General features: G+C 69.5%; 59 protein-coding genes, 1 tRNA gene and 1 riboswitch (1 of these 61 cut by a window edge). Of the genes, 18 read left to right on the forward strand and 42 right to left on the reverse strand.

Going from position 1 to position 54,598, the window contains the following annotated elements; translation table 11 throughout:
* Positions 1 to 69: 69 nt before the first annotated feature.
* The 4 genes from GV007_RS01255 to GV007_RS01270 form a co-directional block, all read right to left on the reverse strand.
* Positions 70 to 1,302, reverse strand: coding sequence for a hypothetical protein (locus GV007_RS01255; protein ID WP_160070653.1), 1,233 nt, complete (start codon positions 1,300 to 1,302; stop codon positions 70 to 72).
* An 80-nt stretch (positions 1,303 to 1,382) separates the two neighbouring features.
* Entirely contained in the window at positions 1,383 to 3,116 is a 1,734-nt protein-coding gene (gene poxB, locus GV007_RS01260; RefSeq protein ID WP_160070654.1) for a ubiquinone-dependent pyruvate dehydrogenase, read from the reverse strand.
* 80 nt (positions 3,117 to 3,196) lie between these two features.
* Positions 3,197 to 3,601, reverse strand: a complete 405-nt coding sequence (locus GV007_RS01265) for a VOC family protein (protein WP_160070655.1) — start codon at positions 3,599 to 3,601, stop codon at positions 3,197 to 3,199.
* A gap of 48 nt (positions 3,602 to 3,649) precedes the next feature.
* Positions 3,650 to 4,105: a helix-turn-helix domain-containing protein gene (locus GV007_RS01270; protein WP_160070656.1), complete on the reverse strand. Its 456-nt coding sequence runs from the start codon at positions 4,103 to 4,105 to the stop codon at positions 3,650 to 3,652.
* Positions 4,106 to 4,311: 206 nt separating this feature from the next.
* On the opposite strand from GV007_RS01270, the gene GV007_RS01275 reads away from it, so the two are divergent.
* From GV007_RS01275 to GV007_RS01300, 6 genes are all read left to right on the forward strand, one after another.
* Positions 4,312 to 5,262 carry an ABC transporter ATP-binding protein gene (locus tag GV007_RS01275; RefSeq protein WP_160070657.1) on the forward strand — a complete coding sequence of 317 codons (951 nt, stop codon included), beginning with the start codon at positions 4,312 to 4,314 and terminating at the stop codon, positions 5,260 to 5,262.
* Positions 5,259 to 6,143, forward strand: a complete 885-nt coding sequence (locus GV007_RS01280; protein WP_160070658.1) for an ABC transporter permease — start codon at positions 5,259 to 5,261, stop codon at positions 6,141 to 6,143. The genes GV007_RS01275 and GV007_RS01280 overlap by 4 nt, the downstream gene beginning before the upstream one ends.
* A gap of 53 nt (positions 6,144 to 6,196) precedes the next feature.
* Positions 6,197 to 7,435 carry a sensor histidine kinase gene (locus GV007_RS01285; protein WP_160070659.1) on the forward strand — a complete coding sequence of 413 codons (1,239 nt, stop codon included), beginning with the start codon at positions 6,197 to 6,199 and terminating at the stop codon, positions 7,433 to 7,435.
* Positions 7,432 to 8,115 (forward strand): response regulator transcription factor, encoded by a 684-nt coding sequence (locus GV007_RS01290; protein ID WP_160070660.1) that lies wholly within the window; start codon positions 7,432 to 7,434, stop codon positions 8,113 to 8,115. Before GV007_RS01285 ends, GV007_RS01290 begins: the two co-directional genes overlap by 4 nt.
* A 118-nt stretch (positions 8,116 to 8,233) precedes the next feature.
* Positions 8,234 to 8,680: a hypothetical protein gene (locus GV007_RS01295; RefSeq protein ID WP_160070661.1), complete on the forward strand. Its 447-nt coding sequence runs from the start codon at positions 8,234 to 8,236 to the stop codon at positions 8,678 to 8,680.
* Between the two features lie 365 nt (positions 8,681 to 9,045).
* Entirely contained in the window at positions 9,046 to 9,333 is a 288-nt protein-coding gene (locus GV007_RS01300) for a hypothetical protein (protein WP_160070662.1), read from the forward strand.
* A 103-nt stretch (positions 9,334 to 9,436) separates the two neighbouring features.
* Here the strand turns inward: GV007_RS01300 and GV007_RS01305 are convergent, their stop codons facing one another.
* The 4 genes from GV007_RS01305 to GV007_RS01320 form a co-directional block, all read right to left on the reverse strand.
* Positions 9,437 to 10,492, reverse strand: coding sequence for a UDP-N-acetylmuramate dehydrogenase (locus GV007_RS01305; RefSeq protein WP_160070663.1), 1,056 nt, complete (start codon positions 10,490 to 10,492; stop codon positions 9,437 to 9,439).
* Positions 10,489 to 10,980, reverse strand: a complete 492-nt coding sequence (locus tag GV007_RS01310) for a MaoC/PaaZ C-terminal domain-containing protein (RefSeq protein ID WP_160070664.1) — start codon at positions 10,978 to 10,980, stop codon at positions 10,489 to 10,491. Before GV007_RS01310 ends, GV007_RS01305 begins: the two co-directional genes overlap by 4 nt.
* A gap of 4 nt (positions 10,981 to 10,984) precedes the next feature.
* A complete protein-coding gene (locus GV007_RS01315) occupies positions 10,985 to 11,443 on the reverse strand; it encodes an FAS1-like dehydratase domain-containing protein (protein ID WP_160070665.1) in 459 nt (152 codons plus the stop codon).
* 71 nt (positions 11,444 to 11,514) lie between these two features.
* Complete coding sequence (locus GV007_RS01320; RefSeq protein ID WP_160070666.1) at positions 11,515 to 12,405, reverse strand: class II glutamine amidotransferase; 891 nt, start codon at positions 12,403 to 12,405, stop codon at positions 11,515 to 11,517.
* 299 nt (positions 12,406 to 12,704) lie between these two features.
* Between GV007_RS01320 and GV007_RS01325 the strand changes: the two genes are divergently transcribed.
* Positions 12,705 to 13,628, forward strand: coding sequence for an ABC transporter ATP-binding protein (locus tag GV007_RS01325; protein WP_160070667.1), 924 nt, complete (start codon positions 12,705 to 12,707; stop codon positions 13,626 to 13,628).
* Entirely contained in the window at positions 13,625 to 14,692 is a 1,068-nt protein-coding gene (locus GV007_RS01330; protein WP_160070668.1) for an ABC transporter permease, read from the forward strand. Before GV007_RS01325 ends, GV007_RS01330 begins: the two co-directional genes overlap by 4 nt.
* Positions 14,693 to 14,716: 24 nt before the next feature.
* Here the strand turns inward: GV007_RS01330 and GV007_RS01335 are convergent, their stop codons facing one another.
* A complete protein-coding gene (locus tag GV007_RS01335) occupies positions 14,717 to 16,999 on the reverse strand; it encodes a chorismate-binding protein (protein ID WP_160070669.1) in 2,283 nt (760 codons plus the stop codon).
* Positions 16,939 to 17,787: an aminotransferase class IV gene (locus tag GV007_RS01340; protein ID WP_160070670.1), complete on the reverse strand. Its 849-nt coding sequence runs from the start codon at positions 17,785 to 17,787 to the stop codon at positions 16,939 to 16,941. The genes GV007_RS01335 and GV007_RS01340 overlap by 61 nt, the downstream gene beginning before the upstream one ends.
* A 108-nt stretch (positions 17,788 to 17,895) precedes the next feature.
* On the opposite strand from GV007_RS01340, the gene GV007_RS01345 reads away from it, so the two are divergent.
* On the forward strand, positions 17,896 to 18,312 hold the full coding sequence (locus tag GV007_RS01345) for an arsenate-mycothiol transferase ArsC (RefSeq protein WP_160070671.1): 417 nt from the start codon (positions 17,896 to 17,898) through the stop codon (positions 18,310 to 18,312).
* A 13-nt stretch (positions 18,313 to 18,325) separates the two neighbouring features.
* Here the strand turns inward: GV007_RS01345 and GV007_RS01350 are convergent, their stop codons facing one another.
* From GV007_RS01350 to GV007_RS01415, 14 genes are all read right to left on the reverse strand, one after another.
* Positions 18,326 to 18,982 (reverse strand): riboflavin synthase, encoded by a 657-nt coding sequence (locus tag GV007_RS01350; RefSeq protein WP_160070672.1) that lies wholly within the window; start codon positions 18,980 to 18,982, stop codon positions 18,326 to 18,328.
* Positions 18,983 to 18,984: 2 nt separating this feature from the next.
* A complete protein-coding gene (ribH, locus tag GV007_RS01355) occupies positions 18,985 to 19,494 on the reverse strand; it encodes a 6,7-dimethyl-8-ribityllumazine synthase (RefSeq protein WP_160070673.1) in 510 nt (169 codons plus the stop codon).
* Complete coding sequence (gene ribB / locus GV007_RS01360; RefSeq protein WP_160070674.1) at positions 19,491 to 20,186, reverse strand: 3,4-dihydroxy-2-butanone-4-phosphate synthase; 696 nt, start codon at positions 20,184 to 20,186, stop codon at positions 19,491 to 19,493. Before ribB ends, ribH begins: the two co-directional genes overlap by 4 nt.
* On the reverse strand, positions 20,183 to 21,289 hold the full coding sequence (gene ribD / locus GV007_RS01365; RefSeq protein ID WP_160070675.1) for a bifunctional diaminohydroxyphosphoribosylaminopyrimidine deaminase/5-amino-6-(5-phosphoribosylamino)uracil reductase RibD: 1,107 nt from the start codon (positions 21,287 to 21,289) through the stop codon (positions 20,183 to 20,185). The genes ribB and ribD overlap by 4 nt, the downstream gene beginning before the upstream one ends.
* A gap of 106 nt (positions 21,290 to 21,395) precedes the next feature.
* Positions 21,396 to 21,520: riboswitch (FMN riboswitch) on the reverse strand.
* Between the two features lie 85 nt (positions 21,521 to 21,605).
* Positions 21,606 to 22,385, reverse strand: a complete 780-nt coding sequence (locus GV007_RS01370; RefSeq protein ID WP_160070676.1) for a PIG-L deacetylase family protein — start codon at positions 22,383 to 22,385, stop codon at positions 21,606 to 21,608.
* On the reverse strand, positions 22,378 to 23,640 hold the full coding sequence (locus tag GV007_RS01375; protein WP_160070677.1) for a glycosyltransferase: 1,263 nt from the start codon (positions 23,638 to 23,640) through the stop codon (positions 22,378 to 22,380). The genes GV007_RS01370 and GV007_RS01375 overlap by 8 nt, the downstream gene beginning before the upstream one ends.
* A 95-nt stretch (positions 23,641 to 23,735) precedes the next feature.
* Positions 23,736 to 24,947, reverse strand: a complete 1,212-nt coding sequence (locus tag GV007_RS01380; RefSeq protein ID WP_236558230.1) for an MFS transporter — start codon at positions 24,945 to 24,947, stop codon at positions 23,736 to 23,738.
* A 305-nt stretch (positions 24,948 to 25,252) separates the two neighbouring features.
* Positions 25,253 to 25,813, reverse strand: coding sequence for a recombinase family protein (locus tag GV007_RS01385; RefSeq protein ID WP_160070678.1), 561 nt, complete (start codon positions 25,811 to 25,813; stop codon positions 25,253 to 25,255).
* 212 nt (positions 25,814 to 26,025) lie between these two features.
* A complete protein-coding gene (locus tag GV007_RS01390) occupies positions 26,026 to 26,199 on the reverse strand; it encodes a CsbD family protein (protein ID WP_160070679.1) in 174 nt (57 codons plus the stop codon).
* 101 nt (positions 26,200 to 26,300) lie between these two features.
* On the reverse strand, positions 26,301 to 26,906 hold the full coding sequence (locus GV007_RS01395; protein WP_160070680.1) for a hypothetical protein: 606 nt from the start codon (positions 26,904 to 26,906) through the stop codon (positions 26,301 to 26,303).
* Positions 26,903 to 27,484, reverse strand: coding sequence for a DUF6286 domain-containing protein (locus GV007_RS01400; protein ID WP_160070681.1), 582 nt, complete (start codon positions 27,482 to 27,484; stop codon positions 26,903 to 26,905). Before GV007_RS01400 ends, GV007_RS01395 begins: the two co-directional genes overlap by 4 nt.
* Entirely contained in the window at positions 27,481 to 27,861 is a 381-nt protein-coding gene (locus GV007_RS01405; RefSeq protein ID WP_160070682.1) for a hypothetical protein, read from the reverse strand. Before GV007_RS01405 ends, GV007_RS01400 begins: the two co-directional genes overlap by 4 nt.
* Positions 27,858 to 28,058, reverse strand: coding sequence for a DUF2273 domain-containing protein (locus GV007_RS01410; protein ID WP_194678252.1), 201 nt, complete (start codon positions 28,056 to 28,058; stop codon positions 27,858 to 27,860). The genes GV007_RS01405 and GV007_RS01410 overlap by 4 nt, the downstream gene beginning before the upstream one ends.
* On the reverse strand, positions 28,055 to 28,516 hold the full coding sequence (locus GV007_RS01415; protein ID WP_160070683.1) for an Asp23/Gls24 family envelope stress response protein: 462 nt from the start codon (positions 28,514 to 28,516) through the stop codon (positions 28,055 to 28,057). The genes GV007_RS01410 and GV007_RS01415 overlap by 4 nt, the downstream gene beginning before the upstream one ends.
* A 508-nt stretch (positions 28,517 to 29,024) precedes the next feature.
* Between GV007_RS01415 and ppk2 the strand changes: the two genes are divergently transcribed.
* Positions 29,025 to 29,930: a polyphosphate kinase 2 gene (gene ppk2 / locus GV007_RS01420; protein WP_104243321.1), complete on the forward strand. Its 906-nt coding sequence runs from the start codon at positions 29,025 to 29,027 to the stop codon at positions 29,928 to 29,930.
* A gap of 48 nt (positions 29,931 to 29,978) precedes the next feature.
* On the opposite strand, the gene GV007_RS01425 is transcribed toward ppk2, so the two are convergent.
* From GV007_RS01425 to GV007_RS01435, 3 genes are all read right to left on the reverse strand, one after another.
* Positions 29,979 to 30,872 (reverse strand): LysR family transcriptional regulator, encoded by an 894-nt coding sequence (locus tag GV007_RS01425; protein WP_160070684.1) that lies wholly within the window; start codon positions 30,870 to 30,872, stop codon positions 29,979 to 29,981.
* Positions 30,873 to 30,939: 67 nt separating this feature from the next.
* On the reverse strand, positions 30,940 to 31,785 hold the full coding sequence (locus tag GV007_RS01430; protein WP_201297536.1) for an alpha/beta hydrolase: 846 nt from the start codon (positions 31,783 to 31,785) through the stop codon (positions 30,940 to 30,942).
* On the reverse strand, positions 31,782 to 32,315 hold the full coding sequence (locus tag GV007_RS01435) for a quercetin 2,3-dioxygenase (RefSeq protein ID WP_160070685.1): 534 nt from the start codon (positions 32,313 to 32,315) through the stop codon (positions 31,782 to 31,784). Before GV007_RS01435 ends, GV007_RS01430 begins: the two co-directional genes overlap by 4 nt.
* 183 nt (positions 32,316 to 32,498) lie before the next feature.
* Here GV007_RS01435 and GV007_RS01440 point away from each other — a divergent pair, with 183 nt between their 5' ends.
* Complete coding sequence (locus GV007_RS01440) at positions 32,499 to 32,798, forward strand: hypothetical protein (protein WP_160070686.1); 300 nt, start codon at positions 32,499 to 32,501, stop codon at positions 32,796 to 32,798.
* Between the two features lie 46 nt (positions 32,799 to 32,844).
* A complete protein-coding gene (locus GV007_RS01445; protein WP_160070687.1) occupies positions 32,845 to 33,609 on the forward strand; it encodes a maleylpyruvate isomerase family mycothiol-dependent enzyme in 765 nt (254 codons plus the stop codon).
* A gap of 34 nt (positions 33,610 to 33,643) precedes the next feature.
* Here GV007_RS01445 and GV007_RS01450 read toward each other — a convergent pair whose 3' ends face one another.
* The 4 genes from GV007_RS01450 to GV007_RS01465 all read right to left on the reverse strand — a co-directional run bounded on the left by GV007_RS01450 (position 33,644) and on the right by GV007_RS01465 (position 36,880).
* A complete protein-coding gene (locus tag GV007_RS01450) occupies positions 33,644 to 34,804 on the reverse strand; it encodes a Gfo/Idh/MocA family protein (RefSeq protein WP_160070688.1) in 1,161 nt (386 codons plus the stop codon).
* Positions 34,801 to 35,646 carry a sugar phosphate isomerase/epimerase family protein gene (locus GV007_RS01455; protein WP_160070689.1) on the reverse strand — a complete coding sequence of 282 codons (846 nt, stop codon included), beginning with the start codon at positions 35,644 to 35,646 and terminating at the stop codon, positions 34,801 to 34,803. The genes GV007_RS01450 and GV007_RS01455 overlap by 4 nt, the downstream gene beginning before the upstream one ends.
* Before the next feature lie 103 nt (positions 35,647 to 35,749).
* Positions 35,750 to 36,334, reverse strand: coding sequence for a TetR/AcrR family transcriptional regulator (locus tag GV007_RS01460; RefSeq protein WP_160070690.1), 585 nt, complete (start codon positions 36,332 to 36,334; stop codon positions 35,750 to 35,752).
* Between the two features lie 66 nt (positions 36,335 to 36,400).
* Positions 36,401 to 36,880, reverse strand: a complete 480-nt coding sequence (locus GV007_RS01465) for a hypothetical protein (protein WP_160070691.1) — start codon at positions 36,878 to 36,880, stop codon at positions 36,401 to 36,403.
* A 266-nt stretch (positions 36,881 to 37,146) separates the two neighbouring features.
* Between GV007_RS01465 and GV007_RS01470 the strand changes: the two genes are divergently transcribed.
* On the forward strand, positions 37,147 to 37,992 hold the full coding sequence (locus GV007_RS01470) for a PhzF family phenazine biosynthesis protein (protein ID WP_160070692.1): 846 nt from the start codon (positions 37,147 to 37,149) through the stop codon (positions 37,990 to 37,992).
* Positions 37,993 to 38,145: 153 nt separating this feature from the next.
* On the opposite strand, the gene GV007_RS01475 is transcribed toward GV007_RS01470, so the two are convergent.
* The 4 genes from GV007_RS01475 to GV007_RS01490 all read right to left on the reverse strand — a co-directional run bounded on the left by GV007_RS01475 (position 38,146) and on the right by GV007_RS01490 (position 41,690).
* The gene (locus GV007_RS01475; protein ID WP_160070693.1) at positions 38,146 to 38,499 is read right to left on the reverse strand and encodes a hypothetical protein; all 354 of its coding nucleotides are present in this window, start codon (positions 38,497 to 38,499) and stop codon (positions 38,146 to 38,148) included.
* Positions 38,500 to 38,620: 121 nt separating this feature from the next.
* Positions 38,621 to 40,447, reverse strand: a complete 1,827-nt coding sequence (locus GV007_RS01480; protein ID WP_160070694.1) for an ABC-F family ATP-binding cassette domain-containing protein — start codon at positions 40,445 to 40,447, stop codon at positions 38,621 to 38,623.
* Positions 40,448 to 40,503: 56 nt separating this feature from the next.
* Positions 40,504 to 41,109, reverse strand: a complete 606-nt coding sequence (locus tag GV007_RS01485; RefSeq protein ID WP_160070695.1) for a MarR family winged helix-turn-helix transcriptional regulator — start codon at positions 41,107 to 41,109, stop codon at positions 40,504 to 40,506.
* Positions 41,110 to 41,237: 128 nt separating this feature from the next.
* Positions 41,238 to 41,690, reverse strand: a complete 453-nt coding sequence (locus GV007_RS01490) for a YybH family protein (protein WP_160070696.1) — start codon at positions 41,688 to 41,690, stop codon at positions 41,238 to 41,240.
* Between the two features lie 122 nt (positions 41,691 to 41,812).
* Here GV007_RS01490 and GV007_RS01495 point away from each other — a divergent pair.
* From GV007_RS01495 to GV007_RS01505, 3 genes are all read left to right on the forward strand, one after another.
* Positions 41,813 to 41,884: transfer RNA gene (locus GV007_RS01495), tRNA-Gln, on the forward strand.
* A gap of 74 nt (positions 41,885 to 41,958) precedes the next feature.
* Positions 41,959 to 43,404, forward strand: a complete 1,446-nt coding sequence (glmU, locus tag GV007_RS01500) for a bifunctional UDP-N-acetylglucosamine diphosphorylase/glucosamine-1-phosphate N-acetyltransferase GlmU (RefSeq protein WP_160070697.1) — start codon at positions 41,959 to 41,961, stop codon at positions 43,402 to 43,404.
* A gap of 34 nt (positions 43,405 to 43,438) precedes the next feature.
* The gene (locus GV007_RS01505) at positions 43,439 to 44,416 is read left to right on the forward strand and encodes a ribose-phosphate diphosphokinase (protein WP_104241709.1); all 978 of its coding nucleotides are present in this window, start codon (positions 43,439 to 43,441) and stop codon (positions 44,414 to 44,416) included.
* 228 nt (positions 44,417 to 44,644) lie between these two features.
* Here GV007_RS01505 and GV007_RS01510 read toward each other — a convergent pair whose 3' ends face one another.
* Both GV007_RS01510 and GV007_RS01515 read right to left on the reverse strand, forming a co-directional pair.
* A complete protein-coding gene (locus tag GV007_RS01510; RefSeq protein ID WP_160070698.1) occupies positions 44,645 to 45,316 on the reverse strand; it encodes a response regulator transcription factor in 672 nt (223 codons plus the stop codon).
* Positions 45,313 to 46,590 carry a sensor histidine kinase gene (locus GV007_RS01515; protein WP_236558231.1) on the reverse strand — a complete coding sequence of 426 codons (1,278 nt, stop codon included), beginning with the start codon at positions 46,588 to 46,590 and terminating at the stop codon, positions 45,313 to 45,315. Before GV007_RS01515 ends, GV007_RS01510 begins: the two co-directional genes overlap by 4 nt.
* A gap of 159 nt (positions 46,591 to 46,749) precedes the next feature.
* Between GV007_RS01515 and GV007_RS01520 the strand changes: the two genes are divergently transcribed.
* Positions 46,750 to 47,448, forward strand: coding sequence for an ABC transporter ATP-binding protein (locus GV007_RS01520; RefSeq protein ID WP_160070699.1), 699 nt, complete (start codon positions 46,750 to 46,752; stop codon positions 47,446 to 47,448).
* Positions 47,445 to 48,746, forward strand: a complete 1,302-nt coding sequence (locus tag GV007_RS01525) for an ABC transporter permease (RefSeq protein WP_160070700.1) — start codon at positions 47,445 to 47,447, stop codon at positions 48,744 to 48,746. Before GV007_RS01520 ends, GV007_RS01525 begins: the two co-directional genes overlap by 4 nt.
* A gap of 116 nt (positions 48,747 to 48,862) precedes the next feature.
* Here GV007_RS01525 and GV007_RS01530 read toward each other — a convergent pair whose 3' ends face one another.
* From GV007_RS01530 to GV007_RS01550, 5 genes are all read right to left on the reverse strand, one after another.
* Positions 48,863 to 49,468, reverse strand: a complete 606-nt coding sequence (locus GV007_RS01530) for an HD domain-containing protein (RefSeq protein WP_160070701.1) — start codon at positions 49,466 to 49,468, stop codon at positions 48,863 to 48,865.
* 240 nt (positions 49,469 to 49,708) lie between these two features.
* A complete protein-coding gene (locus GV007_RS01535) occupies positions 49,709 to 51,094 on the reverse strand; it encodes a glycoside hydrolase family 32 protein (RefSeq protein ID WP_160070702.1) in 1,386 nt (461 codons plus the stop codon).
* Between the two features lie 175 nt (positions 51,095 to 51,269).
* A complete protein-coding gene (locus tag GV007_RS01540; protein WP_160070703.1) occupies positions 51,270 to 52,883 on the reverse strand; it encodes an ABC transporter substrate-binding protein in 1,614 nt (537 codons plus the stop codon).
* 46 nt (positions 52,884 to 52,929) lie between these two features.
* Complete coding sequence (locus tag GV007_RS01545) at positions 52,930 to 53,802, reverse strand: carbohydrate ABC transporter permease (RefSeq protein ID WP_228502947.1); 873 nt, start codon at positions 53,800 to 53,802, stop codon at positions 52,930 to 52,932.
* A 122-nt stretch (positions 53,803 to 53,924) separates the two neighbouring features.
* Positions 53,925 to 54,598, reverse strand: the 3' portion of a protein-coding gene (locus GV007_RS01550) for an ABC transporter permease (protein ID WP_160070704.1). It continues 208 nt past the right edge of the window; only the last 674 of its 882 coding nucleotides appear in the window; the start codon falls outside the window, past its right edge; the stop codon is at positions 53,925 to 53,927.

The following is a 54,598-nucleotide window of genomic DNA, read 5'->3' on the forward strand; positions in this document are numbered from 1 at the left end:
GGTGGGCGCGAGCGAGCGGGCGAGCGGGCGCGAGCAGGCGGGCCTGAGCAGGCTCGCGAGTGGGCGTGGCTACGGCGTCGTAAAGGAGATCTCCGCGACCTTCTGCGAGATGCGGGAGGTCGGATCGTCCAGCTCCCCACTCCACGCGTTCGCCAGGATCGTGATCTTGGTACCGGTCGAAGGCATGTAGCGGGACGCCATCATGCCCTCGGAGCCGTCCGACCAGCGCAAGCGCTGCGCGAGGAGCTCAAGTTCGTAGCCGCCTGCACCCTTCAGGACAAGCGGAACGGGGTCGCCGACCGCCTCCGGCTTGGCGGTGAACTGCAGCGACGCCGAGTTCAACTCCGACCTCGTCATGTCCTCGTCCCGATATTCGCTCTTGTGCAGGTTCTCCTGCGCGATCGAGAAGTAGGCACCGGATGCTGGGTCGCTCAGGATGTAGAGGTTCGGCTGCCGTTCGGAGATGTCCTGCTCCCATCCGCCGAGGGGCGGGTTCACGACGGTGATGCCGTTCGGGAACACGACGTCGGTCGTGATCGGGATGAACCCGGGAACAGCATCCTGAGGCGCGGCAGGCATGAGCGTGCTCGTTGGCACGGGGGTCGACGTCGCCGCGTTCGGGTCGGCGCCGCCGACGGGGATGGTGGGGTCGTTCGGCGAACTGAACGCCATGAAGAGGCCCACGACCAGGGCGACGATCGCGACGCCGCTGATGCCGACGCCGAGGAGCAAGCCGACAGGGCGCCTGCGCTGCTTCTGCACCTCAGGGTCCTCGCCGAGCTCCCGACGCCGTGGTTGGGGTGTCGCCTGCTGCTGCGGGGCGTAGCGAGGCGGCGGGGCGCCAGCCGGCAGATGCGACGGTGGCGCCTGAACGAACGGCGCCTGCCCAGGGATGCCGGTCTGCGGCTGGCCCGGGAACTGCCCGGGATGCTGTGGCTGGCCGTGCGCGGGAGGTCGCCCGGGAGCGGGAAACTGGCCCGGCGCGCCGAAGCCGCCAGGAGCCTGGCCAGGTCCGGCGCCGGGGTGCGGGGACTGCCCGGGAACCGGCGGCTGCCCGTTCGGCGGCGCGCCCCATGGGAGCTGCTGACCAGAGCCCTGCCGACCGGGACCTTGCTGACCGGGCTGCTGCCGCGGCCGCTGCTGATCGGAGCCCTGCTGACCGGGCCCCTGCTGACCAGAGCCCTGGGCTGGCGGTCCGCCCCACGCGCCCTGACCACCCTGAGGAGCGGCACCCGGCTGCTGCCGGCGGGGGTCGAACCCGCCGTTCTGACCCGGCGGTGGCGTGAGGGGCGGTTGCGTCATGCCTGCGAGAGTACCGCCCGCGCCAGTCAGCTGTCTTGAGAGCAGCCTTGGTGCGGGCGGTACCTGTGTCGGCGCGGCGGTCAGTCGAAGATGCGTCGCAGCAGGTTCGTATCGGCGAGGTCGACGAGTTCGTCTCCGCGCCCGGAGAGCACTGTTCGCAGCGCGTAGAGGGTGAAGCCCTTGACCTGCTCGGCAGTGATGGTCGGCGGGATGGACAGCTCCTGCCGTGCGGTCACGACGTCGATGAGCGCCGGCCCGTCGTGGGCGAAGGCTTCGCGGAGGGCGGCCTCGAGGTCGTTCGGGTTCTCGACGCGCTGCCCGTGGATGCCGACCGCCTTGGCTACCTCGGAGAAGTCGGGGTTGTCGAGGTCGGTGCCGTAGTTCACGAATCCGGCGGCCTTCATCTCGACCTCGACGAAGTTCAGCGACGAGTTGTTGAAGACGATGATCTTCACGGGCAGCTTGCTCTGCTTGAGCGTGAGCAGCTCCCCCAGAAGCATCGCAAGTCCGCCGTCTCCCGCGAGCGCCACCACCTGGCGCCCCGGGAAGGCTGTCTGGGCGCCGACCGCCTGCGAGAGGGCGTTGGCCATGGAGCCGTGGCTGAACGAGCCGATGAGCCTCCTCTGGCCGTTCATCTCGAGGTAGCGGGCCGCCCAGACCACCGGGGAACCGACATCCGGGATGAAGACGGCGTCGTGGCTCGCGAGCTCGCTCACGAGCCGCGCAACGTACTGCGGGTGGATGGGGGCTCGACCCCGGTCGTTGTCGGCGAGCGCGTCGAGCTCTTTCCGAGCCTTCCGGTAGTGCTTCACGGAGGCTTCGAGGTGCTTGCCGCTCTTGTTTGCCTCGAGGAGCGGGATGAGGGCTTCGAGGGTGTCGCCGACGTCGCCGACGAGTCCGAGATCGAGGGGCGTTCGCTTGCCGAGCTGCTCGCCGCGGATGTCGACCTGGATGATCTTCGCCTTCGACGGGTAGAACTGCTGGTACGGGAAGTCGGTGCCGAGCATGAGGAGTGCATCGCAGTCTTCGATGGCACGGTAGCCGGAGGAGAAGCCGAGCAGCCCCGTCATGCCGACGTCGTAGGGGTTGTCGTACTCGATGAACTCCTTCCCGCGGAGCGCGTGCACGATGGGTGCCTGCAGGGCCTCTGCGGCGGCCAGCAGCTGCGCGTGTGCGCCCTGTGTGCCAGCGCCACCGAGAATGGTGACCTTCTTCGCCGAGTTGAGGATGTCGGCGGCCCGCGACAGCTCGGCGTCGGCCGGTCGCACGACCGGCTTTGCGGGGAGGATGGGTGCCGACTTGCGGCGTCCTGCGCTCTCCTGCAGGAAGATCTCCCCGGGAATCACGACGACGGCCACGCCTCGCTTCTCGACCGCGGCGCGCATGGCGATCTCCAGGATCCGAGGCAGCTGCTCGGGCACCCCCACCATCTCGCAGTACACGCTGCTCTCACGGAAGAGCTCCTGCGGGTGCGTCTCCTGGAAGTAGCCGCTGCCGATCTCCGCGGACGGGATGTGGGCGGCGATCGCAAGCACGGGAACGCGGCTTCGGTTGGCGTCGTACAGCCCGTTGATGAGGTGCAGGTTGCCCGGGCCGCAGCTGCCGGCGCACACAGCGAGCTCGCCCGTGAGCGCAGCGTCTGCGGAGGCGGCGAAGGCGGCGGCCTCCTCGTGTCGCACGTGAGACCAGGCGACCGTGTCGTTTCGTCGGATGGCGTCAGTGAATCCGTTGAGCGAGTCTCCGGGTAGCCCGTAGACGCGCTCGACTCCGGCATCGTGGAGGATATCGACGATCGTGTCAGCGACTGTAGTCATGGCGTGATCCTCTGCCTTGAAACGGGGAGCCAGCCGAGCGCTGGACTGGTGACGAACCGATGTGGGTGATATGTCGTCGGCTACGCCTGACTGACACGCACCATGTTGCCGGAGGGGTCACGGAATGCGGCATCTCTGACGCCCCAGAACTGGTCGGTGGGCTCCTGCAGCACCTCGACTCCGCCCGTCGCCAGGACCCTCTCGAACAGCGAGTCGAGGTCGCTCGTTCGGAAGAGAAGGCCGGGCAGCTCCCCCTTCGCCAGCAGCGCTGCGAGCGTGTCGCCGTCTTCCTCCGAACGCCCCGCCTTCGGGTGCGAGAGCACGATCTCGAGCTCCGGCTGCCCTGGGGCGGAGAGCGTGACCCAGCGGAACCCCTCATTCGGAACCTCGCTGCGCACCTCCAAGCCGAGGGCGTCTCGGTAGAACACGAGCGCCGCATCAGGGTCGTCGGTGAACACGTGCACATGGCTGAGTGAGAGCGTCATGTGTCCGATGCTAGGACCGGCCACCGACATTCACTTCTTCGAAACTGCTCAGAGACGCGCCTGCCCGTCGCCGGCCCCGCGTTCCGACGTTCCTGGTCGGTCGCGCACTCGGCGCGGCCGCCCCCAGATCTGCGAGGTGCAGCTCGGGATGACGACGCTGCCGCTGTGATCGCGCGCCCGGTAGGCGCTCGGCGACTCTCCGACGATCTCCGCGAAGCGGCTGCTGAACGAGCCGAGACTCGTGGCCCCGACCGCCGTGCACGCGTCCGTCACGCTCACCTCGCCGCTGCGCAGCAGCGCCTTCGCGCGCTCGATGCGCCGTGTCATGAGATGGGCATACGGAGTCTCGCCGTACGCCTCTCGGAAGCGTCGACTGAAGTGAGCCGTCGACATGTGGGCCGCCTTCGCCATGGCCGGCACGTCGAGCGGGCTCGCGAACTCCCGGTCGATGAAGTCGCGCGCACGACGAAGACGGCGCAGCTCATCGAGATCGGTTGAGGCCATGGCACCAGTATGTGCGAGCGTGTCCGCCCAGGCCCGAGCAGCTTGAGTGCAAGAACTCGCGAACAGGCCCCACTGCGGCCCGGTGCAGCGGACAGTGCATGCAAGTTGGTCAGCGGCGGCGCGCGGCCGCGCCTCCCCCGATCGGTGGATGCGCATCCGCCGGTCGGACCCTGTCGCGCACGCCCAGCAGCGCGTTTGATTGCACCATGAGCACACAAGCAGCCATCGAGGTCGCCGACCTCGTCAAACGCTACGGCGACCGCGATGTCGTCGACCGTCTCTCCTTCGAGGTCCGACACGGCGAGACCTTCGCCTTCCTCGGCCCCAACGGCGCTGGCAAGAGCACCACGATCGAGATCCTCGAGGGCTTCCGCACGGCGACCTCGGGTACCGCGCGCGTCCTCGAGCAGGACCCGGCCCGCGGCAACGCCGAGTGGCGAGGCCGAATCGGCGTCGTCAGCCAGTCGAGCGCCGACATCGAGCGCTACTCGGCCCGGGAGGTGCTGCGCCACTTCGCAAGCCTCTACCGAAACCCTCGCGCCGTGGACGACACCATCGAGCGGTGCGGCATCGCCCCATTCGCGTCGCAGCGAGTCGGTCGCCTCTCCGGTGGCCAGAAACGGCGAGTGGATGTCGCGCTCGGCATCATCGGCAACCCGGAGGTGCTGTTCCTCGACGAGCCGACAACCGGGTTCGATCCCAACGCGCGCCGCGAGTTCTGGGGCCTCATCCAGCAGCTCAAAGGCGAGGGCATGACCATGGTGCTCACGACGCACTATCTCGACGAGGCGGAGCAGCTCAGCGACCGTGCCGGGATCATCGCCGCCGGGAAGCTCGTCGAGATCGGCGACATCGCGACGATCGGCGGGCCGAAATCGCGCACGCCGCGGGTTCGCTGGCAGGAGCAGGACGGCAGGTGGCGCGAGGAGACGACGGACGCGCCCGCACAGCTCGTCGGCGCGCTCGTCGAGCGCCTCGGCCCGGAACCCGCCGGGCTCACCGTGACCCGCCCGTCCCTGGAAGACGTCTACCTGGAGATCATCGGCGAGCAGCCAGCTGCCTCCCCCGGAACGCCCGCGACCACCTCACCCGCCGCGGGACTCGCGACGACCGACGATGCAGCCCGCGCTGCAGCACCTGCAGGAGGAACACGATGACCCAGACCGCAGTCTCGGGCGACGCGAAGTCGCCGCCGAGCATCCAGTCGCCCTCACGCACACCGTCGAAGCCCAGGTCGACGATCGGCAACGGTCTTCGGCGCATCGCCTTCGAGCTGCGCGGCTACTTCCGGCAGACCGACCAGGTGTTCTTCGTCTTCCTGTTCCCGCTCGTCATGTTCGCGCTCTTCGCCTCGATCTTCAGCGGCGAGACGGTCGTCGACGACCCACGCTTCGCCGACGTGACGATGTCGCAGTACTACCTGACCGGAATGCTCGCGATGGCGATCCTCCTCTCCGGCATGCAGTTCCTCGGCATCGACATCGCCACCGAGAAGCACGAGGGCGGCCTCGCCCGACTCGGCGCGACACCGCTCAGCCCGGTGTCGTTCTTCATCGGGAAGATCGGGCTGGTCCTCATCACGTGCACGCTGCAGCTGGCGATGCTGATGGGGCTCGCGGTCCTCGCCTTCGACATCTCGCTGCCGGAAGATGGCGAGCTGTGGGCTCGCTTCGCCTGGCTCGCTGCCCTCGGCATCCTCTGCTTCGCCTCCCTCGGAATCGCGATCTCAGCGCTCCCTCGCTCAGCACGGTCCGCCTCCGCCATCGTGCTGCCGCTTGTGCTCGTGCCGCAGTTCCTCTCGGGCATCTACGTGCAGTTCTCGGTCCTGCCCGAGTGGATGCAGCAGGTGTCGAACCTCTTCCCCCTCGCCGGTCTCGTGCGCGGGATGCGCAGCGTGTTCCTGCCAGATGCCTTCGCGGCCGCCGAGGTCGGAGGCACGTGGGGGCTGGGGGCCGCGGCGATCACGCTCGGCGTCTGGACCGTCATCGGGCTCGTCGCGAGCCTGCTCACCTTCCGCTGGAGTCGAGGGCGCAGTTGACGCTCCTGACCCGATCGTGCAGCGCTGTCGGTGGGGTGCGGGAGGATGAGCGCATGGTCGACTTCTGGTTTCGGGATGGGCGCTGGTGGCACCTGCTGATCGTGGGCACGGCGCTCGCGAACACCTTCGTCGCGGGCTCGGTGGCGGCCTTCGCGGCCACCGAGTCCGAACGCTCCGAGGCGCTCGTGGCGACGGGGGCGCTCCTGCTCATCCCCGTCGTGTGGCTCGCCTTTGGCGTCAGGTCGCTCACCGACCCGCGCCGCGGCGCGGTGCTGATCCTGCTGGTCACGCTGCTCGTGACGGTCTCGATGGTGCTCGTACCCTGGACAGGCTTCGTGCAGACACTCATCTATCCGCTCGTCTGGCTGGTGTGTGTGAGCGCGAGGCGGAGCATCCTCGTCTCGATCGGCATCGCGTTCGGCATCGGCGCGGTCTCCGCGCTGTACAACGGGGTCGAGGAGATCCCGGACATCCTTCCCGGCCAGCTCTTCAGCGTCGCGGCGACCTGCGGCATCGGGCTGTCGATCAGCTACGCCTGGCGTGTGGCTGACGAGCGACGCGAGCTGCTCGAGCGGCTCACTGCCTCCCAGGAGCACGTGCAGGAGCTCTCGCGGCTGAGCGGCGCCTCCGTCGAGCGGGAGCGCATCTCCAGGGACCTGCACGACACGCTGGCTCAGACGTTGGCCGGCCTCGCAATGCTGGCTGACCGCAGCGCGAAGGAGATCGGGCGGATGCGCGACGACGAGACCTCCGCGGGGGCTCACCTGCGGGAGGCGCTCTCGGCTCAGGAGGAACGGGCCGACCTCATCGCGTCGCTCGCCCGCGACGCCCTCGCCGAGGCGCGGGGCCTCATCGCCGAGAACGCGCCGGTGCGGTCGACCGACCCCGCGGAAGCGACCTTCGCAGATGCCTTGAGACGCCTCGTCGATCGGTTCCGGCGCGAGACGGGCGTGCTCGCCGAGGCCCGAATCGAGTTGGAAGCCGGGGTGCTGGAGCGGGAGAGCGAAGTGGTCCTGCTGCGATGCGCGCAGGAGGCCCTGTCGAATGCGAGGAGGCACGCACATGCCACGAACGTGCAGCTCTCAGTGGAGCTCGGGGCCGCGAACGTGGTGCTGAACGTCGCCGACGACGGCCAAGGATTCGAGCCAGAGGCGGAGCCCACCGGATTCGGGTTGGACAGCCTCCGCGAGCGCGCCAACGCGATCGGGGGCGGCGTTGACATCTCCAGCGCGCCAGGGCGTGGCACGATCGTGACCGTGACGATTCCGGCGAGAGCGAGCGCCGAGCGATGATCCGCATCCTGGTCGCCGACGACCACCCCATCGTGCGCGCCGGACTCGTGGGCATCTTCGAGGACGAGCCAGACATCGAGGTCGTCGCTGAAGCCGCCAACGGGGCCGACGCGGTTGCTCGCGCGACCGCGACGACGCCCGCCGTCGTCGTCATGGACCTGCGCATGCCGGGCACCGACGGTGTGAGCGCGACGAGGCAGATCCTGGCGGCGCTCCCCGAGACGCGCATCCTCGTCGTCACGACCTACGACAGCGACGACGCGATCATCGGTGCCATCGAGGCCGGCGCAAGCGGCTACCTGCTCAAGACAGCCAGCGGGGCAGAGCTCGTGGAGGCCGTTCGCCGTGTGGCCGCGGGAGAGCTGGCCCTCGCACCGTCGGTGACCGCGAAGCTCGTGGCTCAGACCCGAGCTGCCGGAGCAGCGGCAACCGCCGGGCCGGGCACCGCGCATCCGCCTGCAGGTTCGCTCGGTTCAGCCCCCGCGCTCAGCGAACGCGAGCTGCAGGTGCTGCAGCTCGTCGCCGACGGCCTGTCCAACCCTGAGATCGCGGTGCGACTCCGTATCGGTGAGGCGACCGTGAAGACGCACCTCGGCAAGGTCTTCGCGAAGCTGGAGGTCAACTCCAGGGTGCGCGCCGTGACGACGGGCCTCGACCTCGGCCTGCTCCGCCGGAGCTAGGCCGTCGGCGGTCACAGAAGGGTCCCGCATGGAATCAAGGCGCACGCGCGCGAAAGCGCGCCTCCCTGCTGCAGGGTCAGGCCTGAATGCTCTCCGCCCGAAGTCGTAGGCTTGCCGCATGAAGTCTGCCCGCGTCGCCCTGCTTGCACTCCCGACGATCGCACTCGCCGCGCTCGGGTTGAGCGGATGCGCCCCCGCGTCCACGCCGACGAGCGTCGCGAGCGACAACTACGGCGGCCTGCCGACAGGATTCGGCGAAGATGTCGGAGCCGGTGACATAGAGGGGCCGCTTGTCATGTGGCTCGACGAGGGCTCCTCGATCTCCGTCACGACGTGGGGCAGCTCAGGATGCCCGGCGATCCTCACCGAAGTCAACGCGGTGGACGCGCAGACCCTCGACCTGCAGTACCTCGAGACCACCGCATACCCCGACCAGGCGTGCACGGCGGACTACGCCCCGCACACGAGCGAGATCGACCTCCCCGACGACGCCTCGGGCAGGCCGTTGACGGTCACGGTCAGCTTCGACGGCGAGGAGCCCCGCGCCTCCGTCGTCCTCGACTGACCCGAGCATCCGGGTGCTCCGTGCATCCACCACCCTGCACCGCCCCGCCCTGCCCTGCCAAGAGGTTGACGGGTATTCGCAGAGTCGATAGGGTCTCAGCACGCGCCTAGACAGAGAGGAGTCCCGATAATGCGTACGTTCACATTCAGCATTCAGCAGTCGGCGACTCGTTCCCTGGGCGCCCACATCTCCTAAGCTCCGTGTCGTGGGTGAAGTCTGCCCCCACACCCGACGGATACGCCGCGGCACAGCAGCCGCTGCCTTCGTCGACTGCACGGCAGTCACGTCTCTCGCGCTGCGTTAACGCGGCCCCGCTCGATTGAGCGCCTTCTTCTTGCATGCCTTCTGTCGGAGAGACCACTCTCATGAATCACGTCCTGACCACCGTCCACACCTCCAACCCGAGCACCGTGCACGTCACGATCACGCCCACGTCCGCGTCCACGCCCACGCCCACCTCCGCGGTGCAGGCTTCGCTGCTCCACCGCATCGAGTTGCGCGTCGCACTGTGGCTGCTCATGCGCAGCGCGCGGCGTCAAGAACCCGAACTGGACCACGCCGAGCAGCATCGTCGGCGCCGTAACAGTTCGGAGCGCGCCCGCCGCGAGCAAGACGCACTCCGCGCCTGGTGCGCGCAGTGCATGCACCACTGACACGCGTCCCGAGCGGACGCTGGGTGCACCGAACGGGAAGCCCCGAAGCGCGTGCAGCGCTTCGGGGCTTCCGGCCCACCCGGCTGGTCTCGCCTGGCTGTCCCTAGATCGTCAGGTCGACGAGGACAGGCTCGTTGACGAGCCGCACGCCGTATTCCGCTTCGACGCGCGCGCGAACGAAGCGGGCGAGCTCCACGATCTGCTCGGCAGTCGCTCCCCCGCGGTTCGTGATCGCGAGCGTGTGCTTCGATGAGATGGCGGCGTTCGATCCCGGCAGCGAGAAGCCCTTCTTCACACCTGCGTGGTCGATAAGCCACGCAGCGCTGAGCTTCACGAGCGGGGAGCCGTCTTCGTCCTTGCCCGCGTCGAACTTCGGCATCTCCGGCAGCTCGCTCGCGAACGACGAGCGCACGATCGGGTTCATGAAGAAGGAACCGGACGAGACCGAGTCGCGGTCGTGCGCATCCAGCACCATGCCCTTCGAGGCGCGCAGGCGGATGACGGCGTCGCGCACGACGTGCACGGGCATCCGCTCGCCGAGCGGCACGCCGAGGGCGCGCGCGAGCTGGTCATACCGGACGGGTTCGCTCTGGCCTTCCGGCATCTCCACGAGGTCGAGTTCAACGCGAGTCACGACGCCTCGCAGCTCGCCGCGCTTGATCGCGGAGGTGCGGTAGCCGAGACCGAGGTCGGCGGCGTTGATCCAGCGCACCGTATCGGCGTCGGCGTCGTAGAACTCGATGCGGGCGAGCACATCGGAGAGCTCCTGCCCGTACGCCCCGATGTTCTGCACTGGGGTCGCGCCGACGGAGCCGGGAATGCCGGCGAGCGCCTCGATGCCACTCCAGTTGCGAGCGACGGCGTAGTCGACGAGGGCGCTCCACGACTCACCGGCATCGATGCGCACGCGAGCCTGGCCCACCTTGTCGACGGGTCCGTCGAGCTGGTGGATGCCCTTCGTCACGACGTGCAGCACGGGCTCGTCGATGCGGTCATCGGTGGCGATGGTGTTGGAACCACCGCCGAGGATCAGCGGCTGCTCGTGGTTCGCGAACAGCTCCTCGGCCGCGGCGATCAGCTCAGGGCGCGTCGCCGGGGCGACGAGCTGCGTCGCCTCTCCACCGACCTGCGTGGTCGTGAGCTCGGAGAGCCTCGTCACGCGGTGGCCTCCGCGGGCAGCACGGCGGGAACCTCGCCGCGGAAGTCGGCGCGCACCTGCGACTTCGCGAGCACCGTCTGCCCGCCGAAGGACACGACGAGGTCGATGCGACCCACGCCATCCTCGCCGGCGAGCTGACCGATCTTCGCGACGATCGACACCTCCGCGCCGGCTTGCGGGTCGACGACGACGGGCCTCGTGAAGCGCACCTGGTAGTCGACGACGCGGCCAGGGTCGCCGAGGGCGTCGACGACGGGCTGCACTGCGACACCCATCGTGAGCATCCCGTGCGCGAGAACGCCGGGCAGGCCGACCGCTTCGGCGACGTCGTCGCGGTAGTGGATGGGGTTGAAGTCGCCAGATGCGCCGGCGTAGCGCACGAGAGTGTCGCGGGTGAGGGTGACGGTGCGCTCAGCGATGACGGTTCCGGCTTCGAGGCTCGTGAAGTCGGGGCGCGGAAGCTGCGCGACGGAGATCGTGTCAGTCATGCGGTCACTCGCTCTCGGTGGGCGTTGCGCGGACGACGAGGGTTGCCGATGCGGTGACGACCTGCTCGCCCGCCGCATCCGTCAGCACCGTCTGAGCGGTGATCATGGAGTTTCCGCCGAGCGACTTGACGCTCTTCACCTCGAGAGCGGCGCGCAGCTCGTCACCCGCGACGATCGGGCGCTCGTAGGTGAAGCGCTCGTCGCCGTGCACGATGTGCGACAGCTCGATCTGCGCTTCGGGGTCGGAGAGCAGGAGCTGCAGCCCCGCGTCCTGCAGCACGGCAGGGAACGTGGCGGGTGCGACGAGGTCGGCGTACCCGGCAGCGCGGGCTGCGTCGACGTCGAAGTGCGTCGGGTGCGAGGCCAGCACGGCCTTCGCGAACGAGCGGATGTGCTCTCGGCCCACGAGGTACGGCTCGGGGAGCTCGTACCGGCGACCGGCAAGTTCAGGGTTCACAGACACGCCAGCCAGTCTACGCGCGGGGAGACCCACGCCCCAGAGAGGCGGTCGGCGCCGGGCGATGCGTCGCGGGTCTAGACGGCGACGAGACGCGGGGGTGTTGGAACGGCGACGCCCTTTGCACGGCCAGCGGCTCCGCGCGCTTCCGCGGCGCTCGAGAAGAGCGCGCGCTGCGTGAAATCGAGCGACGCGAGGTCGATGCGGGAGATCGTGTCCTCGGGCACCGACGTCCAGCCGGCCGTGTCGATGCCGGTCGACGAGAAGACGGTGGTTCCGTCGGCGGCGCGGAGCATGCTCAACCGGTAGTACTCGTCGGTGTGCCCGTTGGGGAGGGTAGATGCGTCGATGCCGTACCGCGCGAACGTCGCTTCCGTGACGTGTGCCGTGCTCGAGGCGTGGACGACCACGAGCTCGTCGGCGGAGAGGATGGTCGCGTTGAGGCTCGACTCGGGGAACTCGTCGCGCAGCACGCGGACGGCGGCGGTGGCCGCCTCCTCGAGGGAGAGGCCGTCGCGCACGTTCTGCCGGACGAGGCCGAAGTACAGCTCGCTGTCGGTGTCGCCGGCCACCGTGGCGCGGATCTCGGGGCGGAGCAGGTCGTCGAAGCGCCAGGTGGGGACGATCGAGCCGTTGTGCGCGAAGGCGAGGCCCTCGGCGACGAACGGGTGCGTGTTCACCTTGGTCCGCTTGAAGTCGTCGGTCGCGAGGCGCAGGTGCACGATGCGGGCGTTGGAGGGGGCGTCCGAGAGGAGCGTCGACAGCAGCGGGTCGTTCTGGCCGGGCGTGGAGATGCGCAGCGATTCGATCTCGCGCTGCGTCTCGCCGAAGCCGGCGGCGAGCCAGGCGGTGCCCCAGCCGTCGTTGTGCACGCTGGTCATGCGCTGGAAGGCGTCGCTGTTCATGTCTCCGATCACCTTCGTGACGGTGGTGTCACGTGGGGCTGCGTAAGCGAGCAGACGGCACATGTGCGAACTCCTTCCAGGTTGTCGAGCTTGCTGTCGGGTGTTGTTCGGAGCCGAGCGGCTCACGAGCATCTGACTATCCTGTGACAGCCCTCTCGTGCGGTCCACCTTCGCGACGCTGTGTGACGGACGGTTGCGCTGCCCGACGCGGGTCTGCCGGCGGCGTCTGTCCGAAATGAGTGCGATCTGGGGCCAGATCGGGCTCGCGAGGCCGAAGCAGGCTGATCCTGCACCGATGCTGGTCAGACCGACGCGCGCCGCCTCTCAGCGTGGCGTCGCATCCGCTCGCTACGTTGGGGCGCATGTCAGAACGCGGAATCCTCGTCGAGAACGTCAGGCGCTCCTTCGGCGCAGCGCACGCGGTCCGCGATGTGAGCTTCACGGCCCGCGCTGGGGCGGTCACGGGGCTCGTCGGCCCGAATGGCTCCGGCAAGACGACGCTGCTGCTGATGCTGGCCTCGCTGCTGCGACCGGATGCGGGGACGATCCGCATCAACGGCCTCGACCCGTCGACAGCGACCGCCGAGGTACGGGCGCAGCTGGGCTGGATGCCGGACGCGCTCGGCGCCTGGCCGTCGCTGTCTGTGCACGACACGCTCGTGACGACGGCCCGCCTCTACGACCTGCCGCGCGCCGCGGCGGACGCCCGCGCCACCGAGCTCCTCACCCGGGTCGGCCTCAGCGACCTCGCGAAGGTGCAGGCTCGCGTGCTGTCCCGCGGGCAGAAGCAGCTCCTCGGGCTTGCGCGCTCGCTGGTGCACGCCCCGAGCGTGCTGCTCCTCGACGAGCCGGCTTCCGGCCTTGATGCGCGAGCCAGGGTCGGCCTGCGTGAACACCTGCGGGAGCTTGCTGCGGCCGGTTCCACGATCCTCATCTCGAGCCATGTGCTGTCCGAACTCGACGAGATCGTCGACGATGCCGTCTTCATCGAGGCGGGCGTGACGGTGCGGGCCGACCGGCTCGCGCAGGCGTCGGCGCGGGAGCGACAGTGGCGGGTGCGAGTGCTGACGGAGGGGGTCGGGCCTGACCAGCTGGCGTCGGTGTTCGGGGCCGAGGCCCCGAGCATCCGTGCCGAACGGACCGGTTTTCTCATCCCGTTCCCCTCTGACTCCGCGGCGGCGGCTGGCCTGCGCGCGATCCTCACCGCCGGCATGGACGTCGCAGAATTCGCCCCGGCATTGGGCGACATCGAGCACACCTACCTCGACCTCGGAGACCAGTCATGAGCCCCGCCCGCGTCACGACGCTTGTCACCCTCGAACTGCGCCAGCGCCTCCGCAACGTAGCCTGGTACGTGCTGCTGGGCATCTTCGCCGTGCTGCTCCTCGGCATGACCGCGCTCTCGGTGGTGGTCTTCGGCGACCTGCAGGAGTCGGGGTCGTGGATGTACTCGATCGTCGTCTACTTCGTGCTGCTGCTCGCTCTGCTGGTCTCGCCGACGCTCAGCGGCAACGCCATCAACGGCGATCGGGACGCGGCGACGCTCGCGCCCATCCAGGTGACGCTCGCGACGACGGCCGAGATCGTGGCGGCGAAGTTCCTGGCCGCCTGGGTGACCGGGCTCGCGTTCCTGGTGGTCGCGGCGCCGTTCCTGATCTTCGCCGGGATCGTGGGGGCCGTCGCTCCCGTGCAGGTGGTCGTCTCCCTGCTGGTGCTGCTCGTCGAGGTGGGCGTCGTGGCCGCTATCGGCGTCGGCTTCAGCGGCATCCTGGCCAGGCCGCTGTTCTCCGTGGCGGCGAGCTATCTGACGATCGCCGCGCTCACGGTGGGCACGGGCATCGCGTTCGGCCTGGGCGGTGCTGCGGTGACAGCCGAGGTGACGAACACCTCCCGGTACCCCGTCTATGCGGAGTTCGGCGAGGAGCAACCCTTCGACGAGAACAGCTTCACGTGCGGCGACTGGGAGACGTACACCTACGAGGTTCCGCGCTACGACCTCGTCTGGGGCGTGCTGGCCGCGAATCCGTTCGCGGTGCTGACGGACGCGACGCCCGCCTCCTTCGGCGCGAGCGATCAGCCAGACGATTTCTTCTCCGGTGCGAAGCTGCTGCTGCGTCAGTCGCAGATTCCCCCGGAGATGGGCGAACAGCGGTACGACGGCTGCGCTGACCCGACTGGCATGAACTTCGAGCCCGGCCCGACGTCGCAGGAGGTGCTCGATTCGACCGTCCCCACCTGGTTCGTCGGTCTGGCGCTCCAGCTGGTGCTCGCCGGCGGCCTGCTCTTCGGCGCCTGGGCGCGCACACGGACGCCCGCGAAGCGACTGCCGCCGGGCACCCGCGTCGCCTGATCGCGCCCGATCCGCCCGTGCGCGTCAGCGCGAGACGGCGCGCGTGAACGCGCGACGCAGGGCGCTCGCCTTGAGCTCGACCTCGAGGGTCTCGGATTCCGGGTCGCTCGCGAGCACGATCGCGCCTCCCGCGCCGATCGACCAGCCGCGCGCATCCCGGACGGCGGTGCGGATGACGATGCTCAGCTCGGTCGAGCCGTCGGCGCCCAGCACGCCGAGCGCACCAGAGTAGACGCCGCGGTCTCGATCTTCGATGTCGCGCAGCAGCTCGACGCTGCGCAGCTTCGGCGCCCCGGTCATGGACCCGCCCGGGAACAGGGCCCGCACGACGTCGAGCGGCGGCACGCCTGGGGCCGAACCGCGCACGGTCGTGACCAGCTGGTGCACGGTCGTATACGACTCGACGGCCATGAGGCTCGGCACGTGCACCGAGCCGGGAGTGCAGACGCGGCCCAGATCGTTGCGCAGTAGGTCGACGATCATGAGGTTCTCGGCGAAGACCTTCGGATCGTTGGCCAGGTCTCTGGCCGCGGCGGCGTCGGCGAGAGGATCGGATGCGCGAGCCGCGGTGCCCTTGATGGGCTTCGTCTCGTACTCCCCGTCCGGGGTGCCGCGCAGGAGCCGCTCGGGAGACGCGCTCACGACCGCGCCGCCGTCGAACTCGAGCAGCGCGGCGTAGGGCGCCGGGTCGGCGGCGCGCACCTCCAGGAACAGGCTGAGCGGGTCGGGGTCGGCGTGCGGCCGGAACTCATTGGTCAGGCACAGTTCGTACGAGTCCCCCGCGAGGAGATGCTCGCGGCAGCGTTCGATGTCGGCGGCGTACCGCTCTCTCGACGTGTGCCAGGAACCGTCGGCGAGGACGTCGGGGCACTGGGACATCGCCGGGGCGCGTCCCGCGTCGGGGAGAGCGTGCCGGCGCTCGTCGCCCGATGTCTCGAGCGCCCCGCTGATTTCCTTGCTGAAGCGCTCGGCGCCGGCCTCCGCGAGCGCGCCGCTCGACGCGGTCGCGACGACGGTGACTGCGCCAGTTGCGCGGTCGACGAGCACCGCGCGCCGCGGGTCGAGCCACCACGCGTCGGGGAGGGCAGATGCGGTCTCCTGCGCCTCCCGGGGACCAACGCCGAGCATCCGCACCCCGAGCTCGTACCCGAAGTAGCCGAGCAGCCCGCCGCGAAACGCGAGTCCTTCGCCCCCGACGGCGCGCATGCCCTCGAGCTCCCGCTGCACGGTCTCGAAGCTCCCGTCGCCGTCCAGTCGCAGCACCCGCGCGGGCTCGCACGTCTCGCAGCCGGGCTCGGTCTCGTGCGCTGCCTCATCTGAGCCGTCGACGCGAGCGTCGTACGCGGCGCGGCTCCCGGCACAGATCGGGGCACAGGTCCCGGTACCGATCGGGGCGTCGTCGGCGAGGATGCTGAACCGCGCCTGCCGGCCGGTGTCGTCGGGAACATCCACCCAGGCGCTGGCGGAGCCTCGCCGAAGCACCTCGCGGTAGATGACCGCGGCGGCGGCCTCGGCTGCGGCCGTACCCTCCGGTTGCGGACCGCGCACGACGCGGCTCGCGACGAACAGATCGCGCGCCGCGGGGCGACGGCTCGCCTCACGCTGAACGCGGGCGTGCCGAGTACGACGCGCGGGTGCGCCGAGCCCCGCCGCATCCACGGCGTCGACGAAGTTCGCGACCATCTGCCGGCCATGCTCGCTCGCGATCGACTCCGGGTGGAACTGCACGCCCCAGATCGGCCGCCCCTCGACCTCGAGGCCCTGCACGACGCCGTCCTCGCTGCGCGCCGTGACGCGCAGCCCGGAGGGCAGGGGCTCGCTGACAACCAGGGAGTGGTACCTCGTGACGAGGGAGTCCTGGGGCACTCCGGCGAACGGGCCTGACCCGTCGTGAGAGAGGGGGCTGCGCCAGCCGTGCTTCGCTTCGGGGGCCGGCACGACCTCGCCGCCGTACCGCAGGGCAATGCCCTCGTGTCCGAGGCACACACCCAAGACCGGCAGGCGCTCCTCGGCGAGTGCGGCGTCGAGCACGATGGCTGAGCCCTCGAAGTCGGCGGGTTCGGCAGGATGCCCTGGGCCGGGCGAGATGACGACCCCGGCGACGAGCCCGTCGGAGACCCAGCCGAGGCACGCATCCACCGCCTGCATGTCACCGGCGTCGACCACCCGCACGTCGTGATCGCTGAGCTCCAGGAGCAGCTGGACGAGGTTGTAGGTGTATGAGTCGCGGTTGTCGACGACGACGATCACGCCGAGCGCCCATCCGGCCGGGGCACGGCGCTCGTCTCCTGCAGGCGAGGCCGCCACCTGCGCACCCTGGCGACGTCGAGGCCGAGGCGTGTGCCGTCGAGCATGGAGACGGGGCTGATGCCGTGGAGCGTATTGAGGTACCAGAGCTCATCCCAGCCGCGCTCGGCGGACGCGGCGAGCGGGTCGGCGAGCAGCTCGCCCTCGACGCGCGTGACGCCCGCTGTGGCGAGTAGTTTCTCGAGCACGCCCAGGGTCGTCCCTGCCACGCGGCGGCTCGCGGCGGGGATCACGAGGGTCTCGCCGAGCCAGCCGACGACCGTGCCGTAGGCCGCCTCAGTGATCGCGCCGCGTTCGTCGACGAGCAGGGCGTCGGCTGCACCTTCCTCGTGCACGCTCGCCCTGAGCTCCGCGAGGGAGGGGAAGTCAGGGCCCTTGAGCGTCGGCCAGCGCCGCTCGTCGAGGCGGGTGCTGAGCTTCGTGAGGGGCCGCGCGTCCGGCGCTGGCCGCAGGGCGAGCTCGACGAGCAGGCGCCCGTCGTCGAGGCGGGCGGAGAGGCGCGGGAACCACGCGTCGGTGAGGGGTGTGCTCTCGAACACGTCGCCCCAGATTCGAGGCCAGTCGGCCTCGACCGGGGTGGTTACGGCGGGGCTGCCAGCCCAGAGCGGCGGCCGCTCTGCTGCCGCTTGCCCGAAGAACTCGGAGACGGAGCGTTCGAAGCGCTGCCGGTGCGCGGCGGCGGCGATGACGCGCCCCGACTCGACGCGCCACGACTCGACGACACTCACCGCCGCGCTCGTGTCGCCCGCGCTGCCTGCGTCGCGTGCCGCTGCACCGTGATCCTGCATCGCCCCATTCTGCCCCAAGGGGTGAGCGGGGCGCCCGTGGCCCTCGGACGACGTTCATCCGTATCGTCGACGATGAGCTGCATGGCCACCCTCGACGAACGGATCAGCATGAGTCCCACCCCCACGAGCGTCGTCTTCGTCTGCAAGAAGAACGGCGGCAAGTCGCAGCTGGCGGCTGCCCTCCTGCGGGCGATCGCCGACGAGACGGTCGAGGTCTCCTCGGCAGGCACCTCCCCCGGCGGGGCGCTCAACGCCGAGTCGGTCGAGTCGCTTGCCGAACTCGGGATCGACGTCGGCGACGAGCATCCGAAGCCGCTCACACCGGCGATGCTCGCCGGTGCCGACCTCGTCGTGATCCTCGGCGACGAGGCGCAGCTGCCCGAGGACACGAGCGTGCCGGTCGAGCGGTGGATCACCGACGAGCCTTCCACGCGCGGCATCGTCGGCATGGAGCGGATGCGCCTCGTGCGAGACGACATCCGCGCCCGCGTCGCGGAGCTGCACAAACGGCTCCGCGACGCCTGACCGGTCTCGTCCTTCAGCCCGCGAAGCTCGCGAGCCGCGCCACGTGGCGCGCGAGGATGTCGGTCTCGACGTTCACCCGGTCCCCGGCGTCAAGGTCGCCGAGGGTCGTCGCGGCGAGCGTCTCGGGGATGAGCGACACCTCGAACCAGGGCGAGCCATCTGCGCCGGCGCTCCCGCCTGAGCCGACCGCGTCGACGCCGTTGCTGGGATTGACGGCACTGACGGCACTGACCGTCAGCGAGACACCCGACACGGCGACCGACCCCTTGTCGACGAGCAGCCTCGCGTGTGCTGGGTCGATGGCGAAGCGGATGCGCCGCCACGCGTCGAAGCGCTCCACCTCCAGCACCTGGCTGGTCGTGTCGATGTGCCCCTGCACGATGTGTCCACCGAGACGATCTCCGAGGCGCATGGCGCGTTCAAGGTTCACCGCGTCCCCCTCGGCCCGGTCGCCGAGCGCGGAGGCGCGCAGCGTCTCCCCCATGACGTCCGCGGTGAAGCCATCGTCGACCAGCTCGGCGACGGTGAGGCAGACGCCGTCGACCGAGATGGAGTCGCCGATCCTCGCGTCGCTGACGTTGAGCGGGGCCCGCACCGTGAGGCGCGCGTCCGTGTCATGCCGTTCGATGCCCGAGATGCGCCCGAGCTCTTCGATGATGCCTGTGAACACGGTCAGGCCTGTCCGCTCGCGGGCACGCTTGCCGGCTGGCTCGCGGGCCACGCCCGGAGCGCGCTCGCGGTAGCGATGGCGGCGAGTGCCGCATCCGCCCCCTTGTCCTCGAAGCTGCCCGGCAGGCCGATGCGGGCCTGCACCTGGGCTTCGTCGTCGCATGTGAGGACCCCGAAGCCGACCGGGATGCCCGTGCGCACGGCCACGTCGGTGAGGCCGTTGGTCGCGGCCGTGCACACGTAATCGAAGTGCGGGGTGCCGCCACGGATGACCACGCCGAGCGCGACGATCGCGTCCGGCCTGCTCACGGCGATGCGGCTCGCGGCGACGGGCAGCTCGAACGAGCCGGGAACCCGCACGACCTGGACGTCGGTGACGCCCGCATCTGCGAGTGCGCGGTGGGCGCCGTCGAGCAGCGCGTCCATCGCCGTCTCGTGCCACTCGGCCGCGACGACGACGACTCGCATGCCGCGCCCGTCGGCCTGCACTGTCGGTGCTCCATGTCCACTCATCGTCGTGCTCCTCTCACGTGCGCCTTGGCGGCGCGCTGCTGGCTGTGGTCCTGTGTTTCTTCCTGCGTGGGCGTTGCGGGGAAGCCCGGGTGCTCCCTGCGGTGGCGCACGATGTCGTCGACGTGCAGCAGCACCAGGTCGGTGGCTGCCGCGAGCTCGAGCGCCTCGCCGAACGACAGCATCTCGCCGTCGTCCCGCACGAGCTCGGCGATGACGCCCACCTCGCCGGTGCCAGCGAGGCGCACAAGATCGACGGCCGCCTCGGTGTGCCCCGGACGCTCGAGCACGCCGCCATCCACGGCGCGCAGCGGCAGCACGTGGCCCGGGCGGATGAGATCGCTCGGTCGTGCATCGGCTGCGGCGAGTGCGCGGACGGTCGTGGCCCGGTCGGTTGCCGAGATCCCCGTCGTCACTCCCTGGGCCGCGTCGACCGTGACCGTGTAGGCAGTGCCGCGCGCGTCCTCGCTGCGTTCCACCATGATGGGCAGGCTGAGCCGGTCGGCGAGCATCGCCGGGAGGGGCGCGCAGAGGAGCCCGGAGGAATGGCGGATGATCCAGCCCATCCACTCGGGGGTGGCGGTGTTCGCCGCGAGGATCGCGTCGACCTCGTTCTCTCGTGAGGAGGCGTCGGCGACGAGCACGGGGCGTCCTGCCCGCAGCGCCTCGAGCGCCCGGAGCAGTTCAGCGTTCATGCTGCGACTCCCACGGGTGCAGCGCCGGGGACGCGAACGGCGGGTGATTCGGGGCCCCGGACGAGCCGGATGAGCGTGTCGACGCCCAGCGGATGCACGGAGTCGGTCGTCCACCTGTTCGCGTCCCGGAGGCTCCCTATGTCGAGCGACGCGACGGAGCTCGCCCCATCGCCCAGCAGGATGGGCGCGACGTAGGCGTCGATCTCGTCGACGAGTCCGGCGCGCAGGAAGGCCGCCGCGATGGTGGGGCCGCCTTCGACGATGACGTGGCGGACGCCCCTTGCGTGCAGGATCTCGAGGGCGTCGACCGGGTCGTGGGTCCTGAGGTGCACGAACAGCTCCGGCTCCGCGCGCACGGCGGCGCCCTCGTCGACCTCGCGCAGCCCCATCACGACACGCAGGGGCTGTGATGCGTCGGTCGCCGCGACTCCCCGCACCGACAACGAGGGGTCGTCGGCACGCTGCGTTCCGGTGCCGACGAGGACCGCGCAGGCGTCGGCCCGACGCTGGTGCGCATGCGCCCTGGCGGCCTCGGAGGTGATCCACTGGCTCGACCCGTCGGCGGCGGCGACCCTCCCGTCGAGCGTGGATGCGAGCTTGAGCGTCACGAAGGGCCGCCGCTCGGTGACGCCTGTGAGCCAGACGCGCAGGAGCGATTCGGCCTCGACCTGACGGGTGCCCATGGACACGCTCACCCCGTGCGTGCGAAGGCGCGCCGCTCCCCCGGATGCGATCGGGTTCGGGTCCGCCACCGCGTACACGACCTCCGCGACACCTGCGTGCAGGAGGGCGTCGGCGCACGACGGCGTCCTGCCGCTGTGGGCGCAGGGCTCGAGGGTCACGACGGCAGTCGCGCCCCGTAGCTCCGCCCCGGCTGCGCGCGCGGCGTCGAGCGCGGCGGCCTCCGCGTGCGGGGTGCCCGCTCCGCGGTGGTGGCCGCTCCCCAGGATGCGGCGCGGGCCGCCGGCACCGGAGGGCGGCGAGAGCAGGACGCACCCGACCTGTGGGTTCGGATCTCTGGCTGACCCTCGGGCCGCCAGGGAGAGCGCCAATTGCATGGCGGCGTCGACAGTGTCGACGCGTGTGGGTTCTTGGATCGGCATGGCCGGACCTCCGCGTTTCGCGTACCACGGGGCCATATCCCGGTGCCGGCGCAGCCGGAGAGTCCGGCAGCCGACGCCTCAGAGGCCCTCGCCGAAACGAGCGCCTCCCATGCACCTACCATCCGGACTTTAACCGTCGGTCCCGGAATTCCACCAGGTCAACCGCTCGCGGACGAGCGGGTCGCGGACTCTCACCGCCGGTTCGGACTTTCACCGACCCCGGAGCATGTTGCACGGCGAGCATAAGCCTGCAAGCTTGGCGTGTGACGTCGTGGGACAGCTCATGCCCAGGTGGGTGCCCGCGCGGACGGCCGCGCTACGCCACCACTTCGCGGAGCCCGATCGCGAGGTGCACGTCCTGCCGCTGCCCACCCGAGTGCACGAGCGACGCTCCGTCGTCGTCGACCGTGAGCTGGGTACGGTGGCTGCGGAGGGCGGCGACGACCGCAGCCCGGTGCTGCTCGAGGTCGAACCATTCGAGGTCGCCGATCTCGGCGGCGAGGGCGCGCTCGCTCTGCTCGACGAGCTCCGCGAAGCGAACACCGGCTGCCGCTGATGCGGCGAGGCTCGCTTCCCGCGCCCGAACATGGTCGGGGTGCCCGTACCCGCCGGTCGCGTCGTAGCTGATGACGAGGTCCGGTCCGTCATGGGCGATCGCGGCGGCCAGATCAGCGGTGACCTCCTCGAGCGGTGCGACGCTCAGCGACCGCAGGTCGGTCTCGTCGGCGGGGCCCGCGAGGCCCGGCCGCAGCCAGCGCATCCCCGAATCACGGTAGTCGCGGGGTTCGAGGCCCTCGGCGCGTGCGGGGACGGTGCCGAGCCAGCGGTGCTCGTCGATGCCGAGGGCGTCGAGCGAGCCGCGCAGCTCCCGCTCTCGCACGGCCGCGAGCTCGCCGATGGAGGTGGCGTCTGGCAGCGCGCCGTCGACGATCTCGCCGAGTTCGCCGCGCGTGCACGTCACGAGCGTGACGCGTGCGCCGCGTTCGTGGAGCTCGCGGAGCAGGGCGCCGCCGGCAAGCACCTCGTCGTCGGGATGCGCGTGCACGACCAGAGCGTGGCGCACCGAATCGAGCAGACTGCGGCCGGTCTCAGGCACGCGCGGAACCCAGCCGGGCCTGTGCGACGAGGTCGCGGAATACCGAGAGGAGGCCTTCCGCGCTGAGGTCCCACGAGTGGGTGAGCGCGTGCTCGCGGGCGGCGCGGCTCATGCGCTCGGCGACCTCGGACTGCCGGAGGATGCCCGCGATGGCGGCCGCCCAGTCGGCGGGGTCTCGCGTTTCGAGCAGGATGCCGGTGACGCCGTCGACGACGGCCTCGCGGAGTCCGCCGGCCGCGGAGGCGACGACGGCCACGCCGGATGCCGCAGCTTCGAGCGCGACGAGACCGTACGTCTCGGAGTGGGAGGGGATCAGCACGAGATCCACGAGGCGCAGTTGGGCTGCGAGCGCGTGCCTGCTGAGCGAGCCGATGTACTGCACGTGGTCGGCGAGCCCGTGCTGCTCGACGGCGTCATGCAGGCGAGCCTCGTACTCGCGGCCGTCGGCATCCGGCGGTGCGGCGCCCACGAGCACGTAGTCGGGGCGGACGTCGGCGTCAACCTCGGCGATCGCGTCGAGGGCCAGGTCGAATCCCTTGAGCGGATGCAGCCGCCCGGCAGACAGGGCACGCCTGGGTCGCTGCTCGTGGGCGGCCGGTTCGGCCCGCGCATCCCAGGCGGGGAAGAACAGGTCGGCGTCGACGCCCGGCGGCACGATGTGCGTGATCGCGGGGTCGCCGCCGAGCCTCGAGAGGACCGTGTCGCGTTCGGCCCTGCTGACGACGACGATCGCGTCGACGGACTTCGCGAGCATCGCCTCGCCGGCGAGCCGTCCAGGGGATTCGGCGCGTTCCCCGTCGGCGAGCGGCGTGGAGCTGTCCGCGGCGATGGAGTGGAAGCTCTGCGCGATCGGTATCCCGAGCTCGCGGGCGACGGGCAGGGCGGCGACGCCCGAGAACCAGTGCTGGGCGTGCAGCACATCGACGGGGAGTTCGCCGAGGAGCGTGGCGAGCGCATCCTGGAATTCGCGGATGACGTGCTCGTGCTCACCCTTCGCGATGAGGCGGGCCGGCCCGGCGTCGAGGTTGTGGAGGCGCAGGTTCTCGCGCAGCTGCACGGTGGATGCGGAGTCTGGATCGCTGCGTCGCGTGACGAGCTCGACCTGGTGGCCGCGGGCGGCGAGCGCCTCGGCCTGAGCGAGCACGACGACGTTCATGCCGCCTGCATCCTTGGTGCCCGGCTCGTCGAGCGGGGAGGTGTGGAGCACGACAAACGCGATACGGAGGGGGCGCTCATCGGAGAGGACGTCAGGCATGCCTCCGACCGTAGGCCCCGCGGCCCCACTTTTCCATTCGGGATGCCCTCGGTTACGCGCCGGGCTGGCGTCCGGCCGTTCCCGTAGGGCCGCCGTCACCCGTGAGCCCACCGCCCCGATCGGCGGTCGTTCAGGGCCAGCGGTCCGCAGATGAGGATCAGCGTGCCGATTGCGGAGATCGCGAGGGCGGGGCCCGGGCCGACACTGTCGGTGAGCGCCCCGAATGCTGCCGCGCCGAGCGCTGCGCCGAGGTTGACGGCGGTGTTGATCCAGCTGCTCGCCTCGGTTCGCGCTCGCGGGTCGGTGCGAGCGTCCGCGGCGAGGTAGCCGACGATGAGGGTCGGCGCCAGGAAGATGCCGCTGAGGGCGAAGCCGAGGATCGCAACGCCGACACCCCCGAGGAGCCCGGTCGCCGTGAGGATCGCAAGAAGAGCCAGGGTGAGCACGAGCAGCTGACGCTCCGGCCTCGCGCGGAGGTCCCATCGGCCGTAGAGCAGGCCGCCGATCGCGCTGGCGGCCGCGAACACAGCGAGCAGTGCGCCTGCCAGCACCGTGCTGGATGCGGCGGCGGCCACTGCGGGGGCTGCGACTTCGACGCAGCCGAGCATCACTCCCGGGGCCGTCATCGCCAGCACGATGGGCAGGAAGCCCTTGGAGCGCAGCGGACGCAGCGCCGGTCGGGCGTCTGGGACCTCCACCTGACGTGAGCCGCGCTGCGCTCGTGACCGTGGGCTCGTCACGAAGAGTGCCGTCCCAAGAGCGACGCAGCCTGCCGAGACGACCAGCGATGAGAGCGGATCCGCGACGACGGCGAGGACGGCGGCCGCCAGCGGGCCGACGGCGAACGTCACCTCTTCCGCGACGGCGTCGAGACTGAATCCGCGAGTGCGCTGGGGGCCAGCCGGGAGTGCTGCCGCCCAGAGCACGCGCATGACCGCGCCGAATGGCGGGGCGCTCACCCCCGCGAGCGCGCTGAGGAGCAGCAGTGTCGGCAGGCCTGCACTCGACGACAGCCCGACGCCGAGAAGGGATGCGGCGTGGACGAGCCCGAGGGCCGTCACCACGAGGCGCTGTCCGTGTCGATCGATGAGTCGCGCTCGCCATGGTGTGGCGACGACGTTGGCGACGCCGAGCGTCGCCGTTGCGATGCCGGCCACTGCGAATGAGCCCGTCGACTGTTCCAGGAGGAGGATCAGCGCGAGCCCGGAGGTTGCCAGCGAGAGGCGCCCGATGATGCTGGCGAGGAATGAGCGTGAGAGGTGCGGCGTTCGCAGCACTGAAGCGTATGAGGGTCGTTCAGGGGACAACGGAGACTCCGATGAGATCTCGCTTCGCACTCATCCCCAGAGATGAGCGAAGCGGCCTGCGTCAGGAAAGCACGCGGAAGAAGGCGCGCTGAAACCCACCCGGGTCGGTGCTGGGAACTGCGAGGGGCGGGTCGCAGGACCGTCAGGCGAAGGCGACGATGAAGCCGATCATCCATGCAGACTACCCACCCTGTCGACGCGACGCGGAGGTCGCTCGTCGGCGTCGCAACCGCGGTACCGGCCCCACCACTGCAGCGTCGCCCTGCTCGAGGGCACGGCAGTTGACCACCGAGGTGGCTGTGTGGTCAAAGTCGCTTGATCGGAACGGTGAGGCCGTGCAGGGCAGGCGGGTGCGTTCCGCCCGCGACCTCTGGCGGTTCTTGTCCGCTTGGCTGGGCGGGGCCGTCGGTGCGCTTCCGAGAGCTGCCGCCGTCGTCGACTCGAGACGCTCGTCGTCGGCTGACCGAGTCCAGGACTCGCTCACGAGTGAGCTCCGACTCCATCCGCTCGAGCGCCGCCATGACCGCGAACATCATCGACCCCGTGGGCGTCGACGTGTCCACCTCTGCCCCGTCGAGGTCGAGCACCCGCAGAGCGACACCCTCCGCGCGCAGCTCGGCGGCCAGCCGCAGCAGGTCGCCGGTGGACCGCCCGAGCCGGTCGAGCGTCGGCACGACCAAGGTGTCTCCGCCGCTCAGCGCGCGCAGGGCGGCGTCGAGGGCCGAGGAGGAGTCGCGAGCGGTGGCCTCTACACGGTCGACGTAGACGTCGTCCGCTCGGACGCCAGCAGCTCGAAGGTCCGCCTCCTGCCGATCGGCGCCCTGTTGTCGGGTCGAGACTCGGGCGTAGCCGATGAGTTTGGGCACGCTTCTCCTGTCGCCGAACCAACGTCGAAGACGCGACTTTACCGATCGCCCCGAGACGCCGAGGCATGACGGCGGCGAGCCACGAACTTCCGTCGTTCTGGGGACTCGCCTGCGGCTCCACTCCCGAGCCTGTGACCGTCGTCTGCAGCAGCGGAAGCGAGAAGCGGCAGCCACCCCGAGGGGATGACTGCCGCTTCTCGCGCTCGTGAGCCCTACTTCTTGAAGGCGTCCTTGACGTCTTCGCCCGCCTGCTTCACGTTGGCGCTGGCCTGGTCGGCCTGGCCCTCTGCGACGAGCTTGTCGTTGTCGGTGGCCTTGCCGAGGGCTTCCTTGGCCTTGCCGCCGAACTCTTCTGCTGCGTTCTTGATCTTGTCTCCTGCGCTCATGGCAGTTCCTTTCTCGTTGTGCGGCTCTGGGGGAGCCACGGTTCTGTTCTTGCGGTGGGTGTGGGGGCTTCGTTCGGGTCGTGCCGTGCGGGCTGTGGTGCCTACTGGAGGCGCGTCGACTGCTGTACCTTGGCGCGGAATCCGCCGCTCAGCTGCAGCAGGACCGGCACCTCCTGCCCGAGGAGCGAATCGAGCGCCTCGAGGTTCTGCTCGACGATCGCCGTCGCGTCTCTGGGCGAGACGCCGCGTCGACAGGTCGCCGACACCTTGAGCGTCGGGGTGCGTTTCACGTCGTACGCGGAGACGCTGGTCGAGAGGAACTCGTCACGTTCGCCGAGCGCCTCGCTGAGGGCATCGCGTGCGACGGACACGTCGACGACGGTACGTCCCGTGTCCGAGCTACGGTCGCGGATGAGCGTTCCCGTCCGCCCCTGTCCCTGTCGGAGGCTGAAGGCGAGGAGCAGGATGATGCCCACCACGAGGACGGCGACGACGGCGATCATCAGCCAGCTGAAGTCGGTGCCCGGGAAGGGTGTCTGCTGGAGCCAGCTCCCGACCTGCGTGTTCACGGTTTCGGAGATGGGGGTCCAGGTGTCCTTCGCTCCGGGCAGCCAGGCACCGAGTGCCGCAGCTGCTCCGACCGCGAGCAGGACGAGGCCGACGGCGACGATGAGGAGGCGGTTCAGGCCTCGGTTCGTGCTGTTCATGCGCCGACCTTCCCGTTCTCTGCGACGCGCACCTTGGCGGTGACGCGCGGGGTGAGCTCGTACTGCTCGAGCTGCTGCGTGACGGCCGCTTCGATGGAGGCGGCGTCGACCGGGACCCCGGATGCGGGGGTGAGGCGCACATCAGCGCGGCGGTGCGACACGGACACGGTGACGTTGTCGGGGCTGACATGGCCAGCTCGCGCCGCGTGCCTGGCCAGCGCCGAGGCGATGACCGCGTTGTCCGCGACGGTCGCGGTCCGCGACGAGCGCAGGACGTGACGGGAACGGCGACCGGGGGCGAGCCCTGCGATGAGCAGGATCAGCCCGATGACGGCCACGACGACGCCGGCGGGGCCGACGTACTGGGCGGGCTGCTCGAGCACACCAAGTGTCGAGGCGAACATGTCGACCGGTGCCACGAGGAGCGCCGGGAGGGCGAGGAGCGCGAGGACGATCTCCGTGCCGACCCAGGCCGCGACGACGATGAGCAGCACGGCGAGGACGATCGCGAGCGCCGAACGTGGCGAATGCGTCTCGCGCCGGGAGACGCGGGAGTAGAGCGACGTGTGGCTGCTCATCTGACTCGCTCCTCTGGTTTGATCTCGAGTCCGGTCAGTCGGATGGTGACCGCGCTGATACTGGAACCGCTGAGGGTCTGCACGCGGTCACGGATGGTGGTCTTCGCAGTCTCGACTCGCTCGAGGAGCGGGCCTCCGCTGCGGGAGATGGAGCTCGGCTGTTCGCGGATGCGAGCCAGCGAGGGCACTCGAATGGGGGTGCTGAGTCGCAGTGCGAGCTTGCCGTTGTGGTCGTCGAGGTCGACGCTGACGCTGCCAGCGTCGACCCCGAGCGCGTCACCGGCGACAGCTGACACGAGTCTGTTCAGCGCCTTCGCGGTGAGCCGTGTCGTGCCTCGCTGCGCCGCGCCGCCCGGAGCCGTCGCGGCGATGCTCATGAGGACGTGTTCCGTCCGCGGAGTACATCAACAAGTGCACTGGCGTTGAGCTTGCCGTCGAGGATCCGACCGATCAGTCCGCCGATCAGCATCGCGATGACGACGAAGAAGAACGCCCAGAAGCCCAGGATGACCCAGGTCAGCGCGAGGACCGCGCCGATGAGAATGCCGGTTCGGGTGAGGGATGCGGTGCTCACTGGACTCGCGCCTCTTCCTTCTCGTCCTTCTCCTCGTTCTTGTCGTCGGAGGGGAGGTGCACGTCGTTGACGGTCACGTTGACCTCGGTGACCTCGAGACCGACGATCGTCTCGATCGCGCGGATCACGTCGGCGCGGACACCATCGGCGACGTCCTGCAGCGCCACGGGGTAGTCGGCGACGATGGTCACGTCGACGGCGACCTGCTTCTCGCCGACCTCGACGCTGATGCCCTGGCCCTGGTCGGTGGCGTTCAGGGCGTTGCGGATGGCACCGAGTGCACGGGCGGCGCCGCCACCGAGGTCGTAGACGCCGTGTGCTTCACGAGCGGCGATACCGGCGACCTTCGCGACGACGCCGTCATCGATCGTGGTCTTGCCGTGTCCGTCGACCTGTGCGGACTGGAGGTCCTTGCGGCTGGTGGTCGGGGCTCCGGTGGCGGGGGTGGTGTTCGACATGAGGTTCTCCTTGTGATCTCTGGCCGGTGCTGGTGCATCGGCCGGGGGTGTATGGGTATGACGCATCAGGTCCGTGATTCGTCACGAAATTGTTCGAACTCGTCTTGGCAGGAAGTGAAGCGGTCGACGCGAGCAGGATCATAGGAAGCCCCGCTGGGCGCGCAACTGAACGAGACACCAACTCCGCGACGCGAGCCAGGCGTGAAAGAGTGTTTTGATCAGCCTTTTTCGTCCAATTACGCTTGCACATCTCCGCGTTGGACCAGTTTGATTCCGACTGTCGACGAAAATGTCTCTGAAGCCGCGAATCCGATATTCAGAACCGTGATTCCCCGGTTCTCGGCGCGCATCACCCGGGCAATTTTCGAGTGGCCCGCGCCCAGAGGTCAACCGCGGACTGCAGCCAGCAGCCCCGTACACGTGCCGTTCGCATTCGCGGCGCATCATGGCGCCGCATCCGCTCCCCCGCACGCCGGCGGACGCGCCGCACCTGACCCCGGAGGAACGCATGGCTATCGACCAACCCCAGGACCTGCGCGAATACATCGAACACCTGCGCTCGCTCGGCTACTCGGTGCGCGACGGCCACACCAACGACCCCGACCTCATCGACCCGCAGGGCAACCCCGTCTACACGTGGCAGGAGGGGTACCCCTACGAGGAGCGCCTCAGCCGCGACGAGTACGAGAGCGAGAAGTACCGCCTCCAGGTGGAGCTGCTGAAGTGCCAGTACTGGATGGAGGACAACGACAAGCGCGCCGTGATCCTCTTCGAGGGGCGCGACGCGGCCGGCAAGGGCGGCACCATCAAGCGCTTCACGGAGCACCTCAACCCGCGCAAGGCGCGCGTCGTCGCCCTAGCGAAGCCCAGCGACCGCGAGCGCGGGCAGTGGTTCTTCCAGCGCTACATCCAGCACCTCCCCACGGACGGCGAGCTCGTCATGTTCGACCGCTCCTGGTACAACCGCTCCGGCGTGGAGCGGGTCATGGGGTTCTGCAGCGATGACGAGCACACGCAGTTCATGCAGCAGGCACCGGCGTTCGAGAAGATGCTCGTCGACTCGGGCATCCACGTGACGAAGTTCTGGTTCTCGGTGTCGCGCACCGAGCAGCGCACGCGCTTCGCGATCCGCCAGCTCGACCCTGTGCGGCGGTGGAAGCTCTCCCCCATGGACCTCGCCTCGCTCGACCGCTGGGAGGACTACACGGCGGCGAAGGAGGAGACGTTCCGCCTCACCGACAAGAAGCACGCACCGTGGACGATCATCCGCTCCAACGACAAGAAGCGGGCACGCCTGAACGCGATGCGATTCTGGCTCGGTCAGTTCGACTACGAGGGCAAGGACCACGATGTGGTCACGAAGCCGGACCCGCTGCTCGTGATGCGGGGCAAGCAGGAGACGGCCGACGAGTAGGGCCGGCGCCGCGCGGGGCTCCGCGTCGCGTGGCCTGGCGGGGCCGGGTCAGCTCGAGAGCTGGGCCCGCATGAGGTCGCGGAACACGGGCACGAGCGGGTTGTCGGTCGAGCGCAGCGTGCACATCATCACGGTGACGGGCTCGATGTCATCGATCGGCACGAACACGACGTCGTCGCGCTGGTAGTGGCGGGCGGCGGAGCTCCCGGCGATATTCACGCCAGCCCCCGCGGCGACGAGCTCGAGCAGGCCCTCCATGCTGTCGGCGGATGCGCCTGGCACGATCCTCGTCCCATCGGCCCGCGGGCTCACCACCCACCAGTCGAGGATCTCCTGCGGTCCAGCGGAGGCCGCGACGAACACCTCGTCGTTCGTCTCCAGGATCGAGACCGACGAGCGGGCAGCCAGACGGTGTCCCGCCGGGACCACGAGCATCCGCCCCTCCGACCAGAGGGGCTCGCAGGTCACCTCGTCGGACGCGCTCACGGGCGAGGGCGCCAGCACGACGTCGACCCGGTCGCTGACGAGGTCGTCGACGACCTCGAAGAAGCCGGTGCGGCGCATCTCGAGCCGCGCATCCGGAACTTGCTGCAGCATCGAGCCGATCGCCGACGCAGCGAGGGAGCCTGTGGCGGAGGCCACGACGCCGAGCCGAAGCTGCGGCGCCGCCTGCTCGCTCGCGAGGCGCTGGGCCCACTCGAGGATCTCCCGGTGGTCGTCGCGGAGTCGCCTGGCGAGCGGCAGGAACTCGATTCCGAACGAGGTGAGCGTCAGCGGGCGCGATTCACGGTCGAACAGCTTGACCCCCAGCTGCCGCTCGAGGCGGCCGATCTGCTGGCTCAAGGAGGGGGTGGCGATGCGGATCCGCTCGGCGGCTCGACCGAAGTGCAGCTCCTCGGCGAGCACGCAGAAGTACTGCACGGCGTGGATCGGGATGTCCATGTTCAGAGACTAGACGGGCGCGCGCCACCGGAAGCGGCGGCGGTCGCGAGCTCCCCGGGATGCCCTGTCAACGGGCGCTCTCCGGCGGTCCCGCGTGCAGGGCCAGGAACCGCAGGGCCGGAGCCACGACGGTCTCGAGGTCGTCGAGTCCACGCCACATGTGGTCGGCTCCTGCCACGAGCTGCAGTTCGACGTGCGCGCCGACCGAGTGGAGCGCATCCCGCAGCAGCAGGCTCTGCTCGCTCGGCACCATGCTGTCGTCGGTTCCGTGCGCCAGGAGGAAGGGTGGTACCCCTGCGTGCACGGCGCGCACCGGGCTCGCCGCCTCAGTGAGCTCGCGGTGCTCCGCGAGGGGCCCACCGATGAGCAGCTCCTCGCGACTCGGCTGGACTGACGCGCCGGGCGCGCCGACAGGCTTCGGGATCGCCGCGAGGTCGCTCGGCCCGTACCAGTCGACAACCGCCCGCACGGGCGTGCCAGGCACAGCGGCCGCGAGCGCTGCGAGGTGCCCGCCGGCGGATTCGCCCCAGAGCGCGACGCGCGTGGCATCCAGGCCGAACATCGCGGCGCCCTCGTCGAGCACCCAGCCGATCGCGGCTTCGACATCGGCGAGCTGCGCCGGGAACCTCGCCTCCCCGCTCAACCGGTAGTCGACAGACGCGACGGCCCACCCCGCACGGGTCAGGCGCCCGAACGTCTCCGCCTCGGTGCGCCCCGGGCAGAAGACGCGGCGACTCCCCCGGAACCACCCGCCGCCATGCACGAACACGATGACGGGTGGGCGTCCCGCCTCCGGCAGGTGCAGGTCGAGGGTGAGCGGCCGGAATCCGGCAGGCGCAGAGAAGATGATGTCGCGCACGACGCGAGCGTGCGCCGGTGTCCGCTGCTCGCCGGACTCTGGCGTCGTGATCAATCGAACAGCTCGTATCCCTGCACGAAGTGCACGTCGTACTTCGCGCCCTGCGCGCCGAACACGGCGGGCTCCGGGATGTGAAACTCAGCTTCCTCCGGAATGCCGGGCTTCGACGTGGGCCGCGCCACGGCCCGGAAGAAGTCCGTGAATCCCGCGCTCGTGACGCCGAAGATCTTCCCAGTCCGCTCGATACGGTACGAATGGATGGTGTCCTTCGGCACGAATCCGAAGCCCCCGGCCTCGAGGACGCGCGTCTCGCGGTTGCCCTGCCGATCGTCGATCCACAGCCGGATGGCCCCCTCGAGCACGAAGAACGTCTCGTGCGTCTCAGCGTGGAAGTGCGGCGGGACAGGCCTGCCCGGGCGCCCCTCCGTGATGAACGCGTCGAACTGGCCCGCGGTCTGCGGCGAGGTCGTGAGCAGCGTGAAGAGCTGGTCGAAGAGCACGAGCTTGTCGCCTTCTGCGGCGTCCAACAGGTACGGCAGCGGGGCCGCGGGGAGCTGGCTCTCGATCGGGGCGAATGCTGACATCGGCAACCTCCTTGTTGCGGGCCGGTCGGCCCTCGTCGTCAACCCTCGCAAGTCCTTGCGCCCCGCGCGACGGGGTCCTGCCTAAGGGACGTGAGCCACCTCCTAACGGGCAGATGCCCTCTGGGGCGGAACGCGCCGCCTTCGGCAACTACCATCGGCTTCCATGAGTCGCGAAAGAGCAGCATGACGGGCCCGACCGCACCTGCCCCAGGAATCGGCGGGTCTGACGGGCAGGGACCGAGCGGATCCCCTGCCGCGCCGCCCACCGCCGCGCCGCCGCCCTCCATTCACGTGCGCGCCGTGCTCACGTGGTTGGCGATCTTCCCGCTCGTCGCCATCACGTCGATGCTCGCGGACCCCCTCGTCGGGTCATGGCACCCCATCGCCCGGGCCTGCGTCGTGACGCTCGTCGTCGTCCCGCTGGCGGTGTACCTCGTCGTGCCGTCCTTCGTGAAGCTCTACGGGCGCGTCCGCCGCCGGTGACCGGTCGAGCCACCAGCGCGAGAGGTCGACTCTCTAGGATCTGAGCATGCACCACGCACAGTTCATCGAGGTGACCGCGGATGCGGCAAGCGCGTTCGCGACGCTCCTCGGCTCGGCAGACCTCGCGACGCCCGTCCCCTCCTGCCCTGGCTGGTCGCTCGCCGAGCTGGCCGAGCACCTCGGTGGCGTGCACCGGTGGGCGCGCGCGCAGCTGCTCGGCGGTGGCCAGCAGGTCGAGCGGCTGGCTCCGGAGGCACCCCTCGACGACCGGGACGCGCTGCTCGCCTGGTTCCGCGAGGGCGCCGCGGAGCTCGTGGCGACCCTGCGCGAGCTGCCGGAGGCCGCGCCCTGCTGGGCCCTCTACCCGCCGGCCCGCGCATCCACCTGGGCGAAGCGGCAGGCTCTCGAGACGACCCTGCACCTCTGGGACGCGACCGACAGCCTCGGCATCGCGGTGCCCATTCCGGCCACGATCGCGGCGGTCGGAGTCGCCGAGGTCGCGCACGACATGTACCCGAGACAGGTGTCGCTCGGGCGAATGCCGTCGCTCGACGAACGCGTCGACCTCGAGTTGCGGGGCCTCGACGCGAGCACACCTTCGCCGGTGCGGCTCGGCCCGATCGGCGAGGTGGCGGCCGGTGGGTCCTGGCCCACCGAGACCACCACCCCAGCCGATGCGACGCTCGAGCTCACCGCCGAGGACGCGCTGCTGCTGCTCTGGAAGCGACGCGAGCTCACGACGGTGGACGCCCGGCTCACGGGCTCGGCCGCGGCACTCGAGCGGGTGCTCGCGCACCCACTCGCCCCGTGAGACCCGTGAGCGCCGCGACAGCGTCAGACGCTCGTTAGCTGCTGAGCGTCGCCGCGAACGGGTCTCGCTGGTGATCCACGAGCGGAACCCGCTCGAGCGTGCTCTCGACGACGACGACCTCGCCGGCCGCCGCCGACTCCTCGATGGCGAGCATGATGTCGAGCACGTGCAGGGCGAGCTCGCCGGTCGCGACGTGCGGGAGCCCCTCGCGGATACCGCGGGCCATGTCGAGCGTGCCGTATCCGCGCCCCGTGACCGTTCCCTCCTCCGGGTAGTCCTCCCAGCTCGGCTCGAGCGTCTCCGAGTACTCCTGGGGATGGCGCGCCACTCGCGTGCCCCCGTCGGCGTGGTTCGGGTCGGGGGTGATGAGCATGCCGCCCGGGCCGATAATCTCGACGGTGCCCATCTCGGCGAGCGGGGAGTCGTTGCTGAAGGTGAGCTGCGCGCTGGCCCCGCTTTCGAAGGTGACGAGCGCATCCACGTGCGTGAGCACCTCGACTGGGAACGACTGGCCCGCGTTCGGGCCGAGCTTCACGGTGCGGGCTTCCTTGGCCGTCGAGCCCGTCGCGTAGACCTTCCTGACGGGGCCGAACGCGCTCACGAGAGTCGTCACGTAGTACGGCCCCATGTCGAGCAGTGGGCCGCCGCCGCGGGCGAAGAGGAACGCCGGGTTGGGGTGGAACAGGTCGGGCCCCGAGTAGCGCATCATGGTGCGGGCCGTGAGCGGGGTGCCGATGACGCCGCTCGCGAGGTGACGGAGGGCGGTCTGGATGCCCGGGTTCAGCACCGTGTCGGGTGCAACCCCCACGCGCAGGCCAGCCGCGTCGGCCGCCTCGAGCAGGGTCTTGGCCTCCTGTCGGTCGATGCCGATGGGCTTCTCGATCCACACGTGCTTGCCCGCCGCGATGGCGTCGAGCGCGACCGGGACGTGGGCGGCCGGGATAGTCAGGTTGATGACGATCTCGACGTCATCGTTCGCCAGCACCGAGGCGGGCGAGCCGGAGAACGGAACACCGTAACTCGCGGCCTTCTCTGCGGCGAGGGCCTCGTTGAGGTCGCCAAGCGCCACGACTCGCACGTCGGGGAAGCGCGTCAGGTTGTCGAGGTAGGCGTTGCTGATCATGCCGGTGCCGATGATGCCGACGCCGACGGGGCCTCTCCTGGCCGTCTGGCGGCGCACCTGCTCGCTGCTCATGCGCGGTTCTCCAGGTAGTCGAAACTGGCGGCGATCGCGGCGAAGATGTCGCCGTCGAAGTGGTCGAACTCGATGACGGCGAATTCCGCCGACGGGGTAGCCGCAAGGGCAGCCTCGAGCGGGATGGCACCTTGACCGGCCGGGACCTGGCCCAGCCCCGACGGGTCGAAGGGAGCATCCGCGACGAACGGGTTCTCGACCTGCGGACCGTCCTTGATGTGGAGGGCCCTCACGCGGTCGCCAAGACGCCTGAGCAGGGCCGGCGCATCCACTCCCCCGATGTGCGCCCAGTACACGTCGATCTCGAGGACCACCTCGTCGTCGAGGAGCCCCGCGAAGTACTCGAGGGCGGGGACGCCCTCGATGAGGGTGCTGAGCTCCCACGCGTGATTGTGGTAGCCGACGCGGAGGCCGTGCTCGGCGGCTGACCTGGCTGCCTCGTTGAGGGCGGACGCCGTCGCCTCGACGGCTTCGCCGGTCGACCAGTCGAAGACCGCAGGGTCGATGACGACCTCCATGCCGAGCTTCTTCGCTGCCTCGAAGGTGGCGGCGTGGCTCGGCACCGGCGTCGTCACGCCCTCGCGCGTGACCTCCTTGGCGACGAGCATCGCGTGACCCGTCGGGGCCGCGATGCCGTGCCTGGCGAAGGCCGCCGCGAGCTCGTCGGCGCGGTCGACGAAGGCGAAGGCTTCGACGTTGCGCAGGCCGATCTCGCTGAGGCGCGCGAGCGTGCCGTCAAGGTCGGCTTCGAGGTGCGAGTTGACGCTGTACAGCTGCAGCGAGGTCGCTGGCCGCTGCGCTCCCGTTCGAGTGGAGGGCGCTTCTGGTCGAGTGGTGGGCACGGTGACTCCTGTGTCGGTGGGCGTCCGCCCCGTCGCGGTTCGCTCTCCTGGAGACGCTACTAGAAAATTGCCAGTTGGCAACTTTGAGTGTGCCGAGCCCGGCTCAGCGGTCCTGACCGAGACGCTCGAGCAGCCCGAGCGTGGCCGCGACGTCGACGTCGGGATCGAGGAGCCACCGCACCTGGAGCCCGTCCGAGGCCGCCATGATCAGGTCGACCAGCATGGATGCCTCGGCGCGGCGCCCCTCGGGAAGGGCCGCGAGCTGCCCGTCGATCTCGACCGCCAAGCGGGTCCTCGCCCGCGCGAACCGCTCCGTGAAGAACACCCTCGCGGGCCCATCCCCCGGCTCGACCGACTTCGCCAGCATCTCTGTGAAGAGCGAGACCATTCCCGGGAACTTCACATTGAATTCGGCGCTGAGCCGCATCCGCTGCACGAGCGATACCGAGTCTGGCATGCGCCCTTCGTTGACGCGGTCGTGCTCGCGGATCACCGCGACGAGCAGCCCCTCGCGAGAACCGAAGTAGTGGGTCAGCATGCCGTGGGAGACACCGATGGACTCGCCGATCGCGCGCAGGGAAGCGCCGCTCGCTCCGGTCACGCGGAGGGTCTCGTAGGCCTGCGCCAGGATCTCGCGCTTCCGCTCGACACCCTTCGCGTACTGCCCCCGCGCTCTATCCGCTGCCACGCCAAGCATCGTATCCGGGGCCAGGCCGTCGCGGCCCCTTGCGGACCCTTCTGCTAGGCCCCGCTGCTAGGCCCCGCCGCTTGGCCTCGCCTCGTGGTGGCGCGCCCCGTGCGTCCGACGGTCCTCCTTCATCGCCGCCTCGGCCAGGTGCCGCTTCCCAGTCACGAGCTGCTCACGGGTGGCCCGCTCGGCCGCCCGGAACGGCTCCCAGTAGGTGTCGTCGTAGTCCTCGACGATCTGGAACGTCCACCTCCCCTCGATCACGTTCCGCCCGACCAGCTCGGCGTCGAGCCGATCTGCGACCTCCGGGTGTCCGGCGTCGCGCAGCGCATCGGATGCCTCGCCGAGGGCGAGGTCGGCGGCGCCGGTCAGCCGGTGGAAGGCGTAGAGGAGCCCCCGCGCCTGGTCGACCATCTCGAGGGCCTCGGTGAGCTTCCCGACGGCTGCGATCGTGGCTTCGTCGACACCAGCGGGCGGAAGGTGCTCAGCACCTCGACGCTCCCTCGGGTCGTCATCGGTTCCTGGAACGCTCTGGTCATCGCTCATACCGTGATTGTGTCGACCGCGCCTGGACGGCGCGTGGGTTCCGCGCCGGCCGCTCGCATCCGCTGAGCCCCAACCTCAGCCCACTCCGACTCCAGTCCATTGCAGTCCAGTCCAGTCCAGTCCAGTGGGAGTGGATCGCAAGTCCAGCGACGCTGGATTGGCACGGGCGCTCGGAGTGGACCCGTCGTACGGTTGCGACACACGCACCCCGCTCACCCCGTTGTGGCGCCTCACCCGTGCCACCTCTTCTCCGAAAGGCCCACCCCGTGACCACCTCGCGCCCCTTCGCCCAAGTCGACGTCTTCTCGGAGGCCCCATATCTCGGCAACCCGGTCGCCGTCATCCTCGATGGTGCGGGCCTCACGGACGACGAGATGCGACACATCGCACGGTGGACGAACCTCTCGGAGACAACGTTCGTGCTGCCGACAACCGACCCCGGTGCCGACTACCGGCTGCGCATCTTCACCCCTGGCGGGGAGCTCCCCTTCGCCGGCCATCCGACCCTCGGCTCAGCGCATGCGTGGCTCGAGCAGGGCGGCACTCCGAAGAACACGGGGCGCGTGGTCCAGGAGTGCGGCGCCGGGCTCATCGAAGTGCGCATCGACGAGGGACGCCTGGCGTTCGCCGCTCCGCCCACGCTGCGGAGCGGCCCGCTGGAGCCCGAGCTCCTGGCGCGCATCGTCTCGGCATACGGCATCAGCGCCGACCAGGTCACCGCCCACCAGTGGATCGACAACGGGCCGGGGTGGGCCGTCGTTCAGCTCGCATCCGCTCAGGAGGTGCTCGACCTCGACCCCGACCTCTCCCTGCTGCCTGAAGCCATGGTCGGAGCCGTCGGGGCCTACCCTCCGGGGGCACCGCACGCCTTCGAGCTGCGCAGCTTCGCGCCCGCCATCGGCGTGGACGAGGATCCGGTCTGCGGCAGCATGAACGCGTCGACGGCCCAGTGGATGCACCGTACGGGCACCGCGCCGGGGCCGAGCTGGCGAGTCTCCCAGGGCACACGCCTCGGCCGTGCCGGTGACATCACCGTGACCGTCGACGACTCCGGGGCCGTCTGGGTCGGTGGTGCCACGACGACGCTCTTCTCGGGCACGGCACTCGCCTAGCCGCGGCTCGCGCCGCCCCCGCCAGCGCGATCCCAGCACTCCCCCTGCCCCGTCGACTTCCGGGGGCGCTCAGGGTGCTCGGGGTGCTCAGGGGTGCTCAGGGTGCTCAGGGTGCTCGGGGCGCTCAGGGCATCCGGGGCTGTCCGTGGGCGCTCAGGCGAGCGTCGCCGTGTCGACCTGCGGGCCGCCCTCGTAGGTGACGGTGATGGTGAGCGGGCGACTGCTCGCGCTCTCCGGCAGCTCGAACTCGAACGAGACGGGCGCGAGCATGAGGATGCAGATGGCGTCCGGGTCGACGATGGGGAAGTGGATGCGCACCTCACCGGCCGAGCCGACGAGCAGTTCGGGGTCTCCCGCACCGCACAGGGGCCGGTTGTTGAGCATGTCGAGTCGGAACCTCGACGCGGCGACCCAGGCGAAGCTCGGTGCCACATCCTCGTTGGTGCCCGCGCCGAGAGGATCGTAGTCCGCGGGCGGCGTGACGCTGACACCGATGATCGGGCTCATGTTCGCCAGACTACTCTTGCAGGCTTCCTGCCTCTGGTGAGCTGCCGGTCTGCTGCCGGTCTCCAGCTGCTGGTCTGCTCCCAGTCTGCGGCTGGTGAGCTGCTCTGCCGCCCGCGAGCCGCTACGCCTCGAGGATCTCGGAGAGCTCGAGCCAGCGTTCCTCGAGCGCGTCGATGTCGGCCGCGAGGGCTTGCCGCTTGGCGGTGATGGTCCCGAGTCCCTCGTAGTCGCCCTGGTCGTGGGCGGCCAGTTCGGCGTCGACCTTCTTCATGGACTGCTCGATCTTCTGGATCTTGCGGGCGATGCCCTGCACTTCCTTCTCGGCGCTGCGGCGGTCAGCGCCGCCGATGGAGAGGCCGGAGGCACTGGAGGCTGAAACCGACGAGGAACCGCCGGCGGTCGCATCCGTCGTGCTGGAGAGCGTCGCGGGGGCTGAGCCCTTCAGGCTGTTGGCGCGCAGCTCGAGGTACTGGTCGACGCCGCCGGGCAGGTGGCGGAAGCCGCCGTCCCACACTGCGTACTGCTGGTCGGTGACGCGTTCGAGCAGGTACCGGTCGTGCGACACGACGAGGAGGGTGCCCGGCCACGTGTCGAGGAGGTCCTCCATCGCGGCGAGCATGTCGGTGTCGAGGTCGTTGGTGGGCTCGTCGAGGATGAGCACGTTCGGCTCGTCGAGGAGGATGAGGAGCAGCTGCAGGCGCCGACGCTGACCACCGGAGAGGTCCTTCACGGGGGTCTGGAGCTGTGTGGTCGTGAAGCCGAGGCGCTCGAGCAGCTGCGACGGCGTCATCTCCTTGCCGCCCGAAACGTAGCTCGACTTCTGGCGCGCGACGACCTCGCGGACGCGGTCGTTCTGGTGCTCGTCGAGTTCGGCGAGGCGCTGCGAGAGCGTCGCGATCTTGACGGTCTTGCCGCGCTTCACCTTGCCGCTCGTCGGCTCGAGGGTGCCCGCGACGAGGTTGAGGAGCGTCGACTTGCCCGCCCCGTTCACGCCGAGGATGCCGGTGCGCTCGCCAGGTGCGATGCGCCACTCGATGTCGCGGAGCACCTCCTTGTCGCCGAAGGTGACGCCGACGTCGAGCAGGTCGACGACGTCCTTGCCGAGGCGCGCCGTCGCGAGCTGCGACAGCTCGACGGGGTTGCGCACGGGAGGTTCGTCCTCGATGAGCTGCGTCGCGGCCTCGATGCGGAACTTCGGCTTCGCCGTGCGCGCCGGGGCGCCGCGGCGCAGCCACGCGAGCTCCTTGCGCATGAGGTTCTGCCGCTTCGATTCGATGGCGGCAGACTGCCGGTCGCGCTCGACGCGCTGCAGGATGTACGCCGCGTAGCCTCCCTCGAACGGGTCGAGAACACGGTCGTGCACCTCCCACGTCGTCTCGCACACCGCATCCAGGAACCACCGGTCGTGCGTCACGACGACGAGCCCGCCCTGGTTCTTCGACCAGCGGCCGTTGAGGTGCTTGGCGAGCCAGGCGATGCCCTCGACGTCGAGGTGGTTGGTGGGCTCGTCGAGCATGATGATGTCGTCGTCGCCGATGAGCAGGGCCGCGAGGGCCACGCGGCGCTGCTGGCCGCCGGAGAGGTCGCCGATCTTGTCGGTCCACTCGAGGTCGCCCGCGAGCCCGTTCACGACGTCGCGGATCTTCGCGTCGGAAGCCCAGTCGTGGTCGTCCATGTCGCCGACGATGGCCTGCTTGACGGTGAGCTCCGGGTCCAGGGTGTCTGCTTGGTCGAGCATCCCCACGCGCACGCCCCGCCGCCGTGTGACCTTGCCGCCATCGGGCTGGATGCGGTCGGCGAGCAGCTTGAGCAGGGTCGACTTGCCGTCGCCGTTGCGTCCGACGATGCCGATGCGGTCGCCCTCTTGGATGCCGACGGAGACGCTGTCGAAGACGACTCGAGTCGGGAACTCGAGGTGGAGCGCTTCCGCGCCGAGAAGATGGGCCATCAGACCAGCTTAAGGCCGGCGAGGCCCGGCGCCCTCCGAGCGACTGGGGTGGGAGCTCAGTGAGCGGGGTCGTCCATTCGGAGCGAGAGGGTGCGCAGGGCCGTCGCGAGGTCGTCCCGCGTCTCGAGGTCGAGCTCGGCGAGCAGCTCGCGCTCGGCGGCGACGAGCCGAGTGAGGGCCTGGTCGACGAGATCGCGCCCGTTGGCGGTCATGGTGACGAGGATGCCGCGACCGTCGTTGGGGTCGACTTCACGGGTCACGAGCCCCCGGCTGACAAGGCGGTCGATGCGGTTCGTCATGGTGCCGCTCGAGACGAGGTTCGACGCGAGCAGGTGCTTCGGGCTGAGGCGGTGCGGGGATCCGGCGCGGCGCAGCGCCGAGAGGACGTCGAACTCCCACAGCTCGAGCCCGGTCTCGGCGAACGCGGCCTTGCGGAGCGCGTCGAGCTGCTTCGCGATGCGCTTCACGCGGGAGAAGATGCGCAGCGGGTCGACGTCCAGGTCGGGCCGTTCCCGCGACCAGTCGCGCACGATCGTGTCGACCGTGTCGGTCGGATGCGCGGCGCGGCCGCCGTGCACGCCCTCGCTGTGCCTGCCCTCGCTGAGCTCGACCGTCGCGCGCGGAACGTCACGCGGGTGAGCTGCACGTCTGGGGGCATCCATACGTCCCATTATGGCGAGTCCCGCGAGAGCACGTCGACGCGCCAGCTGTGGGGCCCCGTTCTGCCGGGGCGGCGCGTCCGCCGACTCGTCGCGGCGCGGTCTCCCTGCCGCGGCGGAACGCTCGGTTCCTAGGAGTTCGGGTGGTGTGCGTCCACCTCGCGCTTCGTGACGACGAGGCCGTCGTCGGCGCCGACGGGGGCTGAGGTGTGCTCGTGCGCGACCACCCATTCGCCCTTGTGCTGCACGATCGCCCAGGTGAGGCGGTTGTCCATCCACTCGAGCTGGCCCTCGGTGTTTTGCCAGGAGTAGCGGACGAAGCTCTCGACAACCACGACGTCGTGGTCTCCGTAGGCCCGCAGATCGGTGAAGGTGGCCGCGTGCGTGCCCGACTCGATGGAGTCGAACCAGGCGTCGAGTGAGGTGCCCCAGGCGTCAGCTCCCTCGTGGGACCAGGTGCTCCAGAGGTCGAAGACGCGCACGTCGGGCGCGTAGAGCGACATGATGGCGGCTTTGTCGCGCCCTGCGACGGCGGCCGAGTAGGTGTCGGTGAATCGCCGCGCGATGGACAGAGCTTCGGACATGACGCCTCCTTGTGTCTTCTGCTTCGCAGTCTGGCCCAATCCCCTCCACAGCACCAGCGGCGCTTGCCCGCGGCCTCTCCGGTTCTGGCACAATTGGCGAGTGCGCGCGTGAGCGGGCACGTTCCTCCTTGGTGTAACGGCAGCACGACAGCCTTTGGAGCTGTTAGGTCCAGGTTCGAATCCTGGGGGAGGAGCGGCGCGGGGGTGCTGCATGCCACCGTGGACCGTGATGGCGTTCGAATCACGGCGCCCACAACGAGGAGGATCTGTGACCGATCGAGAACTCGCAATCGTCATCCTGGCGGCTGGCCAGGGCACGCGGATGCGCTCGAGCACCCCGAAGGTGCTGCACCGACTCGGCGGCATCCCGCTCGTGGGGCACGTGCTGCACACGGCCGCAGAGCTTGGCCCGGCGCACACCGTCACGGTGGTCCGGCACGATCGCGACCGCGTCGTCTCGGCGATCCGAGATCTGGCCCCCGACACGCAGTTCGCCGACCAGGACGAGGTCCCCGGCACCGGTCGTGCGCTCGAGGTCGGCCTCGAGTCGCTCCCCGCTGACTTCGACGGCGTGGTCGTCGTGCTCTCCGGCGACGTGCCGCTGCTCGACTCCGGCACGATCGGGCGCATGATCGAGCAGCACCGGCGAGCGCAGAACCAGCTCACGCTGCTGAGCGCGTTTGTGCAGGAGCCCGCGGGATTCGGGCGCATCGTGCGCTCCTCCGGTGGCGACTTCGACGAGATCGTCGAGCACAAGGACGCGAGCGAGGAGCGGCTGCGCATCTCCGAGATCAACGCCGGGGTGTACGCGTTCGACGCCCGCACGGTGCGTCAGGTGCTCGGCCGAATCGACGACTCGAACTCGCAGCGGGAGAAGTACCTCACCGACGCGGCGAAGCTCATCAAGGCGGATGCGGGGCGCATCGAGGCGATCGCCGTCACCGACCCGGAGATCGTGCAGGGCATCAACGACCGCGTGCAGCTCGCGGAGGCGCAGCGCTACTACAACGCGCGTCAGATCAGGCACTGGCAGCTCGAGGGCGTCACGGTGCACGACCCGGCGACGACCGTCATCGAGGGCAACGTCTCACTCGGCCGAGACGTCGAGCTGCTCCCCGGAACCCAGCTGCGCGGGGCGACGTCCGTCGCCGAGGGGGCCATCATCGGGCCGGACACGACGCTCGTCGACTGCGAGGTCGGCGAGGGCGCCGTCGTGAAGCGCACCGACGCGACCCTCAGCGTCATCGGCGCTGGTGCGACCGTGGGCCCGTGGGCGTACCTGCGGCCGAACACGATCCTCGGGGCCGGAGGCAAGATCGGCACGTTCGTGGAGACGAAGAACGCGCAGATCGGCGACGGCTCGAAGGTCCCGCACCTCTCCTACATCGGGGACACCGAGGTGGGTCAGAACTCGAACGTCGGCGCTGGCACGATCACGGCCAACTACGACGGGGTGAACAAGCACCGCACCACGGTGGGCAGCAACGTCCGCTCCGGCTCGCACAACGTCTTCGTCGCCCCGGTTAGGATTGGCAACGGAGCCTACACAGGGGCCGGGACCGTCGTCCGCAAGGACGTTCCGGCTGGTGCACTCGCCATCAACGTCGCACCTCAGCGCAATGCTGAGGGGTGGGTGCTGAAGAACCGAGCGGGCACCGCCGCGGCAGAGGCCGCCGAGGCGGCCTCTGCGGCAGATTCCACACCGAACGCGTAACAACAGAGCAAGCACAGGAAACGGGCGGTACAGCGTGTCTGGCATCATCACCTCCACGGAGAAGCGACTTGTTCTCGTCTCGGGCAGAGCTCATCCTGAGCTCGCCGAGGCAGTCGCCGCAGAACTGGGCATCGAGCTCGGAGAGACCGAGTCGCGCACCTTCGCGAACGGCGAGATCTACGCTCGCTACGGCGAGAGCATGCGAGGGGCCGACGTGTTCGTGCTCCAGTCGCACTGCCCGCCCATCAACGAGTGGCTGATGGAGCAGCTCATCATGCTGGACGCGCTCAAGCGCGCGTCGGCGAAGCGCATCACGGTCGTCGCACCGTTCTACCCGTACGCGCGTCAGGACAAGAAGGGTCGCGGCCGCGAGCCGATCTCGGCCCGTCTCGTCGCCGACCTCTTCAAGGCGGCCGGCGCCGACCGCATCATGTCGGTCGACCTGCACGCCCCGCAGGTGCAGGGCTTCTTCGACGGGCCCGTCGACCACCTCTTCGCGATGCCGGTGCTGCTGCAGCACTTCCGCGAGAAGCTCGACCCGGCGACCCTCACCGTCGTGTCCCCGGACATGGGGCGCGTGCGCGTCGCCGACGTGTGGAGCGATCAGCTGGATGCGCCGCTGGCGATCATCCACAAGCGCCGCGACCCGAGGGTCGCGAACCAGGTGAGCGTGCACGAGATCGTGGGTGACGTGAAGGGTCGCGTCTGCCTGCTCGTCGACGACCTGATCGACACGGGCGGAACCATCGTGAAGGCCGCCGAGGCGCTCAAGGCCGCCGGTGCCATCGGCGTCGTCGTCGCGGCCACGCACGCCGTGTTCTCGCACCCGGCCGTCGAGCGTCTGAGCTCGGATGCGATCGACGAGGTCGTCGTCACCGACACGCTGCCGTTGCCGCCCGAGAAGCGCTTCGACAAGCTCACGATCCTGCCGATCGCCCCGACGCTCGCTCGCGCGATCACCGAGGTCTTCACCGACGGATCGGTCACCTCGATGTTCGACGGCGCCGCCTAGCCACCACGGGTTGCCGCACGCACGTCACACGCCCCGCCTGAACCACTCGGTTCCGGCGGGGCGTCTGCGTGTGATGCTTCCTCCGCTGATGCGCTGTGACTCCCGACCGGCGCTGGCGTCCGCCCCGTCTCTCTACCCGCCTCTGCTCGGCGCTCTCCGGGTGAGTCGCTGTGCTCTCCGGACGAGTGGCTGCGCTCCGGGTGAGTCGCTGAGCTCTCCAGACGAGTCTCAGTGCCCTCCGGGCGATAGGAGCCCGCTCTCGTAGGCGATGATCACGAGCTGCGCCCGGTCATGGGCGTGGACCTTCGCCATGATGCGGTTCACGTGCGTCTTCGCGGTGTGCGGCGAGATGAAGAGCAGCTCGGCGATCTCGGCGTTGGCGTGTCCGCGAGCGACGAGGAGCAGCACCTCGCGTTCGCGATCCGTCAGCTGCTCGAGCTGCTGCGGCACGATGGAGGGCCCTGTTGGCTGCGAGCGGAGCACGTATCTCGTGATGAGGCTGCGGGTCGCGGCCGGAGAGAGCAGCGCGTCGCCGGCGTGGACCGCGCGGACGGCTCGGACGATGTCGTCGGGTTCGGCACCCTTCCCGATGAAGCCGCTCGCCCCGGCGCGAAGGGCGGCCAGCAGGTACTCGTCCTCTTCGAAGGTGGTCAGGATGAGCACGCGCACCTCGGTGTTCCGCGGATCGCCGCAGATGGCGGCGGTCGCCTCGATCCCGTCGAGCTCCGGCATCCGGATGTCCATCAGCACGACGTCGGGTCGCAGCGTGGCGACGAGAGCCACGGCCTCCCTGCCGTTTCGTGCCTCGCCGACGACGTCGATGCCGGGCTCCTGGCCCAGGATGTCGGAGACGGCCTGCCGGATGAGGGCCTGGTCGTCGACGACGAGCACGCGGGTCATCGGGGGTCTCCGTGGGTGGCTGCGCCGAGGTGCGGGCGGTCCTGCCGGGGGAGGGTCACAGCCACACGGTAGCCGCCTGCGGCTGTGCCCGTCGTGACGGTGCCGCGTACCGAGGCGACCCGCTCGCGGAGGCCGAGGAGCCCAAGCCCGCCCGACGGGCGGGCGTCCGGCTCGTCCGTGGCAAGGGGCGAGTCCGCCGGCCCGACTGGGCCCGAGACGGGGTTCGTGACGATGACGCGCAGCTCCGTCTCCGTGAGGGCAAGCAGGACGTGCGCGCGGTTCTCGGCGCCGTGCTTGTGTGCGTTCGTCAGCGATTCCTGGATGACGCGGTACGCGACGAGGCTCGTCGCGCCCGTGACCTGCTGCAGCTCGCCCTCAGCTCGCACCTTGACGTGGAGTCCTGCTTCACCGAACGACTCGACGAGGGCGTCGAGCCGTTCGAGTCCAGGCTGCGGGGCGGCGGATGCGTCGCCTGTGTCGTCGGCGCGGAGCACGGTGAGCAGGTCGCCGATCTCGGCGAGCACTGAGCGTGCAGCCCCTCGGATGGTGAGGAGCGCATCCTCGGCTCGCTCGGGGCGGGTCCGGAGGGTGCTCGAGGCGACCCCGGCGTTGAGGCTGATGACGGCGATCTGGTGGGCGACGGCGTCGTGCAGGTCGCGCGCGATGCGGAGCCTCTCCTCGGTGACACGACGGCGTGCCTCCGATTCGCGGGTCTGCTCGGCGCGTTCGGCTCGCTCCGTGATCGCGACGATGTACTCGCGCCGGGAACGGGTCGCGTCTCCGGCAGCCGCGGCGAAGGCGATGGTGACGGCGAACTGGATCGCTCGCGGATCGAAGACGCTTCCGAGCGCTGCGAACAGACTGAGCAGGGCGACGCCGAGGACGGCGAGGGCCGCGGTGAGGGCTGCCCTGCGGCGGGTCGACTGCGTCGCGACGCTGAACATCGCCATCGCTGCGGCCAGGACGACGCCGGGCGAGAGAGTCCCGGTCAGGGCGGTGGCTCCGTAGATCACGAGCGTCGCGACGAGCACGGCGACCGGGTAGCGGCGGCGAAACGGCAGGAGGGCGGCCGGAGCCAGGACCATCGCGAACGCGAACGGCGTGCTCGGTCGAAACTCATCCCCGCCGAACGGCATGACGGCGACGCCGACGATGAAGAGCGCAGCGAGCACGTCGACGACCCAGGATGGTGCTCGGGGGAGCGTCCTGGCGCGGCCTGCCATCGGCGAGTGCGGCCTGGCCTGGCCGGTCGCGGTGCTGCGGGATTCCTGCATGGACCAAGTGTGCCCGCCGGATCTCGCACGCGCGTCCCCCGTCGAGAGCACGGCTGTACCGCATCCGCAGTACTCGGTGACCGCGGTCGGGGGACGCGCGGCGCTCGGGGAGCCGCGAGCATCAGAGGGTCGAGACCTCGGCACCAGCTAGGAGGCAGCATGCCAGCACCGATCATCTCTGTCCGCGACGTCCGTCGGTCGTACGGTCGCGGGCAGAACCGCTTCGAAGCCCTGAAGGGCGTGAGCTTCGACATCCGCGAGGGGGAGAGCCTCGCCATCGTCGGCAAGAGCGGTTCAGGGAAGTCGACCCTCATGCACGTGCTCGCGCTCCTGGACGTGCCGACCTCGGGCACCGTGGAGTTGGAGGGCACCGACACCCGAACGCTGCGGGGGAAGAAGCTCAACCGAACCAGGAACAAGACGTTCGGCTTCGTGTTCCAGCAGTTCTTCCTCACCCCGAACGTCTCCGTGCTCGAGAACGTGGTGCTCCCCATGAAGATCGCCGGCGTTCCGCGCGGCGAGCGGCGAAATCGCGGGCTGGCGGCGCTCGAGCAGCTCGAGCTCGATGACAAGGCGAGGAGCAAGGCCCTCAACCTGTCTGGCGGCCAGAAGCAGCGGACCGTGATCGCGCGTGCGCTCGTCAACAATCCGAGGATCATCTTCGCGGATGAGCCGACGGGCAATCTCGACACCGGCACCGGCGGAGTCGTCGAGGACATCCTCTTCCGCCTGAACCGAGAGAACGGCATCACCTTGATCGTCGTCACCCACGATGAGGACCTCGCGGCGCGCTGCGATCGCCGCATCCTCATCCGCGATGGCCTGATCGTCGAAGACTCTGCGCAGGTGGCGGCATGAGAACCCTGGACCTCGTCGGCACCGCCGTCTCGAACACGTTCCGCTCGAAGACGCGCCTGCTGCTCACGATCCTGGCGATCTTCGTGGGAGCGTTCACGCTGACGCTCACGAATGGGCTCGGCACGGGCATCAACGCCTACATCGACGACACCGTCAACGGGGTGGGGGCGGCAGACACCTTGACGGTGACGAAGACGAGCGACGCGACGGGCTTCGGCAGCGGCGAGTCCGGCCCGCTCGAGTACAACCCGGACGCTGTGGCGAGCGCCGGCCCTCCAGGGTCGACCGTCACCGCGCTCCTGCCTGCCGACCTGGAGTCGCTCGCGGGCATCGAGGGCGTCGACGACGTGCAGGCCACGAAGTCGCTCTCGGTTGACTTCGTGCAGGCCGGTGCCGGCACGAGGTTCGCGGTAGGGGCGGGAAGTCTCGTGGAGGGCCAGACCGTCCAGCTGCAGGCCGGCTCCGATCCCGACGACGCGAGCGGCGAGCTGCAGGTGCTACTGCCGACCTCGTACGTCGAGCCGCTCGGCTTCGCCGACGCGGATGCGGCGCTCGGCCAGACCGTGACCATCGGCAGCACGGATGCGCTCCGCGGCACCCACGAGACCCAGGCGGTTGTCGTCGGCGTCGCCGAGGAGAGCATCGCCTCGCCGACGGGGGCAGCGCTCGTGCCGAACGACGCGCTCACGGACCAGCTCTACGCCACGCAGAACATCGGGATCCCTGCGGACCAGGTGGAGCGCTACGCACAGGCCACGGTCTGGTTCAGCCCGGATGCGAGCAGCGACGACATCGATCTCCTCAAGCAGCGGCTCTCGGATGCCGGCTACACCGGGAGCACCGTCGCCGATCAGCTCGGCACGATCAAGACGGTGATCGACGGGATCGTGCTCGTGCTGAACGCCTTCGCGGTGATCGCCCTCCTCGCTGCGAGCTTCGGCATCGTCAACACGCTGCTGATGTCCGTGCAGGAGCGAACTCGCGAGATCGGGTTGATGAAGGCCATGGGGATGGGCAGCGGCCGCGTGTTCACGCTGTTCAGCATCGAGGCGGCGTTCATCGGCTTGCTGGGGAGCGCGATCGGTGCGGTCGTCGCCGTCGTCGCGGGTACGGTCATCAGTGCGTCGCTCGCGACGACGCTGCTGGCGGACCTGCCGGGGCTCACGCTCATCGCGTTCGATCCGGTCTCGATCGGCGTGGTCATCGTCGTCGTCATGGTCATCGCGTTCCTGGCGGGGACGCTGCCCGCGGCTCGAGCCGCACGAGCGGACCCGGTGGAGTCGCTGCGCTACGAGTGACGGCGGGAGGGGAACGGGAACGGGAATGGGAACGAGGCAGGGTCCCGGCGGGGCTGCTGGGGGCCGGCGGATTTCCTGGAGCTGGCCGAGCCGTTGGAACCGCCGGAACTCAGCCCCTACCCGAGCTGCTCGAGCGGGTTCGTCTCGAGCTTCTGGAGGAGCCCGCCGTCGACGAGCCTGCGGGCGGAGGTCGTCGGCTTCCGCGCTGCCTGGTCGGTCACGCACGCACCGAACTCGGCGGCGAGCGTGCCTCGCGGATGCGCTGCCAGGACCTCCCGCAGGAATCCCTCCGGCAGCGCATCCGGCCTGCTCCCGGTGATGTCGAGGCCGGTTGCGCGTTCGAGCAGGTACCCCTCGAGGTCCAGTTGTGGGTCGACGCTCGTCCAGTTGTGGCGCACGATCACGTCGAGGACCCGCGCTCGACGCTCCGCGGTCCAGCCCGCCCCGGCCGTCAGGGCGACGGCGACGTGCCCACCCGCGTGCTCGTAGGAGACCGTGTGGTTGTCGTACTCCGTCGTCGTCCCGATGTCGTGGAGGAGAGCTGCGACGTAGAGCAGCTCGTGGTCGACACCAGCTCGACCCTCGACCGCGGCGATGCCCTCCGCCCACAGCCACGAGCGGACGGCGTGGGCGGAGAGTGACGCCGTCTGGCACTGGAGGGCCAGCTCGAGCGCGCCTCGGGCGGCGGCGGAATCAGGGACGGGGAAGTCGGCGATGCGCATGGCCAACTGTCCCACGCGGCGTGCGGTTCGCGTTCGCCAACAGCCTCACCCGGCCTGAGATGTGTGCCGCTGCTCTGTTCCTACCTGGCGCCTTCCTGCCCGGCGCATTCCTGTGCAGTGCGCTCCTACCTGGCGCCTTCCTGCCCGGCGCACTCCTGTGCAGTGCGCTCCTGCCTGGCGCCTTCCTGCCCGGCGCACTCCTTTGCTCAGTCGTGGCTCACTCCAGCGTTCGGGCGTGGCTCACTCCTGTGTTCGCGCGCGGCCCAGCGGAACGCTGGGGAAGATCTGCTCCGTCACCGTCTGCGTGCCGTCGGCGAGGAAGATCTCGATGACGGTCGCGTCCACCACGATCCTGACGTCGATGGGTGACGCGATGTGCGCGCCGATCGGCACTCGGTTGGGGGCCGCGAACCGGGGATGGAAGTCCACGATGCCGCTGCTCCCGCGCTCGACGGTGAGGCTGGCGGAGTCCGCGTCGCGATCGAAGTGGACCAGCACCTGCTCGTCGGTAGCCCCGTCGCTGTCGAGCACGATCGTGGACCGACTGCCCGGCTCGATGGCGATCCTGTGCTCCGAGATGGTCATGCCCGCGTGGCCTTCCCCGATGACCGGAACCTGGCCCAGCCGGTGGCGGCCGTCGGCGCAGCGGACGAGCCTCATCTCGCGGACGAGCGACATCGCGGAGCGCCACGGCGAGGTCGGCGTCTCGTTGGCGTAGTCCCAGTTGCTCGCCCAGCCGATCATGAGGCGGCGGTTGTCCGGGGCGTTGTCGAAGGAAACGGCCGCGTAGTAGTCCCGCCCGTGGTCGAGCCAGTCGTACTCCTCAAGATCGTCGGAGGCGGTCAGGCGCTCGGCGACGAAGGTGGTGCCGTCGAAGTCGCCGACGAAGTACTGCGTGCCGGACCCGCCGGCCCGCGCTCCGGGGTTCATGCTCACGATCAGCACCCACCGCGTCTCCCCGGTCTCCTCGACGCGGAGCGGGAAGAGGTCGGGGCATTCCCAGACGCCACTCGTCGCGTGCGCGGGCCCGAAGTCCGACGCGAACGTCCAGTCGATGAGGTTCTTCGAGGTGTAGAAGAGCACCTTCCTGGCGATCGCATCCACGACCACCATGACCCAGTTGCCGTCGTCGCCGCCGTGCCAGAAGACCTTCGGGTCTCGGAACTCGGACGAGCCGATGTCGAGGACCGGGTTCCCCGCGTACCGCGTCCAGGTGGCGCCGTCATCGGTGCTGAAGGCGAGCGACTGTGCCTGCAGGCCGGGCTTCTCTCCCACGGGTGGGCGTGCGCTCGTGTAGATGGCGACGAGGGCCGTCTCGCCGTCGCTCGCGAAGCCGGCCGTGTTGCGGGTATCGACGACGGCGCTTCCCGAGAACGCCATCTCCTCGTCGGTTGCGGGGATCGCGACCGGCTGCTCGGTCCAGGACACGAGGTCGGTGGACGTGGCGTGCCCCCAGGAGATGTTGCCCCAGGTGCTGCCGAACGGGTTCGTCTGGAAGAACAGGTGGTAGACGCCCTGGTGGTAGACGAGCCCGTTCGGGTCGTTCAGCCAGGACTTTTGGGACGTGAAGTGAGCGGTTGGTCGCAGCGGCGTCACGGCCGTGGTCGTCGGGGGAGTCATGGTCATGGATGCGTTCCGTTCTTGAAGGTGAGCGCTCACGGGTGTGCTCTCGCGGGCTATCTCTTGCACGTGCGCTCACGCAGCTGATCTCTGCTGATGGCAGCTCGTGCGGGGCGGTTCTGCGCGTCGGACGGGGTGGGCGCGCGGGCGGCGGGACCGGGAGGGTCCCGCCGCGCTTCGGCTACTCGCCGCCTTGCTGGAACCGGTCGTAGGCCTGCTGGTAGATGTCGGTGACCTCTGCGACGCCGAGGCCCTCGAGCTGAGACGTGTAGCTCTCCCATTCGGCGTCGATGTTCCCGTTCACGACCCAGCTCGCGAACTTCTCCTTCACGAGGCTGTTGATGTCGGTGAGCGCGAAGGCGGTCTGGTCGAGCTCCTCGTTCGACAGCAGCACTGGTGGGTACGCCTCGTTGGCGGCGTACGGCGCGTAGTTCTCGTTCACGAGGTCCTGGCGCAGCTTCGCGCGGGGCTCAGGCGCGACGACCGATTCGAAGTCCTCGGCTGTCGTGATCTTGGGGCCGCCCGGGGCGACCTTCTGGCGTCGTTCGCCTTCGGACTCTCCCTCTGGGGCGGGGATCTGCACGAGGAGGCCAGCTGCGTCCTCTTCCAGCGTCACGCCGATGGGTCCCCAGCTGGTCTGGGCCGACATGACCGGGTCGAAGAGGCGATCAGCCCAGCGGATGGTCGCGGACGGGTACTGGTTGGCGCGCGTGAGCGCCATGGCGCCGCGGTTGATCTCCTGATTGTTGGAGACGCTCGCGAGGCGCTCGCCGTTCGCGCCCTCGAGGACGCCGACCAGCTCGTAGTCTCCGCTCTTGTCCTCGCCGACCATCTCTTCGAGCTCCCACCAGAAGAAGGATCCGAGGATCGGCGTCTCTGCCTTGCCCTTGGACAGGTAGGCGACGTCGTCTTGCGAGAACGATTCGGGGTCGATGAGTCCGTCTGCATACCACTCGCCAAGCGCTTCGACGCCAGCACGGTACTCGCTGGTGTTGGCGGTGAACTCCACGGTCCCGTCGCGGACGATGCGGTGGTCGTTGTTCTCCGGCTGGCCGCCGAGGGCGGTGATGAGGTCGGAGGGGTTGGCGGCGAAGGAGTCGGTGCGGAACGAGAGTGGGATCTCGTCGGCCTTGCCGTTGCCGTTCGGGTCGCGTGTCTTGAACGCCTCAAGCGCAGCCTGGTATTCGTCGATCGTGGTCGGCATCGGGATGCCCAGGGTGTCGAGCCACTGCTTGTTGATGTAGAGGAAGTTGGGGTACTGGAGGATCCCGAGCTCCTCGACGGAGGGGAGCGTGTAGATGTGCCCGTCGGATGCGGTGAGCGCGGCCCTGATGTCGGGTCGAGCGTCGAGGATGCCGGACAGGGTGGGCGCGTGCGCTGCGATGAGGTCCTCGAGCGGGATGAGGGTGCCGTTCGACCCGTTCTGGACGATCTCGGAGTCGCTCAGGCCCGAGTTGAAGAGCACGTCGGGGAGCTCGTCTCCGGCCAGCATGAGGTTCTTCTTCTCGGCGTAGACCTGCTCGGGCAGGTTGCGCCAGTCGATCGTGATGTTGGTGTCCTCTGCCCACTGCTGGACGAGTTCCATGGAGGCGTAGTCGGGGGCGAGCGCCGACTTGGTGCCGCCGAACGTGAGGCTCAGGGGCTCGGTGACGATGGGCAGCCCTTCGGCGTTGAATCCGTAGTCGGAGGAGAGGTCGGTGAGCTCGCCGCCGCCGCTGCCGCCTGTGCATCCGGTCAGCAGGAGGCCACTTACGGTCACGAGGGCGATCGAGGTCGCGAAACGTCGCTGTTTCATGTTCGTTCTGTCTTTCTAGTCGAGCGATGGTGGGATGAGGAGCTGTTCAGCTCTTGACGGCGCCGAGAAGGGCGCCCTTGGTGAAGTGCTTCTGCATGAAGGGCAGGACGATGAGCAGCGGCAGGCTGGAGATGACGATCATTCCGTACTTCATGAGCTCGCCCAGGCGTTGAGCGGCGGCGTAGGAATCGACTGCGCCCGTGCCTCCTGCGGAGTTGACCTCCGACTGGATGAGCACGTTTCTGAGGACAAGCTGGAGTGGGTACTTGCTCTCGTCGTCGAGGTAGATGAGGGCGTCGAAGAACGCGTTCCAGTTCGCGACCAGGTGGATCATGATCATGAGGAAGATGAGGGGCTTCGAGAGCGGGAGCACGATCTGGAAGAAGAAGCGGAAGTCGTTCGCTCCATCGATCTGAGCGGCTTCCCGGAGCTCGCTCGGGACGTTGTTCTCGAAGAAGGCCCTCGCGATGATGAGGTTCCAGACGCCGACCGCGCCGGGGAGCACGACGGCCCAGATCGTATCCAGCATGCCGAGGTCGCGCACGACGAGGTAGCGGGCGATGAGGCCGCCGTCGATGAACATCGTGAGAATGAAGACGAGCATGAGGACCTTGCGTCCGTACAGGTCCTTCCGCGAGAGCGCGTAGGCCCCGCAGAGGATCGACACGACGCTGATGAGGGTGCCGACGCTCGTGTAGAGCACGGAGTTCCCGAAGCCCTGCCAGATGGCCGCATCCGCGAAGATCCTCGCGTAGCCCTCGAGGGTGAACCCCTGGGGCCACAGCCAGACGTTGCCGTTGAGGATCTCGGCGGGTTCGCTGACGGAGGCGATCACGATGAAGTACAGCGGGTACAGGACGGCGGCGATGGCGAGCAGCAGGGTCCCAACCGCGAAGGTGTTGAAGATCGGGTCTGCCATGCGCTTGCGCCAGGGGTCCCGTCGGCGCGGCACAGGGTGGGGAGCCACCCGGGGTCGCGCGCCGTGGTCGAGCGGCGCGGGTGCATCGGATTGGGGGCGTGAGGCCGTTGAGGTCATGTTCATCACCAGAGAGTCGACTGGCCTGCACGCTTCGCGACCCAGTTGAAGGTCAGGAGCAGCACCATGTTGATGAGGGAGTTGAAGAGGCCGATGGCGGCCGAGTAGCTGAACTGGGCCTGCTTGAGGCCGGCTTGGTACACGTAGGTCTGGATGACCTCGGAGGTCGGCAGGTTGAGGTCGGTCTGCATGAGGAGGACCTTCTCGAAGCCGAGGTTGAAGAGGTTTCCGATCGCGAGGATGAAGAGGATCGTGATGACGGGGAGGATCCCGGGGATGTCGATGTGCCGGATCCGCTGCCACTTGTTGGCCCCGTCGACGCGCGCCGCTTCGTGGAGCGACGGGTCGATGGCGGTCAGGGCGGCGAGGTAGACGATCATCGAGAATCCCGCGTTCTGCCAGATGTCCGAGCCGATGTAGAGGGGCCTGAACCACTCCGCTGAACCCATGAAGAAGATGGGGTCGCCGCCGAACACCGTGATGGCGTTGTTGACGATTCCGGATCTCGGCGAGAAGAGCAGGTAGATCATGCCGACGACGACCACCACCGAGATGAATGACGGCGAGTAGAGGACGGTCTGCGTGAACTTCTTGAAGCGCTCGCTCTGCAGCTGGTTGACGATGAGCGCCAGGATGATCGGCACGGGGAACGCGATGAGCAGCCCGAGTGCGTTCAGCG

The organism is Pseudoclavibacter sp. 8L (assembly GCF_902506465.1).
Classification (GTDB): domain Bacteria; phylum Actinomycetota; class Actinomycetes; order Actinomycetales; family Microbacteriaceae; genus Pseudoclavibacter.

Bases quoted from the DNA above. Each gene is read 5' to 3' on its own strand.
- GV007_RS01255 (WP_160070653.1), bottom strand. From the start codon at position 1,302: ATGACGCAACCGCCCCTCACGCCACCGCCGGGTCAGAACGGCGGGTTC.
- poxB (WP_160070654.1), bottom strand. From the start codon at position 3,116: ATGACTACAGTCGCTGACACGATCGTCGATATCCTCCACGATGCCGGA.
- GV007_RS01265 (WP_160070655.1), bottom strand. From the start codon at position 3,601: ATGACGCTCTCACTCAGCCATGTGCACGTGTTCACCGACGACCCTGAT.
- GV007_RS01270 (WP_160070656.1), bottom strand. From the start codon at position 4,105: ATGGCCTCAACCGATCTCGATGAGCTGCGCCGTCTTCGTCGTGCGCGC.
- GV007_RS01275 (WP_160070657.1), top strand. From the start codon at position 4,312: ATGAGCACACAAGCAGCCATCGAGGTCGCCGACCTCGTCAAACGCTAC.
- GV007_RS01280 (WP_160070658.1), top strand. From the start codon at position 5,259: ATGACCCAGACCGCAGTCTCGGGCGACGCGAAGTCGCCGCCGAGCATC.
- GV007_RS01285 (WP_160070659.1), top strand. From the start codon at position 6,197: ATGGTCGACTTCTGGTTTCGGGATGGGCGCTGGTGGCACCTGCTGATC.
- GV007_RS01290 (WP_160070660.1), top strand. From the start codon at position 7,432: ATGATCCGCATCCTGGTCGCCGACGACCACCCCATCGTGCGCGCCGGA.
- GV007_RS01295 (WP_160070661.1), top strand. From the start codon at position 8,234: ATGAAGTCTGCCCGCGTCGCCCTGCTTGCACTCCCGACGATCGCACTC.
- GV007_RS01300 (WP_160070662.1), top strand. From the start codon at position 9,046: ATGAATCACGTCCTGACCACCGTCCACACCTCCAACCCGAGCACCGTG.
- GV007_RS01310 (WP_160070664.1), bottom strand. From the start codon at position 10,980: ATGACTGACACGATCTCCGTCGCGCAGCTTCCGCGCCCCGACTTCACG.
- GV007_RS01320 (WP_160070666.1), bottom strand. From the start codon at position 12,405: ATGTGCCGTCTGCTCGCTTACGCAGCCCCACGTGACACCACCGTCACG.
- GV007_RS01325 (WP_160070667.1), top strand. From the start codon at position 12,705: ATGTCAGAACGCGGAATCCTCGTCGAGAACGTCAGGCGCTCCTTCGGC.
- GV007_RS01330 (WP_160070668.1), top strand. From the start codon at position 13,625: ATGAGCCCCGCCCGCGTCACGACGCTTGTCACCCTCGAACTGCGCCAG.
- GV007_RS01340 (WP_160070670.1), bottom strand. From the start codon at position 17,787: ATGCAGGATCACGGTGCAGCGGCACGCGACGCAGGCAGCGCGGGCGAC.
- GV007_RS01345 (WP_160070671.1), top strand. From the start codon at position 17,896: ATGAGTCCCACCCCCACGAGCGTCGTCTTCGTCTGCAAGAAGAACGGC.
- ribH (WP_160070673.1), bottom strand. From the start codon at position 19,494: ATGAGTGGACATGGAGCACCGACAGTGCAGGCCGACGGGCGCGGCATG.
- ribB (WP_160070674.1), bottom strand. From the start codon at position 20,186: ATGAACGCTGAACTGCTCCGGGCGCTCGAGGCGCTGCGGGCAGGACGC.
- ribD (WP_160070675.1), bottom strand. From the start codon at position 21,289: ATGCCGATCCAAGAACCCACACGCGTCGACACTGTCGACGCCGCCATG.
- GV007_RS01375 (WP_160070677.1), bottom strand. From the start codon at position 23,640: ATGCCTGACGTCCTCTCCGATGAGCGCCCCCTCCGTATCGCGTTTGTC.
- GV007_RS01390 (WP_160070679.1), bottom strand. From the start codon at position 26,199: ATGAGCGCAGGAGACAAGATCAAGAACGCAGCAGAAGAGTTCGGCGGC.
- GV007_RS01395 (WP_160070680.1), bottom strand. From the start codon at position 26,906: ATGAACAGCACGAACCGAGGCCTGAACCGCCTCCTCATCGTCGCCGTC.
- GV007_RS01400 (WP_160070681.1), bottom strand. From the start codon at position 27,484: ATGAGCAGCCACACGTCGCTCTACTCCCGCGTCTCCCGGCGCGAGACG.
- GV007_RS01405 (WP_160070682.1), bottom strand. From the start codon at position 27,861: ATGAGCATCGCCGCGACGGCTCCGGGCGGCGCGGCGCAGCGAGGCACG.
- GV007_RS01415 (WP_160070683.1), bottom strand. From the start codon at position 28,516: ATGTCGAACACCACCCCCGCCACCGGAGCCCCGACCACCAGCCGCAAG.
- ppk2 (WP_104243321.1), top strand. From the start codon at position 29,025: ATGGCTATCGACCAACCCCAGGACCTGCGCGAATACATCGAACACCTG.
- GV007_RS01425 (WP_160070684.1), bottom strand. From the start codon at position 30,872: ATGGACATCCCGATCCACGCCGTGCAGTACTTCTGCGTGCTCGCCGAG.
- GV007_RS01435 (WP_160070685.1), bottom strand. From the start codon at position 32,315: ATGTCAGCATTCGCCCCGATCGAGAGCCAGCTCCCCGCGGCCCCGCTG.
- GV007_RS01440 (WP_160070686.1), top strand. From the start codon at position 32,499: ATGACGGGCCCGACCGCACCTGCCCCAGGAATCGGCGGGTCTGACGGG.
- GV007_RS01445 (WP_160070687.1), top strand. From the start codon at position 32,845: ATGCACCACGCACAGTTCATCGAGGTGACCGCGGATGCGGCAAGCGCG.
- GV007_RS01450 (WP_160070688.1), bottom strand. From the start codon at position 34,804: ATGAGCAGCGAGCAGGTGCGCCGCCAGACGGCCAGGAGAGGCCCCGTC.
- GV007_RS01465 (WP_160070691.1), bottom strand. From the start codon at position 36,880: ATGAGCGATGACCAGAGCGTTCCAGGAACCGATGACGACCCGAGGGAG.
- GV007_RS01475 (WP_160070693.1), bottom strand. From the start codon at position 38,499: ATGAGCCCGATCATCGGTGTCAGCGTCACGCCGCCCGCGGACTACGAT.
- GV007_RS01480 (WP_160070694.1), bottom strand. From the start codon at position 40,447: ATGGCCCATCTTCTCGGCGCGGAAGCGCTCCACCTCGAGTTCCCGACT.
- GV007_RS01485 (WP_160070695.1), bottom strand. From the start codon at position 41,109: ATGGATGCCCCCAGACGTGCAGCTCACCCGCGTGACGTTCCGCGCGCG.
- GV007_RS01490 (WP_160070696.1), bottom strand. From the start codon at position 41,690: ATGTCCGAAGCTCTGTCCATCGCGCGGCGATTCACCGACACCTACTCG.
- GV007_RS01510 (WP_160070698.1), bottom strand. From the start codon at position 45,316: ATGACCCGCGTGCTCGTCGTCGACGACCAGGCCCTCATCCGGCAGGCC.
- GV007_RS01515 (WP_236558231.1), bottom strand. From the start codon at position 46,590: ATGCAGGAATCCCGCAGCACCGCGACCGGCCAGGCCAGGCCGCACTCG.
- GV007_RS01520 (WP_160070699.1), top strand. From the start codon at position 46,750: ATGCCAGCACCGATCATCTCTGTCCGCGACGTCCGTCGGTCGTACGGT.
- GV007_RS01525 (WP_160070700.1), top strand. From the start codon at position 47,445: ATGAGAACCCTGGACCTCGTCGGCACCGCCGTCTCGAACACGTTCCGC.
- GV007_RS01530 (WP_160070701.1), bottom strand. From the start codon at position 49,468: ATGCGCATCGCCGACTTCCCCGTCCCTGATTCCGCCGCCGCCCGAGGC.
- GV007_RS01535 (WP_160070702.1), bottom strand. From the start codon at position 51,094: ATGACCATGACTCCCCCGACGACCACGGCCGTGACGCCGCTGCGACCA.
- GV007_RS01540 (WP_160070703.1), bottom strand. From the start codon at position 52,883: ATGAAACAGCGACGTTTCGCGACCTCGATCGCCCTCGTGACCGTAAGT.
- GV007_RS01545 (WP_228502947.1), bottom strand. From the start codon at position 53,802: ATGGCAGACCCGATCTTCAACACCTTCGCGGTTGGGACCCTGCTGCTC.